Origin of the sequence: Corallococcus interemptor (assembly GCF_003668875.1) — a bacterium.
GTDB classification, from domain to species: Bacteria; Myxococcota; Myxococcia; order Myxococcales; family Myxococcaceae; genus Corallococcus; species Corallococcus interemptor.
In genome coordinates this window covers 57,672-115,342 of the sequence record NZ_RAWM01000010.1, presented here as the reverse complement: position 1 = coordinate 115,342, position 57,671 = coordinate 57,672, and the positions used below count along the sequence as shown (strand labels likewise).

Genomic DNA, 57,671 nt, shown 5'->3' with positions numbered 1-57,671 from the left:
ACATGCGTCCGTCGCGGGGGCGGGCGGACGTCTCCGCCGCGCGGGCCTGCCACCAGTCCTGCCACAGGCCCAGCGGATCCGCGTTCCAGTCCGTCAGCTGCGCGCCCGCGGGCTGGTACAGCTTCATCAGCGCCGTGCCGCCCAGCTCGTCCGGCGTCGCCTTCGCCAGCCACTGGCGCTGCGCGGGCGTGAGCAGCCGGTCTCTGTAGGGACGGTAGAACTCCACCGCCTGGTCCAGCGTGGAGGTGTCCACCACCGCCGGCTCCAGCAGGCCGGAGGCCTCCGACAGCACGCGCGTGGCCTCGTCCGCGGCCTTCTGCGCGGACGGCCAGTCGTTGGCGCCCACCAGCAGCACCAGCTGCCGGCCCGCGTCGTCCGCGAGCTTGCGCGTGGCGGCGTCCACCTCGGGCGCCTGCTCGTCCTCCGGCAGGAGCGCGAGCACGTCCGTGTCCAGGCTCGCCGAACGCCAGAATCGCACCTGGTGCACGCCCACCGCGAGCACCACCAGGGCCCAGAGGATGGCCAGCTTATTTGCCAAGGCGCTCTGCTTCCGTCGCGTCGGGGGGAGGCGTCTGGGCCAGCTGCTCGAAGGTGATGACGCTGCTGTCGCCGCGCGACTCGTCCAGCTGCACCTGGCGCACGTAGCCGTCGCCCTCCAGGTGGATGTGCTTGAAGACGCGCGCGAGCCCCGCGTCCGTGGGCGTCAGCTCCAGCTTCCAGCCCTTGTCGCCGACGAGCTCACCCTCCACCTTGAAGCGCTTCTGGAGCGCCGCGACGTCGCCGGACAGGAGCGCGAAGAGCAGCTCGTTCACCGCCGCCAGCGCGGGCTCCTTGGTGGAGTCCAGGTGGTAGGCCGCGCCGCCGGTGGCCTGCTGCGCGCTCAGCGACTTGCGCGTGAGTGTCAGCGTGGACGCGAACGGCGTGCGCGTGTTCCACAGCACGCCCTGGTCGCGGGCGAGGAGGAAGTCCCCCTTGGACACGAGCGGCTTCTTGAAGCCCGCCACGGACTTCTTCTGTTCGAACCGGCCGCGCACCAGCGGCGCGTCCACCAGCCGTGCGCGCACGTCCTTCACCAGGTCCGCGGCGTGGGCGCTCAGGGACACGAGCGCGAAGGTCAACACGAGGAAGGGCTTCATTCCGGCCTCACTCCCAGCTTCTGCCAGAGGACTTCCGGGCAGACGTATTCCATCTCACCCGTCTTCAACGACACGGCGACCTGGATGGTGTGGGCCTGGTTCACCTTGCGGCCGGTGTCCGCGTCGCGCAGCAGGTAGTCGAAGCGCAGCCGGTTCTCCCACTCGGTGATTTCGGCGCGCACGATGATGCGCTGCTTGTACCGGATGGGGGAGACGTACTTGAGCTTCATCTCCACCACGGGCCAGCCGTAGCCGGACTCGCGCATCTGCGGCCAGTCGTAGTCGTGCTTGCGCAGGATGACGGCGCGCGCCAGCTCCAGGTACTTCACGTAGTGGCCGTGCCAGACGATCTCCATCATGTCGAGATCGTGGAACGCCGGGTCAATCAGCAGCTCGCAGCTCAGGTCAGGCTTCATGAAGCCTCCACTCCTGGCGGCGGATGGCGGTGAGCAGGCCCTGCAGCTCGACGTCCAGCGCCCGGTCCTCCACCAGCAAGGGGATGCGCGCTTCCAGATCCGCCTGCATCGCGGCCAGCGCGGGGCCCGGCTTCGCGTCCGCGTCCAGCCGCTGGCGCAGGGTGACGCCCTGGCGCGCGGCGATGAGCATGGCCGCGGCCACCTGCTCCGTCAGCTCCAGCACGCGCAGGCAGTCGCGCGCGGCGATGGTGCCCATGCTCACCTTGTCCTGGTTGTGGCACTCGGTGGAGCGGGAGAAGACGGACGCGGGCATGGTCTGCTTCAGCGCTTCCGCGGTCCACGCGGAGACGCTGATCTGCGCTGCCTTGAGGCCGTGGTTGATGGCCGCGCGGGCGCCGGTGGACGCGGACAGGTTCGCGGGCAGCCCGTGGTTGAAGCGCGGGTCCACCAGCAGCGCCAGCTGCCGGTCCAGCAGGTCCGCCACGTTGGCCACCGCGGTCTTCAGCCCGTCCATGGCGAAGGCGATGTGGCCGCCGTAGAAGTGGCCGCCGTGCAGCACCCGCTCGCCATCCGGGTCGATGAGCGGGTTGTCATTGGCGCTGTTCAGCTCGTTCTCGATGAGCGTGCGGAAGTACGGCAGCGCGTCCTCCAGCACGCCGATGACGTGCGGCGCGCAGCGCAGCGAGTACCGGTCCTGGAGCCGCTGCTCGTTGCGCGGAGGCCGGTCCGTGACCAGGTCCGCGCGCAGCCGGGCCGCCACGCGCTGCTGGCCCGCGTGAGGCTTCGCCGCGAAGAGCGTCTCGTCGAAGTGGTGCGCGTTGCCGGCGCTCGCCAGCACGTTGAAGGCGGTCAGCCGCGTGGCGAGCCGCGACAGGTACTCCGCGCGCTCCCACGCCAGGCACGCCAGGGCCGTCATCACGGCGGTGCCGTTCATGATGGCCAGGCCCTCCTTCGGGCGCAGCTTGAGCGGCGCGATGCCCAGCGACTGGAGCACCTGCGCCGCGGGCCTGCGCTCGCCCCGGTACCAGACGTCGCGCTCGCCGCAGAGCACCGCCGCCACGTAGGAGAGCGGCGTCAGGTCTCCGGACGCGCCCACGGACCCTTCCGCGGGAATCAGGGGCAGCACGTCGTGCTTGAGCAGCAGCTCCAGCTGGGTGAGCAGCGGAATGCCCACGCCGGAGAAGCCCTGCGACAGGGACGCCAGCCGCGTGGCCAGCACCGCGCGCGTCTCCTCGGGCGTGAGGAACCGGCCCGCGCCGATGCCGTGGTACGTGTAGAGGTGGTGCGGCAGCTCCGCCACGAGCGCGGGCGGGATGGACACCGTCACGGAGTCACCGTAGCCGGTGGTGACGCCGTAGATGACGCCGTCCTCCGCCAAAAGGCGGTCCAGGAACGCGGCGCCCTTGGCGATGCGCTGGCGGAAGGCCGGGGCCGTGCCCAGCTCCGCGGGGCGCTCGCGCCGCGACAGGGCGGCCACGTCCTCGAGCGTCAGCCGGGTGCCGTCGAAGCGGACCGGAGTGTCAGAGAGTTGGGGGCTTCGCGGAGACATGCACCTGATCCCAGAAGGGAAAGAAGTTGAACCAGTCGTAGGGGGCGCGCTGCAGGAGCGCCGTCACCCGGCCCGCGTAGTGCCGGGCACAGTCGGTGAGCGCCTGCTCGCGCTTGCCCCGGGGCAGCACGACGCGCTCGAAGAGGCGCTCGAAGTGGATGGTGTAGCCGTCGCCTTCATGGATGCAGCCCAGCAGGTAGAGCGGGCACTTGAGCAGCGCCGCCAGCACGTAGGGGCCCACCGGAAATGGCGCCGGGTGCCCGAGGAAGTCGACGCGCACGGTCTGCGCGGAATTCACCGGGATGCGGTCGCCCGCGATGACCACGAACTCGCCGGCCTCCACGCGCTCGTTCAGCGCGACGGCGGTGGCCGGGCCCATGTCGGTGACTTCCATCAGCCGGAAGTCGTTCTCCGGGTTGAGCCGCTTGAGCAGGCGGTTGAACTGCTCCGCGTGCAGCGTGTGCACCAGGATGTTGAGCTTCACCTCGCCCCGGCGCTCCGCCATGGTGCGGCACAGCTCCAGGCAGCCCATGTGCGCGGTGACGATGACGCCGCCCCGGCCGGACGTGGCCACCTGGTAGAACTCCTCGCGGCCTTCTGTGCGGACGCGCTCGAAGCGGTAGCGCCCGCTCACCGCGAGCAGCTTGTCCAGCATGGTCTCCGCGAACATCAGCACGTGCCGCACGCTGTCGCGCCGGCGGGGCGCATGTCCCAGGGCCCCGGTGGCGGCCTGCACCCGCTCCAGGTACTGGCCGGACGCCTGACGCAGCGCGGGCCGCCTCAGCCAGTTCACCAGCACCACCGGGTAGAGGCAGAGGCGGAAGGGCCAGCGGCCCAGCAGACGGTGGATCCAGTAGAGGATCCAGATGCCCGCGACGAAGGTGGTCTCCCCCATCTCCGCCCAATGGCGGGACTTCATCTGGCCACCTTCCGCCAGAGGAGCACGGGCAGCCGGCCCAGCATCCCGAAGAAGAGCCGGGCGTGCATGCCGGAGATGCGCACGTTGTCCCAGAGCACGTCGAAGTGGGAGATGCCGTCGGTGGGGTAGCGCACCTGGGTGGGCTGGTTGAGGATGCGCATGCCGCGCCAGAACAGGCGCACCAGCACCTCCACGTCGAAGTCCATCCGCTTGCCAATCCTCACCGAGTCGATGAGCGCCACGGTGGGCTGCAGCGGATACACGCGGAAGCCGCACATGGAATCGCGGATGGCGAACGACAGCGTGTTGATCCACACCCAGATGTGCGTGGCATAGCGGCCGTACAGCCGGCCCTTGGGCACGGACTCGTCGTAGACGGGCGTGCCGCACACCAGCATGTCCGGCTGCGCCTTCGCCAGCGCGAGGAAGCGGGGGATGTCGCCCGCGTTGTGCTGGCCGTCCGCGTCGATTTGAAGCGCGTGGCTGTAGCCCCGGGAGAGGGCCGCGCGCAGGCCCGCCATCATCGCGCCGCCCTTGCCCTCGTTCTGGGGCAGGCGGACCACCTCCACGTGCTCGCTGTCCTCGCGCGCCAGGCCGTCCAGCACCGCCGCGCAGCCGGGCTCGCTGCCGTCATCCACCAGCACGCAGGGCAGCCCGTGGCCCCGGACGGCCTTCACCACCGCGCCCACGGCCTCGCCGTGGTTGTAGACCGGAATCACCGCGCAGACCTTCATCCTGCCCCTCCGCCCAACACGATGCGGCCGCTGGCGTGCGAGCCCGCGGCCGACGTCAACTTGAACCCCAGCCGCCCGGACTCCTTCGCCCAGGTGAGCTCCAGCGTCAGCTGCGCGCCGGGCGGGATGACCTGCTGGAACTTCAGCGTCTCGATACGCTGGAAGTCCGGCGGCAGCGCGAAGTGCTCGCGGCCCAGCATCAGCGCCCAGTCCAGCTGCACCACGCCGGGCAGGATGGGCGAGCCCGGGAAGTGCCCGTCGAAGTACGGCGAGTTGGCGGGGACGTCCACCGCCAGCAGCGCGCGTTCGCCGGAGCGCTCCAGCACGCGGAACGGGGGACGCTTCGGATCGAAGAGCGCGGCGAGCGCCGCCTCGGTGGATTTGCCCTGCGAGTTCACCGGCATGGCCTCCAGATACCGGAACCGGCGCGGCAAGGCACTGGACTCGAAATGCGGGGCCAGCTTCTCGCGCAGCGCCTGACCCAGGGACCGCCTGCCGCCCGACTCCTGGAGCTGCCAGCCGTCCGCGGAGGGCACCCCCACCACCGCCAGGATCACGCGGTGCCCTTCGGTGAGGGGCAGCACCCGGGCTTCACGCAGGAGGCCACTGGCCACGAGCGCGCGCTCCATGGCGGAGAGCGACACGCGCTTCTCCTCCAGCTTGAGCAGCCGGTCGCGGCGCCCCAGCAACTCGAAGCCGCCGGGCACGGGCCGCGCGCGGTCCTCCGTGGTGAACCACTCGCCCGGGGGCAGCGCCAGGTGGGGCGAGCGGACCCAGAGCGCGTCCTCCTCCGCGCGCACCTCCACGCCCGGCATCGTGCGCCAGGAGGCGCCGTCGTCCGTGTCGCGCCGGCGCCACGCGACGCCGCCCGTCTCCGAGCTGCCGTACACCTCCACCGGCGCCCGGCCCAGCAGGTCCCGGCAGGCCTGGAGCGCTTCGGGGGTGAGCGGCCCGCCGGAGGAGAACAGCCCGCGCAGGTTCCCGCGCGCGGCCGCCCAGTCCAGCGTCGAGGGCAGGCGCTTCAGGTGCGCGGGGCTCGCCACCAGCAGGCCGGGGCCCGTCTGGAGCGAGGCCAGGATGTCCTCCGGATAGGGCAGGACGTGCGTGTCGAAGGGGCGGCCCGACGTCAGCGGCCAGAGCACCCGGAACAGCAGGCCGTAGATGTGCTGGTGCGACACGGTGGCCAGCACCGGCACGTCGCCCACGTCCGCGTCGAACAGGCGGCCCAGCGTGGCCACCTCGCTGGACAGCTGCGACAGGCGCTTGGGGATGGCGGTGGGCTCGCCGCTGGAGCCGGACGTGTAGACGACCAGCGCGGCGAGGTCCGGTGAGAGCGCCTGGAGCGCGGCGGGGGCGACGTCCTCGTTCCCCGCGGGCGCGAGCGGCGTCTGGCCTTGCGGGGCCCGGCCCGCGAAGCCGTCGACATGGGCCTTCAGCGCGTCCAGCGTGGCGGGGCGCGCGTCCGCGGGCAGGTAGACGCACGCGCCCGCGTGCCAGGCGCCGAAGAGCGCGGTGGCGAAGTCGAAGGTGTCCTCGGTGAAGAGGGCGAAGCGCTGGCCTCCGTGCGCGGTGAAGGCCGCGCGCCAGCGGGCGACCCGGGCGCGGAACGCACCGGCGTCCCGCACGCCGTCCTCGCCTCGGGCCACGGGGTGCCCGGCGGGACGGCCGTGGACGAGGAGGGTTTCGAGCGCGAGCGGCTCAGCCATGGGCGTGCCGTGCGCGCACCCGCTGCCGCACCACCCATTCGCCGGCGAAGAGCAGGCCCATGAGGCCGTAGGCAATGAGGCCATTGTAGAGCGCCCAGGCCGCGTCGCTCGCGAAGAGCGCCGTGGTGAGCGCGAGCGCGCCGTTGAGGACGAAGAAACCGCACCACACCTGCGTCACCTTGCGCGTGTAGGCCACGCCCGACGGCGGCAGGTCCTTCTCCCGAAGCCGCGCCAGCCGCTCAATCACGCTGGGCGGATAGGCCAGGCTGGTGGCGAAGACAGCGAGGAGCACTCCGTTCACCAGCACCGGATAGAGCTTCAGGGGCAGGGCGTTGTTGCCCAGCATGCTGGAGCCCGCGAGCACCAGCGCGCCCACCGCGGCCGCGAGCCACATCTTCTCCCGCGTGGCCACCGCGCGCACCACCGCCATGGCCGCCAGGGGCAACGCCATCCAGCGGGGCTCGAAGTGGCCCAGCCCCAGATAGACGAGCGGCGGGTAGGCGAGGCTCAAGAGCCCCAACAGCACCGGACGCAGACGCTTCACGCCGCGGCGGAGTCGCTGCCGAGCAGGCCGTACAGCGCGTCCACCACGTCCTGCAGCGTGCGCACGGAGCGGAACACTTCCGGCGGAACGCGCTGGCCGGCGATGGGCTTCAAGCGCACCAGCAGGTCGATGGCGTCAATGCTGTCGATGTCGAGGTCGTCGTGCAGCCGCGCCTCCGGGATGATGCGGGAGGGCTCGATGTCGAAGGTTTCCTGGAGGATGGCGCTCAGGCGCTCGAACAGCTCGTGCTTGGTCATGGGGTTTCCTCGCTTTGTTTTTTGGACGGCGCTGTCAGGACTTGGTGCGGTGGCTGCTGACGAAATCCGCGAGCGCCCGAACGCTGGCGAAGTGGCGGCGGTTCTCCTTGGAGTCGCTCGCCAGCACGACGCCATAGGACTTCTGCAGCGCGAGGCCGAGCTCCAGGGCGTCGATGGAGTCCAGCCCCAACCCCTCGACGAACAGCGGCGCGGCCGGATCGATGTCGTCCGGCTTCACGTCCTCGAGGTTCAGCGTCTCGATGACCAGACGCTTTATCTCCTGCTCAAGCTCCAACATGTTCCTGGCTCCCCCTTAGAAAATGGTCGTGCAAACGGGTGGTGAGCTGGCGCGCGGCCTTCGCGGCCTCGCCGGCTTCCGCGTCCTGGGCCGACACGTGGATGTCGTCCTCCACGCGAATGACGTAGTGCATGGGCCGCTCCGGCACCTTCCACCAGGGCATGCCCTTGGTGAGGCCTCGCGGCTCGCAGCGGATGATGACGGGCGTGATGTCACACGGCCCGCGCACCGCGATGTTGGCGGCGCCGCGCTGCAGCTGCATGTTCCCGTCCAGCGGCGTGCGCGAGCCCTCCGGGAAGATGATGAGGTTGTTGCCGGCCTTCACGGACGCGATGCAGTCCTGGATGAGGCCCGGACCGGAGTCGTTGCACAGGTAGCGCGTCGCCCGGATGGGGCCGCGCGTGAAGGGGTTGTTCGCCAGGCTCGCCTTGACGACGCAGTCCGCGTTGGGCACCAGCGAGATGAGGAACACGACGTCGATGAGCGACGGGTGGTTGGCCAGGATGAGCAGCCCGGAGCGCGCCAGCTTCTCCACGCCCTGCAATTCGTAGCGGAGCACGCCCAGCGCGCGCATGTAGCCGATGAAGAAGCGGAACGTGTGGTGCACCGCCAGGCGCGCCAGCCGCTGCTGCCGCTTCGGATCGCGCACGAAGAGCGTGAGCAGCGGGAAGAAGAGGAGGCGCAGCGCCAGGCCCCCCAGCCCGAAGGTGGCGAAGGACAACCCGGTGGCGAAGATGCGCCACGGCCGGTCGAGCTTCTCAAGCATTGCGTGCCCACCGCCAGCGCCGGCCGCCCGTCGCGTGCTCCCACCGCGAGGCACCGGAGACGAGGAAGCGCAGGGCGCGCAGGTCCGCCGGGAGGTCCGCTGCTTCCGGCGATGTGGCAGGCGCATCCGCGCAGTCCAGGTGGATGGCATCCGCGCCCGTGCTGGCTGAAAGGAGGCAAGCCCATGCATGAGGAAACGCCACATCCCGGGAGAAGTGTTCCCACGGCGCGGGCACGGGCTCGTCGTAGACGACGACCATCACCCGGGGGACACCGTCCGACAGCAGGCCACACGCCTCCGTGAAGGCGGCCTCCACCGTCTCTTCCCCCGCGGCGATGGCGCCGTACGCGGACGTGTCTCCGCGCGCGATGGAGTAGAGCGCGCCAATGGCGTTGTGCACCGACAGGCTGAACGACGTGGGCGACAGCGGCTCCGGGCGCGCCAGCTGCGTGAGCAGCTCCACCGAACGGCCCAGGTCGCCGTAACGCGACGCGAAGATGACGGGCGCGTCCGGCGCGTCCACGTGCGCGTCGTACGCCGCCTGCAGCGCGATGCGGCCCAGCCGGTCCACGCGGCGGCGCATCATCGCGGGCATCGCCGCGAGCGCGGGCGTACCTTCGGCGGGGAGCGGATGCGGTGTCGCGAGCCACGTTTCCCAGGAGGCAGGATTGACGAGCCCGGGGGCCCAGGCGGCCCAACGCTGTACGGAGAATCCCATCATCGTGACGGAGAGGCCCCAATCGCCCCCAAAGACAACCTTTACCAAACCATTCACAGGGTGACAATTGGACGCCCCGGCCAAGCGGGCCGGGTGCCGGAAGCCTGCTCCTCCGCCTGCCCGGTGTCGCTTGCAACCCTCTGTTGTTGCTGAGGGAAGACGCACGGGGGGCTCGGCCTTCATGTTCTTCCGGGTTTGTCCAGGGAGATGACGCGCGCGGGCGTCACGCGGAGCGTGAAAAGCCTCGTGAGTCATTCGAAGCGGGCAGTGGAAACGGGTTGTGAGCGCGGCCTGCGTGACGTGTCGGCGGACACACGTATTCACGTGGAGCGCGAACTTCCTTGGGTGTTTCAGGGTTCGGCGGGGAAGAGCGCGCGCAGCTCCCGCAGCGTGCGGGGGCTGGCGCCGCGCGGGCCGGTGACCCAGATGCGCTCGGGCTCCAGCGCGAGCTCGCGCCAGGACACGGCGCCGCCGTCCGGCAGCAGCACCTCGCCGTCCAGGCGCACCACCGAGTGGCGCCGGGACACCGCCTCCAGGCCGAAGAGCAGCCGCTCCACGTCCGACCAGCGCGCCGGGGCGAACAGCAGGTCCACGTCCGACAGCGGCCGCACGTAGGGCGCGCCCGAGCGGTGCTGCCAGGCCAGCGAACCGAAGACGCCCACCGTCAAATCCAACGCGCTGCCCAGGGCGATGACGTCATCCAGGGCGGGCCCCCAGGCGGCGGGGGCGGAGGCGCGCACCTCCTGCACCGTGGGCGGCGGCAGGTGGCGCTCCACGGCGGACAGGGCCACGTGCAGGGACAGGTGGCGGCGGCCGGGCAGGGTGAGCCCCAGCCGCAGCGTGTCGTCCGCGTCCTCTGGCTCCTGGCGGGCGACGGCGAAGGGCCGGCCCTGCTCGCGCCAGGCCGTCACCTGCGTCACCACGTCCGGGCCCGGCGGGGAGCGCACCTGGTCCGCCCAGCCGGCGCCCAGGTACACCCAGTCGTGCCGCACCGGACGCGCTCCGTCCATCAGCGGGCCTCTCCTCGGGCGTCTCCTCGGGACGGAGTCATCCCGGGGCTCGCGGTGGCGCAAAGGGGAACGGAGGACCTCACCCGTTGATTCATTACCCGGATTCGCGCGTCCGGTGGGGGCGAACCTTCAGGATGCGCCGCGGGAGCCCGGCGCCCAACGCTTCTTTCCGGAAAACCGGGTGGGAGCCGAGCGCACGCATCAGGGATTCCCCAGTCTTCCGGGACACTAGCGGGGCTTCTGGAGGATGGGGCTTACGGCGCTCACGTGCTGGCGGCGCATGTCGATGAGGATGTCGTAGTTGCGCGGCTCCGGGGCCACGGGGCCGGCGGCGAAGCGGTAGAGGCCGCTCACGTCGCGCTCGCGGGGGAAGCGCTCCTTCACCAGGGCCTTGAGCATCTCCTTGGCCACCCACTCCGCGTCCACGGAGACGGAGCCGAACTCGTCCAGGTAGTGGAACGGCGCGGTGGAGTCCGACTGCTTCGCGGTGAGCACGAAGACGCGGGGCTTGCGGTCCGGGACGACGAGGTTCGCGCCCTCTTCCATCACCGCCAGCTCCCGGCCCTGGGGCAGGGCGAACAGCTCCAGGGACTGCTCGTGCGCGAGGAGCGCGCTGAAGGCCACGAACACGCTGAGCAGGCCCATGGCCATGCGCGGACCATGCCTGGGCCAGATGGTGCCCAGGTTCACCAGCGACGCGGCGAAGAACACGGCCCAAACGCCGGTGAGCGCGTTGAGCGTGCGGTAGGTGGGCCACCGCTCCCCGGCGAGGAAGCTCACCGAGTACGCCGCGCCCGACAGCGTCACCAGCGCCAGCAGCCAGCGCCCCACGCCCACCAGCCCCGAGCGGCGCCCCTCCACCGCGACGCCCACGCCCAGCAGCGTCAGCGTCAGCACCACCATGGCCCGGTAGCCGTCCATGTCGCCCACCGGCGCCTCGTTGAGCGCGGACAGCGCGAGCGCGTTGGGGAACACGTGCGTGAGCGCCCAGACGGTCTTGTCCACCCAGTGCTTCTCGAAGCTCAGGCGGGGCGAGGGCGGGAAGATGCCCGCCTTGAACAGCACCTGGGTGACGGCGTACGCGAGCGCCAGGCCCGCGCCCATCACCAGCAGGTGCTTGAGCATCCAGCGCGCGGTGTCCTTCAGCGACACGTCGCGGTGCACCACCAGCGACGCCGCCAGCAGCACCGCGGAGAACAGCCCGCTCACCTGATAGATGAGCGTCGCGGTGGCCATGCTCCCCACCGCGGCCAGCGCGTACGGCCACCGGACGGGTGCGTCCGTCCCCGGCGGGCCCATGGCGCGGCGGGCGAAGGCGAACGCGCCCAGGCCCAGCATCAGCGCCACCGCCTGCGGCCAGCAGATGCCCCAGTTGGCGATGACCTGCGCGGACGGCGTCACCGTGAGGAAGGCCGCGAGCAGCGCGGCGGAGCCCGGCCTCCAGCCCTCCTTGCGCAACAGCAGGAACACCGCCGCCGCGAGCACGCCCAGCCCCGCGACGCCCATCAGCCGCAGCCCCATCAGCCCGTCGATGCCGCCCGCCGCCTTCGCGGACGCCTCCAGCATCCAGCCGTAGAGCGGGCGGCCCTGCGACGCGCAGACGCGCAGAATCTTGCCCGGCTCCTCGCGCGCCTCGCGCAGGATGGCGTAGTCGTCCCGCAGGCCGTAGCGGTGGATGATCGCGCTCCAGTAGATGAGCCAGGGGAGCAGGAGCAGCAGGGCCACGGTGCCGGGGACCGCCAGCGCGCGCGGCGTGGGACGCTTCATCAACGAGAAGGCCATCGAAGTTGACGCAACGTAGCAGAAGCCTCCCCACGACTCCCGGAGGAACCGGGACACGGCAGCGTTCCAGTCACGGTGAGATGGGCGGGGCTCCAACCACCTGCGGCTCCTGCTCCTCACCGAACTCCGGGCCCCGGGGCGCTCTGACGACATTGAGCACGGGGCGTGCGTCCGCCAGGGACGGGGTGAAGAGGGAGGGCTGGTCGGGGTCCGCGAACACCGTGGCGAAGTCCTCCGGGGCCAGGCCTCGCGCGAGCCGGGCCGCGAACGAGTCCTTGAGCAGCCGCACGTAGTACTCGACGTCGTAGTCGCGCGCGTCGTCGTCCGGGCTGGGGCGCGCGGCGGGCTCGCCGTCGTCGGCGTCCGCTTCCGGGAGCAGGCCCGCCCGGCCGCCGGTGGCTCGGTAGATGCGGATGCGCTCGCCCAGGGACCAGTGCTCGCGGCCGTTCGTGAGCAGCGCTTCGTACGGCAGCTCCCTGCGCTGCTTGCGCGTGGCCAGGTACTGCGACGGGGACTTGGTCAGCCGCACCTGCGCGGAGACCTCGAAGGTGGGCACCTGGCGGCGCCTCAGCGCCATCACCGCGTCCACGTAGGTGTCGCGCACGGCGCGCACGTCTCCGGCCAGCAGGTGCTGGAGGGCGCGGCGCAGGAAGCCCTCTCCGTAAGGCTCCGCGCGGCTGGAGCGGAAGGCCACGCCGCGCAGCAGGAGGGGGCCGTCGTAGGGCTTCAGCGCGTAGTTCTTGGGTTCGTGCGACAGCATGGCGGCGTAGCGCCCCTCGAACTCCAGCTTCACGCGCGGGGGCAGGAGGCTCGCGACCTCCGACACCACGCGGCGCTCGTCCACCTCCGTCCAGGACTCCGGCACCGCGAAGTAGACGCCATCCGTGTCCGCCTCCAGCAGCGTCACGCCCCGGTCCGCCAGCTCGCGGCACATCAGGCCCAGCAGCTCGCGCCCCCGCCGCGTCACCTCGTTGGCGGCGTGCACGTCCGAGAAGCGGGTGAGCCCCACCGCGCCCAGGTAGCCGTAGGCGGAGTTGATCAGCAGCTTCATCGCCGCGGAGATCGCCTCTTGCGTGTGGCGCTCCGCTGAGCCGGGCGGGGCCTTCTTCGCCTTCGCCTTCGCGTCCAGGCGCTGATCCACCAGCCGGTCCACCAGCGCGAGCAGCGCGTTCAGCCGGTCTCGCCTGGGCCCGATGCGGTAGTGGCGCATCAGCGACGGGTAGAGGCTGGCCACGTCCGCCTTCACGATGTGGCGCGCGACGCCGGTGGCGAACAGGTGCAGCGCCGCGCCGCTGTGGGACGTGCCGTCGCCGGTCTCGTGCCCGGGCAGCGCCGCTCCGGAGCGCACGTAGGCGCGCACCAATAGCGGATCCAACACGCCCGTCGCCGGGCCCGCGTCCGCCAGCCGCTCGTAGCGCCGGGGGGCCATGCGCGCGAGCGCGAACGGCGCGCCGCCCAGTAGGTGCGCCAGCCCCGCGGCTTCCGTGACGTCCTCGCGGGCGTAGCGGCGCACGCGCTCCGGGTCCTTCAGGAAGACGTCATGGATGCGCGCGCCGGGGATGAGCTCGCGCTCGGGCCCGGACAGGCCCAGGTGCTTCGCCACCGCCTTGAGGCCGTGGCCGGGCAGGTCGCGCGCGGAGAAGTCGTAGCGGCGCACGGCGTCCAGCGTGTCGATGAACTCGCGGCCGGGCACGGTGTAGCGCGCGCGGCGCATGGGGTCCGCGTCCCGGCCTCCGGGCCCCCGGTTCAGCGCGGCGCCCCGGGCGGAGGGCCGGTGGCGCAGGCCCGGCAGCCCCGCGCGGCCCAGGGCCAGCGGCACGTTGAGCCGCTTCGCGCGCTGGTCCAGGAAGGGCAGGTCGAAGCCGTGCAGGTTGTGGTTCTCCACCACGTCGGGGTCGGCTTCCCGGATGCGCGCGACCAGCCGGCGCAGGAGGTCCGCCTCGCCCGCGTCGCCGTCCGCCGTCACCTCCAGCGTCTCCGCGCGGCCCTCCGGGTCCCTCAGCGCCACCAGGAAGATGCGGTCCCGGGAAGGGTCCAGGCCGGTGGTCTCCAGGTCGAACTGGAGCCTGCGCAGGTCGTCGAAGACGAGGTCGCGGAAGTACGTGCGGCCGGTGGCCACCAGGTACTGCTCCTCGGGAGGCAGCACCAGCGCCGTGGCCGGGCCCAGGTCGCGCAGGTGGCCCACGCGCTGATCCAACCGCTTCGATGCGCCCTTGAGCACCGCGGACGCCAGCGCGCGCCCGTCGTCCGCGCTGACGAGGAAGCGCAGCGCGCCGGGGCCCTCCAATTCCCGGTACGTCACCGCGCCTGGCGTGGGGGCCGGGCCTTCGGGCCGCAGCACGTCCCCCAGGTGCTCCAGGTCCTGGAGCGATGAGAGCAGCACCCAGGGCCGGTACCGGGCGTCCTCGCGCTGCCTCACGTGCGTGCCGGGCTGCCGCTTCCAGACGAAGGCGCGCCCGTCCGGCTCCGCCCACACGGACACGATGCCCGGCGTGGGGTCCCATCCCCACAACCACTCGTCCTCCAGCGGATGGGGCGGCGGGACCATGGGCGGGGACTCGGGGGACGGAGGGCGCTTCGCGAGGGCGCTGCTCCGGGTGCTCATAGGCGCGCGGGGGCCGGCTTCGCAAGGGTGGGCGGACAGGAGCAACGTGGCGCTGTCGGAAGGGCTTCGCATCGCGGGGGCCTTTCGCCCCAGCTTGAGGCCCCTGACTGACAGCGGTATGTCAGGATTCATCGTCATGCAGCGCACCGAGCGACTCTTTGCCCTCGCGGAGTACCTGAGAGGCCGCCGCACCGGCGTCACCGCGGAGGTGCTGGCGGAGCGCTTCAGCGTGACGGTGCGGACCATCTACCGGGACCTGGACGCATTGCGCGCCGCGGCGCTGCCGGTGGGCGCGGAGCGGGGGCGGGGAGGCGGCTACGCGCTGGACCGGGGCTACAGCCTGCCGCCGGTGAACTTCACCGCTCGCGAGGCGGCGCTGGTGGTGGCGCTGGGCCGCTTCGCCATCGACATGCGGCTGTTGCCCTTCACGGGGACGCTGGAGTCGGCGCTGGACAAGGTGCGCTCCGCGCTGTCCACGTCCGCGCAGCGCGAATTGCTGGCGCGGCTGCGCGAGCTGACGTTCCTGGGCGTGCCGTCGCTGCCCACGCGCAAGCCCGTGCGTGAAGCGTTGGAGCGCGCGTGGTTCGAGCGCCAGCCGCTGCGCATCACCTACGTGGACAGCAACTTCCTGGAGACGGTGCGCGAGGTGCGCATCGAGTCCGTGGTGATGGACCGGCACGAGACGCGGCTGGACGCGGTGGACCTCGCGTCCGGGGAGCGGCGCCACTTCCGGTTGGACCGCATCACCCGCGCGGAGGTGGTGGGCGCCTGACCCGCGTGCGCCTGCCTCCCCAGGAGGTGTCCCCGGTGTCGTCCCATCCTCAGCAACACGTCCGCGTCGCCATCGTGGGCGCGGGCTTCGCCGGCCTGGGCATGGCCATCCGGTTGAAGCAGGAAGGCCTCGGCGGCTTCGTCGTCCTGGAGCGCGCGAAGGACGTGGGGGGCGTCTGGCGGGACAACGTCTATCCCGGCTGCGCGTGTGACGTGCAGTCGCTGCTGTATTCGTTCTCCTTCGTGCCGAACCCCGGCTGGTCGCGCGCCTACTCCCCGGGCTGGGAGATCCAGGAGTACCTGCGCGACTGCGTGCGGCGCTTCCAGCTCGAGCCCTTCCTGCGCCTGGGGCACTCGGTCCTCCGCGCGGCGTGGGACGTGACGGCGCGGCGCTGGGTGCTGGAGACCTCCCACGGCACCCTCACCGCGGACGTGCTCGTGTCGGCGGTGGGCACGTTGAGCGAGCCCGTGATTCCACCCCTGCCCGGGCTGGAGCGCTTCCGGGGCAAGGTGATGCACTCGGCGCGGTGGGATACGGGCTACCCGGTGGCCGGGCGCCGGGTCGGGGTGGTGGGCACGGGCGCATCCGCGGTGCAGATCGTCCCGGCCATCCAGCCGGAGGTGGGCCGGCTCGTCCTCTTCCAGCGCACGCCCGCGTGGGTCCTGCCCCGGTGGGACAAGCCCAACAGCGCCCTGCGAAAGGCCCTGTACCGGCGGGTGCCGGGCGTGCGGTGGCTGCTTCGTGGGGCGCTCCGCATCCTGCGCGACAGCCTGGCCCTGGGCTTCCAGCACCCGTGGATCTTCCGGCTCGCGCAGCGATGGGTGCTCCGGCACATGCTGAAGACGGTGGAGGACCCTGCGCTCCGCGACCGGCTCACGCCCCGGTACACGATGGGGTGCAAGCGCATCGTCGTCTCCGACGACTATCTGCCGGCCCTCACGCGCCCGAACGTGGAGGTCGTCACCGCGCCCATCCGCGAGGTGCTTGAGGACGCGGTCGTCACCGGCGACGGCGCCGTCCACCCGGTGGACACGCTCGTCTTCGGCACCGGGTTCCAGGCGACGGACATGCCCCTGGCGCACCACCTCCAGGGCCGGGACGGACGGACGCTCGCGCAGGTATGGGCGGGCAGTCCCCGGGCCTTCCTGGGCACCACCGTGAGCGGCTTCCCCAACCTCTTCCTGCTTCAGGGGCCCCACACCACCCTGGGCCACACCTCCGTGCTGTTGATGATGGAGGCGCAGGTGGAGCACGTTCTGGGGGCGCTGCGCTACCTGGAGGCCCGGGGCGCCGCCGCCGTGGAGCCGGCTCCAGGCGCACAGGACGCCTTCGTGCGTGAGCTGGATGCACGGCTGTCCCGCACGGTGTGGAACCAGGGGGGATGCCGGAGCTGGTACATGGATGCCACGGGGCGCAACTCCGCGCTGTGGCCCGGCTCCTCCACGGCCTTCCGCCACCGGGTGGAGCACTTCGAGCCGTCGGACTACGTCACGCTGCCCCGGGTGGCTGCCCCTCGCGCGCTCCGGCCATGAGGCGATGAGGGGGGTTCAGGAGCGCTTCGCGCGCTCCTGCGCCGCGTGGTAGCGCTCCAGGAGCTTCGTTCCCTTGGCGGCGAGCCGCTTCGCGCCCGCGTTGTCCTTGGGCACCGGCTCGCCCCAGGCGCGGGCGGAGAGCGCGAGGCGCGTGGGCTCTCCCTTGTCATCCACCATGGGGCCGCCCTTCGGATCCTTCAGGCGCCGCGTGCGCGTGACGCTCCTGCGGGTGGGGGAACGGGTCGGCATCGGGCGTGCTCCTCTGGAACGGCGTATGGACTCCCGAGAGGAGAGGTAGGACTTCCCGGACGGAATGGCACGCGGTGGAAGGCCGCCTGCTTCCTACGGCCTGGGGGGCACCAGTGAGTCCGCCAACGCACGCAGGGCCTGCGCGTGCGAGTGCCACAGGTCCTCGCTCTTGAAGATCTCCAGGGGACGCTGGGGCGGCAGGCCCCGGGCCTCGTGGTCCTGGCCCCGCGCGTCGGCGTAGTGCTCGTTGGACAGGTGCACCGTCCACCCGTTGGGCAGCGGCTTCATGAGCATGTCGGAGAACGCGCCCCGCGTGGCCGTGCCCACGTGGGTCACGTTCGGGAGTGCCCGCAGGGCGAGCGTGAGGACCTCTCCCGCGCTCACCGTGACGTCGCTCGTCACCACGTACACCGGCCCGTGGAAGGCCGGACGCGGCGAGGGCTGGAGGGTGAACTCCTGCGGCGGGACGTCCTTCGCGCCCGTGGCCCACTTGGAATACGCGCGCCGGGGTCGGGCCGTGAAGCGCTCCGCGACGGCGCGGGCCACGGCGTCATGGCCGCCCCGGTTGTTGCTCACGTCCAGGATGACCGCGTCCGCGCCCGCGAAGGCGGTCAGCGCTTCGTCCAGCACCGGCTCCAGCGCGGCCAGCTCCTGGGCCAGCGTGGGCGTCTGGCCTTCCTCACCGGCGACGAAGCCGCCCATCGTCAGCAGGTTGAGGTAGCCGACGCGCGGCGCCGCGAAGCCCCAGAGGACGCGCTGGTTTCCAACGTGGTGTCCCTCTCCGCGCAGCACCGTCTGGAGGATGCCGTCGCGGTACGCGCGCATCCATTCCCGCTGCACGTCCCGCACGGGGCGCTGCATGGCCCGCGATGCCTGCTCCAGCAGCTCGAACGTCCCCGTGGGGCGGGGCTCGTACGTCAGCGTGTCCGCCATCAGCCCCACGTGCGCGTCGTTCAGCGAACGCAGCGCGTCCGCGAAGAGGGTGAACAGCGCGCGGCCGTCCATGTCCGGCGTCACCCGCGAGCGCTGCGCATCCAGCCGGGCCAGCCAGTCCGGAGCCCGCTGGGGGAAGGCGGCGTAGTGCTCCGCGAAGGTTGCCCGGAACACATCGAACAGCTCCAGCGCGTTCCACGTGCGCGGCGTGTCGCAGCCGGCGGGCAGGGCTGACAAGCGGTCGAAGCGGTAGCGCGTCTCTCCCGGCGCTCCGAAGAAGTCCCGCACGTCCGCCGACGGCCCCGGCTCCTGGAGCCCGAACATCTCCTTCAGCTCCGCCGTGGAGGACGGATCCGCATAGCACCCCGCCGCCGTCTCCTGGTGCAGCCGCATCCCCTCCGGCGTCACGGACAGCAGCCAGCCGTAGCCTCGCGAGCGCCACACCCCATCCTCGTCCCGGGTGCTCGCCTTCGAAGTGCCGTGCGGCGTGGCGCACGCGGTGAGCAGGCCCGCGAGGACGAGGAGAACGCCCTTGCGCCAACTTCCTCCACCACTCGACACGACATCATGAGTGGGGCGGGGCGCCGCGAGCGGTGGGCTATAAACCTCGCGCGCGGTGGGGAGGGCCTGCCCGCTGATGGGAGACATCATGGGTGGAGTCGCTCGGAAGTTGGGGTGGGTGGCCCTGGCGCTGGCCGGTGCCTTCTGCCTGGGCGTGGTGGCACTGCACCGTGGGGAGTCCATCAGCGCCATCTGGCTGGTGATCGCCTCGGTTTCGGTGTTCATGCTGGGATATCGTTTCTACGGCCGTTTCATTGCCGAAAAAGCGCTCCAGGTGGACCCTTCGCGCGCGACCCCCGCCGAGCGCCGCAACGACGGCCTGGATTACGTGCCCACGGACCGCTGGGTCGTCTTCGGCCACCACTTCGCGGCCATCGCGGGGGCGGGGCCGCTGGTGGGCCCGGTGCTGGCGGCGCAGATGGGCTACCTGCCCGGCACGCTCTGGATTCTGGCGGGCGTGGTGGTGGCCGGCGCGGTGCAGGACTTCGTGACGCTGTTCCTGTCCGTGCGCCGCGACGGCAAGTCGCTGGGCGACATGGTGCGCATGGAATTGGGGCCCGCGGCCGGCGTGACGGCCATGGTGGGCGTGCTGATGATCATGATGATCATCCTCGCGGTGCTGGCCCTGGTGGTGGTGAAGGCGCTGACGCACAGCCCCTGGGGCACCTTCACCGTGGCGATGACCATCCCCATCGCCGTGGCCATGGGCCTGTACCTGCGCTACGTGCGGCCCGGCAAGGTGCTGGAGGTGTCCATCGTCGGCTTCGTGCTGCTGATGCTCAGCATCTGGCTGGGCGGCCAGGTCTCCGAGTCCGCCACCTGGGGCCCCTGGTTCACCTTCGACAGCCGCACGCTGGCGTGGCTGCTCATCGGCTACGGGTTCTGCGCGGCGGTGCTGCCGGTGTGGCTGCTGCTCGCGCCGCGCGACTACCTGTCCACCTTCCTCAAGATTGGCACCGTGCTGCTCCTGGCGGTGGGCATCGTGCTGGCGGCGCCGCACATGAAGATGCCGGCGGTGACGCGGTTCGTGGACGGCTCCGGGCCGGTGTTCTCCGGCAGCCTCTTCCCGTTCCTCTTCATCACCATCGCGTGCGGCGCGGTGTCCGGGTGGCACTCGCTCATCGCGTCCGGCACCACGCCGAAGATGCTGGCGACGGAAGGGGACGCGAAGCTCGTGGGCTACGGCGCCATGCTGATGGAGGCCTTCGTGGCCATCATGGCGCTCATCGCCGCGTCCGTGCTGGAGCCGGGCGTGTACTTCGCCATGAACTCGCCCGCGGCGCTCATCGGCACCAGCGCGACGCAGGCGGCGGCGACGCTCAGCCAGTGGGGCTTCGTCATCACCCCGGAGGTGCTGGAGCAGACGGCGCGCGATATCGGTGAGACGACCATCCTGTCCCGCGCGGGTGGCGCGCCCACGCTGGCGGTGGGCATGGCGCAGATCCTCCATGGGCTCGTGTCCGGGCAGGGGATGATGGCCTTCTGGTACCACTACGCCATCCTCTTCGAGGCGCTCTTCATCCTCACCACCGTGGACGCCGGCACGCGCGTGGGGCGCTTCATGATTCAAGAGCTGGCGGGCCTGGTGTACGCGCCGCTCAAGCGCACGGAGTCCTGGGGCGCCAATCTCTTGGCCACCGCGCTGTGCGTGGCCGCCTGGGGCTACTTCCTCTACCAGGGCGTGGTGGATCCGCTGGGCGGCATCAACACGCTGTGGCCGCTGTTCGGCATCGCCAACCAGATGCTCGCCGCGGTGGCGCTCACGCTGGGCTGCGTGGCCCTGGTGAAGATGAAGCGCGAGCGCTACGTCTGGGTGCCCGGCATCCCCGCCGCGTGGCTGGTGCTGTGCACCGTCACCGCCGGCTTCCAGAAGGTCTTCGGCGGCGACGTGCGCGTGAGCTTCGTGGCCCACGCACGGGCCTTCTCGCAGGCGGTGACGGAAGGGCGCCTCATCGCCCCCGCGAAGTCCGTGGAGGAGATGGAGGCCATCATCCGCAATGACTATCTGGATGCGGGCCTCACCGTGTTCTTCATGATCGTCGTGGTGGCCACGGTGCTCTTCGGCGTGCGCGCCGCGCTCCAGGCCCGGAAGTCACCGGTGCCCACCTCGCACGAGACGCCCTACGTGGCCGCCGCCCTCCCGGTGAAGCCGTGAGGCGCGCGTTCATCGAGGCGCTGCGGCATGGCTGGCGCCAGGCCGTGCGCACGGCCCGGTCGATGATTGGCGTGCCGGACTACGACACCTACGTGGCCCACATGCGCCGTCACCATCCGGACCGGGCGGTGATGACCTACGCGGAGTTTTTCAACGACCGCCTCCAGGCCCGCTATCGCGGCGGTGGCGGCCGGTGTTGTTGAGTCTTTCGGATAAAACTGCTTAGTGGGTTTTACGGGTCAAGCCCGTACAACCCCTTCGCAGGAGTCCGCCGTGTCTCGTACCTCGACGCCGTTCCGCACGTGGGCGCTGGGCGCCGTGTTTCTCGCATCGTTGGGTGGCTGCTCGGGCCCGGAGGAAGCGCCCGACTCCGTCGAGCCCCTGGGGCAGGTGAAGGCGGCCGTGCTGTCCACGCGCGTGGTGGGCTACCTGCCGACGTGGGCGGGGGACGTGAACACGCTGCAGTACTCGAAGCTGTCCCACATCAACTACGCGTTCGCGCTGCCTACCGCGTCCGGTGGGCTCACGGGGGTGAGCAGCTCTGACGCGCGGCTGCGCTCGCTGGTGACGCAGGCGCATGCGCAGGGCGTGAAGGTGCTCATTGCCGTAGGCGGCTGGAACGACGGCAATGACAGTGGCTTCGAGCAGATGGCGGCCAACGCCACCTCGCGCACGGCGTTCGTGAACAACGTGGTGAACTTCGTCAACGCGGCCGGGCTGGACGGCGTGGACATCGACTGGGAGTACCCGGACCCCGGCGCGTCGGGGAACAACTACGCGCTCCTGATGAACCAGCTGGGCACCGCGATGCACAGCCGGGGCAAGCTGCTCACGGCGGCGGTGGTGGCCAATGGCTACACGGGCGGCGGCGTGCCGGCGTCGGTGTTCAACGACGTCGATTTCCTCAACATCATGGCCTACGACGGCGGGCAGCCGCATTCGACGTATGACCTGGCGGTCCAGTCGCTCAACTACTGGAAGGGGCGCGGGCTGCCGGCGTCCAAGGCGGTGCTGGGCGTGCCGTTCTACGGGCGCTCGCCGTCGAGCTACGTGGGGTACTCGGAGCTGGTCGCGCGCGATTCGCAGGCGCCCTACAAGGACAACGTGGGGGACGTCTATTACAACGGCATCGCGACCATCCAGGCGAAGACGCAGCTGGGCAGGCAGAACGGCGGCGTGATGATCTGGGAGCTGTCCCAGGACACGTCGGGGAGCACGTCGCTGCTCAACGCCATCTACTCCGTGGCGCAGGGCACGGGCGGCGGCACGGGCGCGTACCGGCTGGTGAACAAGGCCTCCGGCCGCTGCGTGGACATCAACGGCCCCAGCACGGCGGACGGCGCCAGCATCCACCAGTGGGCCTGCCACACGGGCACGAGCCAGCAGTGGTCCATGGAGGCGACGGACAGCGGCTACTACCGCTTCGTGTCGCGCTACAGCGGCAAGGCGCTGGACGTGCGCGACGTGAGCACGGCGGACGGCGCGAAGCTCCAGCAGTGGAGCTACAGCAGCGGGAGCAACCAGCAGTTCAAGCCGGTGGACCTGGGCAACGGCTACTTCCGCCTGGAGGCCCGGCACAGCGGCAAGGTGCTGGACGTGACGGGCTGCCTCCAGGGCAGCGGTGACGGCACGCTCCTCCAGCAGTGGACCTGGTCCAACAACGACTGCCAGCAGTTCCGGCTGGAAGCGCTGTAGTCCGCACGGCGGCGGGCGCGGGGTGGATGGTATATGGGCGCCGCGATGGCTGACTCCTCCTCCCCGCGCTCGCGCCTGCTCCGCCGTCCCATCGACCTGGGATGGGCGCGGCTGCGTGCTCCCTATGCGACGGCGCTGGGGCTGTGCTTCGCGGTGCTGGCGCTGCGGTCGCACGCCCGGCTTGCCCAGGCGCACCTGTGGGCGGAGGACGGGACGGTGTTCCTGGCGGACGCGCTCGCGCATGGCTTTGGCGCCACGTTCCTGCCCTACGCGGGCTACCTGCACGTCGTTCCCCGGCTGATGGCCTGGGGGCTGTCGCTGCTGCCCATCGAAGCGTTCGCGCTGGGGCTGGCGTTGCTCACCCTGGCCGTGGACGCGGCGGTGTTCGCGCTCATCGCGCGGGCCGGCTACCGCTGGCTGGTGTCCCATGACGGGGTCCGCGTCCTCGCCGCCGTGGCGCTGTGTTTCCTGCCGGGCACGTGGGAGGTGATGGGCAACCTGGCCAACCTCCACTCCGTCCTCTTCTATGGGGTCATGCTGGTGGCGCTCCAGGACCTGGAGCGCCCGCTGGGGCTCGCCGACGCCGGGGTGCTGCTCGCGGCGGCGTCGAGCTCCGGCGAAGCGGTGCTGCTGGCGCCGGTCTTCCTGCTGCGCGGGGCGATGCGGTGGCGCGATGGCCGGCCCCGGCGCGAGGTCGTCATGGAGGCGCTGGCGGCGGTGGCGCTGACCGTGCCCGCGGGGGTGAACATGGTGCTCTTCCGTCAGTCGGGCATGCCCGCTTCGGACTTCGCCACCTGGCCGCTGTCCCGCATGGCCGAGCACCTCTGGAACACGTTCAACGTCCGCTATGTGCTGTATCCCGTGCTGGGGGATGGCGGGACGTTGTCGTACTTCCGCAGGCCGCTCGCGGTGCGGATTCTGGTGGCGTGCGGGTTCGTCGCGGTGCTCGTGCTGGGCCTTCGCCGGGTGCCCGCGCGTCCGCGCGCGCTGCTGCTGGCCTCCTGTGCATGCGTCTTCCTGTTGATTCCGCTCACCTGGTACGTGCGCGCCGGCTCCGCCGAGTACCCCACGTTCGGCGCTTTCCGTGACCCGGGTGTCGTGGAGGATCGCTACATGCTGTTCGCGCTGCCGGCGGGGCTCCTCCTCTGGGTGGCGGCGCTCGCGCGGTTGCGGCTCTCCCTGGCCGCGGGCCTGTGCGTCTGCGTGTGGGTGCTGGCCTTCCCCCGGTGGAGCTTCGAGCCGTGGGGGCCCGAGAGCGACTGGGCCCGGACCGCCCACCTCATCCGCGTGACGCGCGAGACGTCAGGCGCGGAGGCGGGCGTACCCATCAACCCCACCGGGTGGTGGATCCGGGTGCGTGCTGCGCCTTCGCGATAGCGTCACCCAGCTTCGCGGCCAGCACCTGGAGGTGCGGGGGCTTGAGGAAGGAGTAGTGGTCCCCGGGCACGGTGTGCGCGTCCAGCCCGCCGGGCGCGTAGGCGGCCCAGCCGTGGTCCCAGCGTGAGCCCTCCGCTTCGAAGACGGTGAAGGGCCCGCTGGCCGGTGGCGGTTGGTAGACCCAGCCTGCGTTCAGGTGGACCTCGAACGCGTGGCGGAGCTGGTGCAGTGACTGCTCCGCGACGAACAGCGGCCGGCTCGCTTCCTCCAGCACCTCCTTCCACCGGGTGGGGGAGAGCCCTTCGTTCGGTGGCAGCGGTTGACCCGAGGCGCGCAGCAGATCCTCCAGGAAGTTCGCGCTCAGCCGCGCCTTCGCGTTCACGTCGTCCGGGTTGCCGAAGTGCAGGCTCGCGGACGAGTCGAGCAGCGCGACCAGTGCCACCGTCTCACCCTCGCGCCGCAGCTGGTGGGCCATCTCCCACGCGACGGCGCCGCCCAACGACCAGCCGCCCAGCAGGTAGGGGCCGTGCGGTTGGACCTCGCGCACCGCGCGCACGTACAAGGCCGCCATCTCCGGGATGGAGTCGCAAGGCGGCTGCTCGCCGTCGAGGCCCCGGGCCTGGAGTCCGTAGAACGGCTGCGCCGGGCCCAGCGCCCGGGCCAGCTCCGCGTAGGGCACGACGCTGCCACCCACCGCGTGGACGCAGAAGAAGGGCCGCACGCCCTCTTGTCCCTGCTGGAGCGCGACCAACGGTGTCCAGGGCGCGGCGTCCCGGAGCAGGCCCGCCAGGTGCTCCACGGTGGGGTTCTGGAAGAGCGCCGCCACCGGCAGGGACCGGCCCAGCCGCGCGTGGATGGCCGACTGCAGGCGCAACGTCAGCAGCGAGTGCCCACCCAGCTCGAAGAAGTTGTCGCGCACGCCAATGGGATGCACGCCCAGCACCTCCTCCCAGATGCGCACGAGCTGAAGCTCCAGCGGCGTGCGCGGCCCGAGCAGGGCGCCTGACGGTTCGCGGCCCCCTTCCGGCGCGGGCAGGGCCTTGCGGTTCACCTTGCCCGAGGGCGTCAGCGGGAACCTCTCCACCGCCACCCAGCGCGCGGGCACCATGTAGTCCGGCAGCCGTTCCTTGAGGAAGCCGCGCAGCGCCGTGACGTCCAGCGCCTGCCCGGCCGCGTTCACCACCCAGGCCACCAGCTGCTTCTGGCCGCCTCCGTCGTCGCGAGCGTCGACGACGCAGTCACGCACCGAGGGGTGCTGCGCGAGCGCGGCTTCAATCTCTCCCAGCTCGATGCGGAAGCCGCGCACCTTGAGCTGCGCGTCCCGCCGGCCCAGGTACTCCAGCGTGCCGTCCGGCAGGTGCCGCGCCCAGTCGCCCGTGCGGTACAGCCGGCCTCCCGGCGTGGCGCCGAGCGGATCCGGGATGAAGCGGTCGGCGGTGAGGCCGGGCTGGTTCAGGTAGCCACGGCCGACCTGCACGCCTCCCACGTACAGCTCGCCCGTGACGCCCCGGGGCACGGGCTGGAGGTTCGCGTCCAGCACGTACACGGGCACGTTGCCCAAGGGCCGGCCGATGGAGGGCAGCGCCGGCCACGTGTCTGGATCTCCCTTCAGCGACAGCGACGTCACCGCGTGGGCTTCGGATGGGCCGTAGTGGTTGTGCAGCACCGCGCCCATGCGCTTCATGAAGCGGCGGATGGCGGGCGTCATGCGCAGCTGCTCGCCCGCGACCATCACCTCCCGCACACGGCGGGGATGGCGGCCTTCGCGCTCGGCGGCTTCCGCCAGGTTCTGGAGCGCGACGAAGGGCATGAAGAACCGTTCGATGCCCGCGTCCTCCAGCAGGGTCAGCAGCTGGCTGGGGTCGCGGCGAAGCTCCTCGGTGAGGAGCACCAGCTCACCGCCCGCGGCCCAGGTCGCGAAGAGCTCCTGGAACGACACGTCGAAGCTCAGCGCGGAGAACTGGAGCGTGCGCGCCCCGGGCGCCACCGAGTCCCCCAGCTGCCAGTGCAGCAGGTTCACCAGGGCCTCGCGGTGCATCGCGATGCCCTTGGGCGTCCCCGTGGAGCCGGAGGTGAAGATGACGTAGGTGAGCGCCTGGGCGTTGCCCTGGAGTTCGGGCCGCGCGCCGGACTCGCGGGCCAGTGCGTCCGCCCGCGCATCCAGCTCCAGCACCTGCGTCGCGCCCGTCTCCAGGACGCCGCGCAGCTCGCGCGTGGTGAGCAGCACCGTCGCGCCGGAGGCCTGGAGCATCGCGGCCAGCCGCTCCGGCGGATAGGCCGGGTCGAGCGGCACGTACGCGCCTCCCGCCTTGAGCGTCCCCAGCACCGCCACGGGCAGCTCCAGCGAGCGCCGCAGGTGGATGCCCACGCGGACGTCGGGGCCCACGCCCAGCTTGCGCAGGTGGTGCGCGAGCTGGTTCGCGCGGCGCTCCAGTTCTCCATACGTGAGCGTCGCGTCTCCGAAGCGCACCGCGATGGCGTCGGGCGTGCGCGTGGCGGTGGCCTCGAAGAACGCGTGGACGCTCGGCACGGCGGGGAAGGACACCGGCTGGTGTGCCCAGGCCGCCAGCTGCCGCCGCTCTGCGTCCGCGAGCAGGGGCAGGGTGCCCAGGGCCGCGTCCGGCGCCGCGAGCGCGCCTTCGAGCAGGCGCGTGTAGTGGTCCGCGAAGCGCGCCACCGTGGCCTCGTCGAAGAGGGCGGTGTTGTACTCCCAGATCGCTCCCCAGCCCTCTGGCGTCTCGCGCACGAAGAGGGTGAGGTCGAACTTCGCCATGCCCGGATCGAAGTCCAGGGCGCGGATGTGGAGGCCGGGCAGCTCCCAGGTCGCGCCTCCGCTCTGGAAGACGAACATGACCTGGAACAGCGGGGAACGGCTCAGGTCCCGCGTGGGGACCAGCGCGTCCACGAGCTGTTCGAACGGCATGTCCTGGTGGGCATAGGCGCCCAGGCAGGCGTCCCGCACGCGGCCCAGGAGCGCGCGGAAGCTCTCCGCTCCCGAGGCCTTCACGCGCAGGGCCAGCGTGTTGGTGAAGAAGCCGATGAGGTCCTCCACCTCGCGCCGGCCGCGCCCCGCGATGGGGGTACCGATGACGACGTCATCCTGACCGCTGTGACGCGAGAGCAGCGCGTGGAAGCCCGCGAGCAGCAGCATGAACGGCGTGACGCCCGCGTCGCGCGCCAGGGCCTGCACGGCGCCGGGGAACGACGCGGGCAGGGGACGCGGAAGCTGGAGACCCTGGTAGGTCTGCACGGGCGGCCGGGGCCGATCCGTGGGCAGCTCCAGCGTCGGCGGCGCGCCCTCCAGGTGCTGCTTCCACCACGTGCGCTGGAGTTCCAGCGGCTCTCCGGCCAACACCTGGCGCTGCCACCCGGCGAAGTCCGGGTACTGGATGGGCAGGGGCGGCAGCTCCAGCGCTTCGCCCTGCTGATGTGCCGTGTAGAGCGCCTTCAGCTCGCGCACCAGGATGTTGATGGACCCGAAGTCACACACGATGTGGTGCATGACGAGCAGCAGCGTGTGCCGCTCCGGGGCCGTGCGGATCAGCGTGCCGCGCACCAGCGGGCCGTGCTCCAGGTCGAAGGGCTTCTTCACCTCCGCTTCCGCGCGCGCACGCAGCAGCGCGTCCCCGTCCAGGGACTCCAGCGCGAGCGTGAACGGCCGGTGCTCCACGACGTGCTGCACCGGCTGGCCGCCGTCATCGCTGAATGTGGTCCTCAGGGCGTCATGCCGGTGGATGAGCCCATCCAGCGCGCCCTCCAGCGCCGGGACGTCCAGCGGACCGTCGAGGTGGAAGAAGAAGGGGACGTTGTACGCGCTCCCCTGCGGGTCCAGCCGCGCGAGGAACCACAGGCGCTGCTGCGCGAAGGACAGGGGCCTCGGCTTGTCCCGCGATGCCGCGACGATGGGCGCCACCGGCGCGCCATGGCCTCCCTTGTGGAGGGCCTCCAGCCGCTGCGCGAACCCGGCCACCGTCGGGGCCTCCAGCAGCAGACGAAGCGGCACGTCGCGCTGGAGCATGTCCCGCAGCCGCGACACCACCCGCGTGGCGAGGAGCGAGTGTCCGCCCAGCTCGAAGAAGTGGTCGCGCGCTCCCACGCGGGGCACGCCCAGCAGCGGTGCCCACACCTCCGCCACCAGGGTCTCCCAGCCCTCACGCGGCGCCACGTAGGAGCCCGGGCCCGTCTGCGTGTCCGGCGCGGGCAGGGCCTTGCGGTCCACCTTCCCCGACGGAGACAGCGGCATCCGCTCCAGCTTCACGAACGCGGAGGGCACCATGTGCGCCGGCAGCCGCGCGGTGAGCCACGCACGCAGTCCCCCCACGTCCAGGCGCGCGCCGACGACGTAGGCCACCAGCCGCTTGTCGCCGGGAGTGTCCTCGCGCACGACGACGCCCGCGTCCTCCACGCCAGGGGATGCCTTGAGCGTGGCCTCGATTTCGCCGGGCTCGATGCGGAAGCCGCGCACCTTCACCTGCGCGTCGGTCCGGCCCAGGAAGTCGAGCACGCCGTCCGCCCGCCACCGCACCTTGTCTCCCGTGCGGTACAGCCGCGCGCCGGGCGTCGTGCTGAACGGATTCGGCACGAAGCGCTCCGCGGTCTGCGCGGGCTGGTGCAGGTAGCCCCACGCGAGCCCGTCACCGCCCAGGTACAGCTCGCCCGCGACGCCCACCGGCACCGGGGCGCCCAGCGCGTCCAGCACGTAGGCCTGCGTATTCGTGATGGGCCGGCCGATGGGCACGGGGCGGCCGTCGTCCACCGTGCCCTCCAGCGGATGGGCGGTGGAGTAGGTGGTGTTCTCCGTGGGGCCGTAGACGTTGATGACGTCCCGGCCCGCCTCGCGCACCTGCCGGGCGGCCAGCGGCGACATCGCCTCGCCGCCTGACATCACCTGCCGCATGCGTGCGAGCGCACGGGGCTGGAACATCGCCATCTGGTTGAAGAGGGCCGTGGTGATGAACAGCGTGGTGATGCCCTGGTGCTCCAGCACCCGGGCCAGCTCCTCCAGCGAGGGCGGCTGCGGCGGCATGACCACGAGCTTCGAGCCATGCAGCAGCGCGCCCCACAGCTCCAGCGTCGACGCGTCGAAGGAGATGGGCGCCAGCTGGAGCAGGACCTCCTCCGGGCCGAAGCGCGCGTACGTCGCTCCCTTCACCAGCCGCACCACGCCCCGGTGCGGGATGCACACGCCCTTGGGCCGGCCGGTGCTGCCGGACGTGTACATGACGTAGGCCAGTGCGTCCGCGGGCACGGTGACGCGCGGCGCCTGCGTGGGCTCGCTCGCGAAGGCGTCCCATGACGGCTCCAGCGGCACCACGCGCGTCTCCAGCGCCGCGAGCTTCGCCTCCTGTCCGGGCTGGGCCAGCAGCACCGGCAGGCGCGTGTCGCGGGCCATGAAGAGCAGGCGCCCGGTGGGGTAGGCCGGATCCAACGGGACGTAGGCCCCGCCCGCCTTGAGGATGGCCAGCGTGGCCACGACCATCTCCAGCGAGCGGCCCGTGCACAGGCCCACCGGCGTGCCCACGTCCACGCCCAGCGCGCGCAGGTGGTGCGCGAGCTGGTTCGCGCGTGCGTCCAGCGCCGAGTACGTCAGCTGGCGGCCTTCGAACTCCAGCGCGATGGCCTGGGGCGTTCGTGCGGCCTGCTCCTCGAAGAGCGCGGTCAGCGACGCCTCGCGCGGGTAGTCCGCGTGCGTGTCGTTCCAGGTGTACAGCAGCCGCTGGCGCTCCTCGTCGGCGAGCAGCGGGAGCCGGGCCACGGGTTGATCCACTTGAGCGACGGCGGCCGCGAGCAGGCGCGTGTAGTGCTCGGCCATGCGCGCGACGGTCGCTTCGTCGAAGAGGGCGGTGTTGTACTCCCAGACGAAGTCCAGGCCCTCTGCGGACGGCTGGGCGAAGAGGGTGAGGTCGAACTTCGCCATCCCTGTCTCGACGTCCAGCGGCGCCACGGACAGGTCCGGCAGGGGGCTCGCCGCGGCGCCTCCGGCGTTCTGGAGCACGAACATCACCTGGAACAGCGGCGCGCGGCTGGGGTCGCGTTCGGTCTGGAGCTCGCGAACCAGCTGCTCGAAGGGCATGTCCTGGTGCGCGAAGGCCTCCAGCGTGAGGTCGCGCACGCGGCCCACCAGGTCGCGGAAGCTCGCGTCCCTGGGCGCGGCGATGCGCAGGGGGACGGTGTTGATGAAGAAGCCGACCAGTCCCTCCAGCTCCTGGCGCTCACGGCCCGCGAGCGGCGCGCCGATGACGAGGTCGTCCTGCCCGCTGTAGCGCGCGAGCAGCGCGTGGAAGCCCGCGAGCAGCAGCATGAAGGGGGTGGCGCCTTCTTGCTGGGCCAGCGCCTCCAGGGCCCGTGACAGCGCGGGCGAGGCCTTCCGGGACAGGTGCGCACCCTCGAAGGTCTGCACCGCTGGACGCGGCCGGTCCGTGGGCAGGTCGAGGAACGCCGGTGCGTCCTGGAGCCGGGCCTTCCACCACCCGAGCCGTTCCTCCAGCGCGGCGCCCACCCAGGTCTGCCGCTGCCAGCGCGCGAAGTCCGCGGGCTGGAGGGACAGGGGCATCCGTGCGGCCGGACCGCCTCCCGTCGCCTCGCGGTAGAGCGCCGTCAGCTCACGCTCCACCACGCCCAGCGACCAGCCGTCGCAGATGATGTGGTGGAAGGTGACGAGCAGGGCGTGCTCCCCATCCCGCACGTGCACCAGCGTCGCGCGCACGAGCGGCCCCCGGGCCAGGTCGAACGGCGTGCGCACCTCCGCCTCCGCGCGCCGCACCAGCTCTGCCTCCGAGGACACGCGCTCGCGCCGCAGCGGCACCTCCAGCTCCGGGGCGATGCGCTGCACCGGCTGCCCGTGGTGCTCCTCGAAGGTGGTGCGCAGCGCTTCATGGCGCCGCACGAGCGCCTGGAGGCTCCGCTCCAACGCGCCGTCATCCAGCGGCCCGCTCCAGCGCGTGAACCAGGGCAGGTTGTACGAGAAGCCGTCCGGATCCATCCGGGTGAGGAACCACAGGCGCGCCTGGGCCGACGACAGCGGGGGAACCTCATCGCGCGGGCGGGGCACGAGCGGCAGTTCTTCCGCGCCCGCCTTCGTCCGCAGCGAAGCCACGTGCGCGGCCAGCTCCTCCACGGTGGGGAACTCGAACAGGGCGCGCACGGGCAGCTCCACCTGGAGCCGGTCGCGCAGCCGCGCCGTCACCTGGGTCGCCAGCAGCGAGTGGCCGCCCCGTTCGAAGAAGTGATCATGCGCGCCCACGCGCGGCAGGCGCAGGAGCGCGGCGAAGACCCCCGCCACCTCCGTCTCCAGGGGCGTGCGCGGGGCCACGAAGTCCGGGCCCGAGCCCGCGTCGTCGTCCGGAGCGGGCAGGGCCCGCCGGTCCAGCTTGCCGCTGGGGGTGAGGGGGAACGCGTCCAGCAGCAGGAAGGCGGCGGGCACCATGTACTCCGGCAGCCGGTCGCGGAGCGCCGCCTTGAGCTCGCCCGCGTCCACGTCCGCGCCGGGCTGCGTCACCACGTACGCCACCAGGTGCTTGCCCCGCGCCGCGTCCTCCCGCGCGATGACCGCGACGTCCTTCACGCCCGGCAGCTTCGCCACCGCCGCCTCCACCTCCGGCAGCTCGATGCGATAGCCGCGGATCTTCACCTGGGCGTCGCGCCGTCCCAGGAACTCCATCGTGCCGTCCGGCAGGTACCGCGCGAAGTCACCGGTGCGGTACATCCGCGCGCCCGGATGCGGGCTCAGCGGATCCGGCATGAAGCGCTCCGCCGTGAGGTCCGGCCGGTGCAGGTAGCCGCGCGCCAGCCCCGCGCCGCCGATGTACAGCTCGCCCGCGACGCCCACGGGCACCGGCTCCCACCGGGCATCCAGCAGGTACGTGCGCGCGTTGGTGATGGTGCGGCCAATGGGCGGCAGGTCCGGCCACGCGTCCGGGTTGCCCTTCAGCACGTGGGCCGTGGCCGCGTGCGTCTCCGTGGGGCCGTAGTGGTTGTCCAGCACGCACCCGTCCAGCGCGTGGAGCAGCCGCCGCAGCGCGGGCGTCATGCGAAGCTGCTCGCCCGCGGTGTTGATCTCCTTGAGCGACGTGGGCAGCAGCCCGTCCGAGTCCGCCACCTCCGCCAGGTGCTGCAAGGCGACGAACGGAAGGAAGATGCGCTCCACGCCCTGGTCGCGCATCAACGTGAGCAGGGCCCGGCCGTCGCGCCGCGTGTCCTCGGACAGGAGCACCAGCTCACCGCCCGCCGCGAACGTGGGCAGCATCTCCTGGAAGCACACGTCGAAGCTCAGCGCGGAGAACTGGAGCGTGCGCCCCCGGGGCGCGGTGGAGCGGCGCACCTGCCACTGGATGAGGTTGAAGAGCGGGCGGTGCGGCATCGCCACGCCCTTGGGCACGCCCGTGGAGCCCGACGTGAAGATGACGTAGGCCAGCGTGTCCGGGCCGCCCACGGGCGCGGGCTGCGTGTCCGGCGTGGAGAGGTCATCCTCCAGGAACAGCCGCTCCGCGCCGCCCTCCGGCAGCCCCGACGCCAGCGAGCGCCGCGTGACGAGCACCTTCGCGCGCGACGTCTCCAGCATCAGCGCCAGCCGCTCCGGCGGGTAGGCCGGATCCAACGGGCAGTAGGCCGCGCCCGACTTGAGGATGCCCAGCACGCCCACCGCCAGCTCCAGCGAGCGGTCCACGCACAGCCCCACCGCCGTGTCCGGCGTCACGCCGCGCTGGCGCAGCGCATGGGCCACGCGGTTGGCCCGCCGGTCCAGCTCCGCGTACGTGAGGCTCTCCCCTCCGAAGCGCACCGCGATGGCGTCCGGGCTCCGGCGCACGCTGGCCTCGAAGAGGGCGTGCACGCCGGGGTGCACCGGCACGTCCGCGCCGGTGTCGTTCCAGTCCGTCACCGCGCGTTCCCGCTCGCGCGCGGTCAAGAGCGGCAGCGTGGACACCCGAGCCTCGGGCTTCGCGACGGCGCCCTCCAGCAGGCGCGCGTAGTGCGCGGCCATGCGCGCGATGGTCGCCTCGTCGAAGAGGTCGGCGTTGTACTCCCAGCGCGCCTCCAGGCCGCTGGGGTCGTCGTAGAGGAAGAGGGTGATGTCGAAGCGCGCGACGCCGGGCTCGAAGTCCAGCTCCGTCACGGTGAGGCCCGGCCACTTCAGCGCGGCCCACGGCGAGTTCACGTGCACGAACATCGCCTGGAACAGCGGCGAGCGGCTGGGGTCGCGCTGCGGCACGAGCAGGTCCACCAGCTGCTCGAAGGGCATGTCCGGGTGCGCGTACGCGCCCAGGCACACCTCGCGCACGCGGCCGAGCAGCGCCTGGAACGTCGGGTCACCGGACGTGTCCAGCCTCAGCGCCAGCGTGTTGGCGAAGAAGCCGATGAGCCGCTCCACCTCCCGCCGTCCACGCCCCGCCACGGGCGTGCCCACCACCAGGTCCTCCTGCCCGCTGTAGCGCGACAGCAGCACCTGGAACGCCGCCAGCAGCGCCATGTACGGCGTGACGGCCGCCTTGCGGCTCAGCTCGCGGATGCCGGTGGCCAGGGCCTGCGGCATGGGCAGGCGGTACACCGCGCCTCGGGACGTCTGACGCGGCGGACGCGGCCGGTCCGTGGGCAGCTCCAGCGCGGGCGGTGCTCCGGAGAGCCGCTCCTTCCACCACGCGCGCTCGGCCTCCAGGAAGTCACCGGTGAGCGTCTGGCGCTGCCAGTGCGCGAAGTCCGCGTACTGCGCGGGCAGCTCCGGCAGCCTGGGCGGTTCGTCGCGCGTGGTGGCGGTGTAGAGCGCGCTCAGCTCGTTCGCCATCCACCCCAGCGACACCGCGTCGCAGACGATGTGGTGCGTGACGAAGAGCAGGGCGTGCGCGTCGGGCGACAGCCGCACCAGCGTGGCCCGCACCAGCGGCCCGCGCGCCAGGTCGAAGGGCGTGCGCGCCTCCGCTTCCGCGTGCTCGCGCAAGGCCTGCTCCCGGTCGGCCGCGCCCGACAGGTCCTCCCTGCGCAGCGTCAGCGTCAGCGTGGGGGCGATGCGCTGCACCGCCTGGCCGTCCACGGCGGCGAACGTGGTGCGCAGCGCTTCGTGCCGGTCCACGACTCCCTGGAGGGCCCGCTCCAGCGCGCCCGCGTCCAGCGCGCCCGTGAGCCGCACGAAGAAGTAGACGTTGTACGTGGCGCTCGTGCCCTCCATCTGCGCCAGGAACCACAGGCGCTGCTGCATGAAGGACAGCGGCAGCGCCTGCGTCCTGGGGACGAGGGGCAGCGGGATGCGCTTCTTGCCCGGAGCAACCGGCGAGGAGGTCGTCATCGTTGTGGGTCCGTCAGGTTTCGTAGGCAGCGAAGCCGCGCGAGCGCAGCGTGCGCAGCAGGACGGTGAAGAGGAGGAATCCGAACGCCGCGCCCCCCATGACGGCCCGGACGCCCAGCCGGTCCGCGAGCGCGCCCTGCGACCACACGCCCACGGTGAAGCCGACGAAGAGCAGCATGGAGTTGAGGCTGGCGATGCGCGCCTGGAGTTCCCCGGACACCCGCGTCTGGCACACCGTGGCCAGCCCCGTGAGCGTCAGCATGTAGAGCGACCCCAGCAGCAGCACCGCCACCGTCGCGAACCCCAGCGACGGGGCCAGCCAGTACGCCGCCGCCACCGGGCCGATGAGCAGCAGGCTCACCTCCAACAGCCGCGCCCGTCCCAGCCGGTCCGCCAGGGTGCCCGCGCTCAGCGCCGCCAGGAACGCGCCCGCGCCCTGCGCCGTCACCAGCATGGACGTGGCGCCCGCGTCCTGGCCGAACACCCGGATGGCCATCACCGGCGCCAGCGCCGTGAACGGGGCGATGCACAGCGCGATGGCCAGCGTGCCACCCATGGCCATCATCAGCGCCTCGTCCGCCCGCGCCACCTGGAAGCCTCGCGCGATGCCCGCCCACAGCCCCTCCGGCGACGCGGGCTTCGCGGCGGCCGGAGCCCCGCGCACGCCCAACAGCGACAGCATCACCGCGCAGAACGACAGCGTGTTGAGCAGCAACACATAGCCGATGTCCGCGTGCGCGATGAGCAGCGCCGCCAGCGCGGGGCCGCAGATGCGCCCCAGGTTGGCCTGGGCCGAGTTGAGGCTGAGCGCGCTGTGCAGGTCCTCCTTCGGCACCGATACGGCGATGAGCGCGGAGAACGCGGGCATGAACAGCGTCACCGCGCAGCCGTTGAGAAAGGAGATGACCGCCACCCACCGCACCGTCAGCCCGCCGGTGAAGGCCAGCGCCGCCAGCGTCCCCGCCAGCAGCATCTGCACCAGCGCCCCCAGCCCCACCGCGCGCCGCCGGTCGAACCGGTCCCCCAGCGCGCCCCCCAGCGGCGACAACAGGATGGACGGCAGCCACGTCAGCGCCGCCACGCCGCCCGTCCACTCCGCCCGGCCCGTGACCTTCGTCACGTACACGCCCAGCGCCAGCACCTCCATCCACGTGCCGATGTTGGACAGCGCCGCGCCCCCCCACAGGAAGGCGAAGTCGCGGTGCTTCAACGCGCGCAGCGAGGACAGGCGGGACGAAGAAGGCGTGGACACACTCGCTTTCTAATTCACCGAGAGCGCCGGGTGTTCACGGACTTCGAATCTGTTGGGTTTCGCTGGCGTTCCGGTGGAAACGTGCAGTCCTGCTTCAGTTCCTCCGGGGCAGGCGCAAGGTGAAGGTGGAGCCCTCACCCAGGGTGGAGCGCGCGGAGAGCGAGCCGCCGTGCAGCTTCGCGAGCGCGGCGGCGATGAAGAGGCCCAGGCCGTGGCCGCGTCCTTTGTCCTCGTCCGCGCGCTGGAAGCGGTCGAAGACGTGGGGCAGGGCGCTGGCGGGGATGCCCACGCCCCAGTCGCGCACGTGGATGAGGACGAGGCCCGGGTTGAGCGCCACGCCCACCTCCACGTGCTTCGAGGTGCCGCTGTACTTCACCGCGTTGGACACCAGGTTGTTGAGCACCTGGCGCAGCCGCTCCGTGTCCAGCATCAGCGGCTCCACCCGCTCCACGGCGTGGAGGGAGAAGTCCATGTCGGGTTGCAGCTCGCGCCACTCCTGGATGAACTCCTGGAGGAAGGGCGTCAGCTCCGTGGGCTGCAGCTTCAGCTCCAGCTTCCCGTCCGCCAGCCGCGAGGCGTCCAGGATGGACGTCACCAGCCCGTTCATCCTGTCCAGCTGGCGCAGCACGGCCTCCGCGGAGCGGCGCTCGTCGTCGATGCCGCGCTTCTGCACCTTGCGCAAGAGCAGCTGGGTGTTGAGCCGCGCGGAGGAGAGCGGCGTCTTCAGCTCGTGCGCCACCCAGTTGAGCATCTCCTCGCGGGCCAGGCTCAAGGCGTTGGGGGCCTCACGCGCGGCGGGGGCCGGTTCCTGGCGGGCCGCCGCCGCGCGGTACTGGAGCGCCTGGCTCACGGCCTGCTCGAAGGTGGACAGGTCCACCGGCTTCGCGAGGAAGGTCTGGGCGGCTTCACGCCCCTGCGGACGCGCCGCGCTCAGGAGCAGGAAGGGCACGTCCGACAGGGTGGGCTCCGCGCGCATGGCGTGCAGGAGCTGCATGCCCGTCCTGCGCGGCATCATGTGGTCGCTGACCACCAGGTCCGGCGTCTCCGTGCGCGCCAGCAGCAGCGCCTCCTCGCCGTTGTGCGCGCGAATCACCCGGTGGCCCAGGTCCTCCACCACCTCGGAGAAGACCTCCAGCAGTGCCTCTTCATCCTCCGCGATGAGGACCAGGCTCATTCACCCACTCCTCCGACGCTGGCCCCCAACGGCCGGGCCTGCCCGGTGAGCAGGCCCACCGCGGAGCGCATCGGGGCGAGCACCTTCACGCCCGTGTCCTGGATCTGGAACTCGCGCATGTCCGCGGAGTATTCGCTGTCACGCATCTTGAGCACGGACAGCAGGCGGTGCATCTGGCCGTGCAGCTCCACGTAGCGCAGCAGCAGCAGGTTCTCTCCCAGGCTGGCGACGGGCGCGTCGTTGAAGTCCAGCTCCGTGCCCACGATCTTCGACACCTCGCGGGTGAACACGGTGGTGACCCCCCGCATGCGCAGCCGCATCGCCAGCGACGACAGGAAGGTGCGCCGCCGCACGGGGTCCAGGATGGACAGCTCCAGCTCCGTGAGCCCGTCCAGCACCAGCCGCTTGACGCCGAGCGCGTCCACCTGGTCCAGCAGGTCCCGGATGAGCTCGTCCGCCTCCACCTCCGTGGGCGGCAGGTAGCGCAGCGTCAGCCGTCCGTCGTTGAGCAGCGGGGTCACGTCCAGCCCCACGCGCTGGGCGCGGGCCTGGAGCATGGCCGGCGCATCGAAGTAGGAGACGAAGAGCGACTTCTGCCCCTGGCGCGCCCCGTCCGCGGCGAAGTGCAGCGCCACCAGCGTCTTGCCAATGCCCATGCTCCCCGCGAGCATCGTGGTGCTGAGCTCCGGAAGCCCTCCGTGCATCAGCGCGTCCAGCTCCGGAAGCCCGAACGCCATGCGCTTGAGCGTGGGCGGCTCGTCCCGCAGGTGCAGGGGAACGGCCTCCAGGCGCGGGATGAACTCCACGCCGCTCTCGCTCATGAGCATGGTGTGCTCACCGGTGAGGTGGGGCCGGCCGCGCAGCTTGACCACCTCCACCCGGCGCACCCGGCGCGAGCCTTGGGGCTGGATGGACAGCGCCACGATGCCGTCCACCGTGGTGGCCTCCGGCAGCTCCATCAGCCGGCCCAGCGGGTACTCCGTGGTGAACAGGCCGATGCAGTTGGAGGCCGCCAGGCCGATGCCCAGCTCGTAGAGGAACTCGCGCAGCCGCGCCTCGTCCTGCCAGAGGTCCCGGATGGAGCGCAGCCCGTCGATGAAGAGCATGGCCGCGCCGCGCTCGCGCACCGTCTGGAGGATCAGCTCCCGGGCCTCCTTGGGGCCCCGCTTGAGCGCGGAATAGGCGCTGATGAGGAAGAGCTTCTCGCCCAGCAGGTCCGGCTGGAAGAAGGAGAAGGAGGACAGCGACTCCATCAGCTTGTCGTGGGGCTCCGAGGTGACGGTGACCACCACCACGGGGACGCCGCGCGCCGCGGCCGAGAAGGCCACCTGGCTGCACAGCACCGTCTTCCCCGACCCCGGCGTGCCGGTGACGATGAAGGACTGGCGCGGAGGGATGCCTCCGCCCAGGAGGACGTCGAAGCTGGGGATGCCGCTCTGGAAGAGGGGAGTGTTTCGGCGGGTCATACCGGGATCCGTCGGAATGCGAGGGCCAGATGCGCGTGCCTTGTTCGCGAAGCACGCGTCAGGACAAGGGGCTCACGGGGAAGAACAGGGCATGTCCAATGCGCCCTCCGCTTTGCTGCTGGCATAGCCGACCGCCCCGGGGCCGGCCAGCGCCATGACGCCGCTCCCCGCGTGCGCCGCCGACAGGTCAACACCGCCGGCCGCCTGGCGGGCGGCCCACCGGGCGTCAGCGCGACGGGGTTGGATGTTCGTCCAGGGAGCGGGCGCTGAAGCCCCGGAAGAGCAGCAACGACACCCCGAGCCCGACCGCGCAGACGGCGGAGACGTAGTGCGCGGGCGCCAGCGGGCTCTCCTTGAGGGCAAGCGTGACGGCGAGCGGCGTGAGGCCGCCAAACAGCGCGTACGCCACGTTGTAGGAGAACGACAGGCCGGAGAAGCGCACCGCGGGGGGGAAGGCCTGCACCATCACCGCGGGCACCACGCCGGCCACGCCCACGCAGAACCCCACGCCCGCGTAGAGCGGCACCAGGTGCTCCGGCGCGGCCGCCACACCCCGGTAGAACAGCTGCGCGGCGACGAGCAGCATCCCAGAGCCCACGGCCATGGCCCGCGTGGGCCCCAGCCGGTCCGCCAGCAACCCGAAGCAGATGCAGCCCACGGTGAGCGTGAGCGTGGCCACGCTGTTGGCCGCCAGCGCCTTCGCGGGCGGGATGGCGTGCAGTTGTTGCATCAGCGTGGGCGTCATCAGGATGACCACCACGATGCCCGCGGTGAGCACCCAGGTGAACAACATGGACACGATGACGGCGGGCGCATGGCCCTTCAGCGCGGCCTTGAGCGGCAATTCGCGAACCAGCGCCTTTCGCTGGCGCATCTCCTCGAAGACGGGCGTCTCCTCCAGCCAGCGGCGCAGGAACACGGCGAGGAAGCCGAACACGCCGCCCACCACGAAGGGCGCGCGCCAGCCGTACGCCAGCACCTGCTCCGGCGTGAAGGCGGTGTTGACCGCGGTGGCGACGAGCGAACCCAGGAGGATGCCCAGCGTGAGCCCGGAGGTGAGCGTCCCGCACGCCAGCCCCACGCGGCGCTCCGGCACGTGCTCGGAGACGAACACCCACGCGCCCGGTACCTCGCCGCCCACCGCCGCGCCCTGCAAGAGCCGCAGCGTGAGCAAGAGGAGCGGCGCCGCGTATCCGGCCGTGGCGAACGTGGGCAAGAGGCCCATGCACAGCGTGGGCACGGACATCAGGAAGACGCTCAACGTGAACATCCGCTTGCGCCCGGTCCGGTCCCCGAAGTGCGCCATCACGATGCCGCCCAAAGGCCGCGCCAGGTAGCCCGCCGCGAACAGGCCGAACGTCTGCAGCTGCCGCAGCCAGTCCGCCGTCTCCGGAGGGAAGAACAGCTTCCCCATCACCGACGTGAAGAACACGAAGATGATGAAGTCATAGAACTCCAGCGCGCCTCCCAGCGCCGCCAGCCCGAGGGTGCGGATGTCCCGGGCGGACAGCGGACGGGGAGCGGCCAGCGGGGACGGGGCGTCGGAGGGAAGGGTCGCCATGCGCGGAGGACCCGGAGGATATGCCGGACGCCCCGTGTGTCAGCGATCCATCACGTTGTTAAAGTGTATTCCCCGTAAAACAAGTTGACACGTTGTGCGAAACTTGTGGGGAGGTCTCGGCATCGGTATCTTCCGGGAATTGCGAGTTCCGTCCTGGGAGTACAATTTGGACAGGGTTGATACCGTGACACCTCCACCGGCCGCACCCGGAGTGGACATCCTGTTCGGGAAGTACCGCATGGTGCAGCGGCTGGCCACGGGCGGCATGGCGCACCTGTTCCTGGCGACCATCGACGGGCCGGACGGCTTCTCCAAGGCGTGCGTCATCAAGCGCATCCTGCCGGAGTACGCGAACCTGGAGCCCTTCGCGCGGATGTTCGCGGACGAGGCGAAGGTGGCGGCGCTCTTGACGCACCCGAACATCGTGCAGGTCTTCGACTTCGGGAAGATCGACGGCCAGTACTACCTGGCGATGGAGTGGATCCAGGGCCAGTCGTTGGATCGCATCATGCGGCACGCGGCGGCGGCGAACATCCCGCTGGGGCCCCGGGTGACGGTGGACGTGGGCCTGGCCATGTCGGACGCGCTCACGTACGCGCACGCGAAGACGCTGTCGGACGGGACGCCGCTGAAGCTGGTGCACCGGGACATCACGCCGGGCAACGTGCTGGTGTCCCGCGACGGCATCGTGAAGCTGGCGGACTTCGGCATCGTGAAGAGCTCCGTGAACCTGGAGCGCACGGTGGCCGGGGTGGTGAAGGGCAAGTACGCGTACATGTCCCCGGAGCAGATCACCAACCGGGAGCTGGATCACCGCTCGGACCTGTATTCGCTGGGCATCGTGCTCTACGAAGCCTCCACGGGGCGCCGGCTGTTCAAGCGCGATTCGATGGAGGCCACCATCATGGCCGCGTCGGCGGGGGACGTGCCGCCGCCGTCGCACGTGGCGCCGGGCTTCCCGCCGGAGCTGGAGCGCATCCTGCTCAGGTGCCTGGCCAAGGACCCCGCGCAGCGCTACCAGACCGCGCGCGAGCTGCACGACGACCTGGAGCGCTACCGCACGGCGCAGCACTGGACGTCCGGCGGCCGCGAGCTGGCGTCGCTGATGGCCACGCTGTTTCCTCCGGACTCCACCGGCCGCGTGTCCACGGCGCTGTCGGTGCCGGGGTCCATGCCGGGCTCGTCGCCGGGGGCGTCGGTGGAGGCTTCCGGGATGGGCTCCACGCGCACGCCCACTGGCGTCTCCAGCGCGTCAGCGTTCGTGTTGCCGGAGCACGCGGTGGAGCTCCGCGAGCCCAGCGCGCTGGTGCCCACCGGCCTGCTGCCCCGGAGCACCGGGACCGGCTCCACCACGGGCGTCATTCCTCCGCCGGAGCCGGTGGCCCAGGCGTTCCCCTGGGCGCTGGCGGCCGCGGCGGGCGTCGCGCTGGTGGGCAGCGCGGTGTTCTGGCTGTTCATCGCGTGAAGGGCGGGCGCACCGTGTCGTCGTGGGAAGTGGGAATCCGAACGTGAAGAATCAGAAGACCTGGGTCGCCGTCATCCTGCTGGGCACCGTGGCCGTGAACGCCGGGGCGTACCTCCTGGTCCGCTCGCGCAGGGCCGCGCAGCCCGAGCCCGCCCCCGTCGCCACGCGGCCGGCCGCGCCCACCCCTTCTGTCGCTCCGCCTCCGGCCGCGCCCCCTGCGTCGGAGGACGCGAACGCGGGGCTCGCGCGGGCGCTGCGCGCGTCGGGCCTGGCCGCGCTGGAGGACCGCGACTACTCGCGCGCGGTCGAGCAGTTCACCGAAGCGCTCAAGCTGCGTCCGGACGACAAGGACAGCGACCTGACGCGGCTGTTGGGCATCGCCATGGACCTGCGCTCGCGCGACCAGGGCCGCGGCCCGCAGACCGCTCCGGCGCGTGAGCCTGTGCCCTCCCGCACGCCGCCCCGCACGCGCGCCGCGAAGCTCGCCGCCGCGCGGGCCGCCCGCGAGCAGCAGGCCGCGCAGGCCGCTCCGCAGGAGGAGGCGAGGGGCGGCCTGTTGCTGGTGACGTCCACGCCGCCGGGCCTGGTGGTGATGGTGGATGGCAAGGCCCTGGACCTGACGCCGGCGCGGCTGCCGGTGTCCGCGGGCACGCACCGCGTGGTGCTCGCGCAGGGTGAGCGCCGGCTGTACGAGGAGACGGTGGACGTGGACGCGGACGCCGTGCGCTCGCTCAACCGCGACCTCAGCGCGGAGCTGACGCCGGCCGCGCAGAAGCCGGCCGTGGTGGCCGCCGTCCCAGCCTCGCCCCCGGCGACCAGCGTGGTGCCCGCCGCGGCTCCGCGAACCGAGGAGCCCACGACCCCGCCGGAGCCCTCCGTGGCGAAGGCCGCCGTGGCGCAGCGGGGCGACCTGGAGGTGACGTCGCCAGGGCTCTACGGCGAGGTGTGGATCAACGGCCGGCCGTATGGCTTCCCGCCCATCTCCGCGCAGGCCCTGCCCTCCGGGCCCGCGCGCGTGGAGGTCCGCGTCAACGGCGAGGTGAAGCGCCGGATGACGGTGGAGGTGGAGCCGGGCCGCAGCAAGAGCGTGCGCGTGAAGTGAGACAAGGCTGACGCCCGCATTCGACGCAGTGCGCGCAATCCCAGAACTTTCGGACCGCGCTGAACCCAGTACAGTGTTTTTCACGCGGAGGCTGTCTCCCCCCGGGACGGCGCTCCCGCGTTTCCATCTTCGAGAAGGTTGTTGCGTATGGGCTTCACCAGGCACGGGCGTCGTGTGTGTGTATGGCTTGCGCTGATGGGCGCGGGCACTGGCTTCGCGCAGACGGCGCAGGAGCCCACGCTGGACCCCGGACCGCCGGAGACGCCCTCCGCCCAGGAGCAGCGCGAGGCCCAGCTGGAGGACGAGCCGGAGGTGCACAGCCAGGTGGCGTCGTTCGCCATCACCAGGCTGCACGACTCTCCGGCGGTGGTGACGGCCATCACCGCGGATGAAATCAAGGCCTCCGGTGCGCGCGACCTGATGGACGTACTGCTGAACGTGCCCGGCTTCTTCTTCGGCGTGGACGTGCAGGGCACGGTGGGGCCGGGCTTCCGGGGCCTGTGGGGCCAGGAAGGCAAGGTGCTGCTCATCATCGACGGCAAGGAGATCAACGAACAGCTCTACTCCACGATGCAGCTGGGGCACGAGTTCCCGGTGGAGCTGATTGAGCGCATCGAGGTGGTGCGCGGCCCCGGCTCCGTCATCTACGGCGGCAACGCGGAGCTGGCCGTCATCAACGTCATCACGCGGGGCATCCAGGGCAGCACGGACGCGCTGGTGGTAGGCACCTACGGGCAGCTGACGGACGGCCTGGGCCGCCGCAGCCTCACGCTGTCGGGCCGCAAGGTCTTTGAAAGCGTGCCGGGCCTGAGCGCGTTCGCGTCCGCGTCGCTGGGACAGGGGCAGCGCAGCGACGCCGTGTTCGACGACTTCTACGGCGACTCCGCGAGCATGAACGGCGCGTCGGCGATGGACCCCACGGTGGTGCAGGCCGGCGTGGGCTACCGCGACCTCCAGCTCTCCATCCTGTACCAGCGCCAGGACACCACGTCGGTGGTCTCCGTGGACGAGGTGCTGCCCGCGCCCGCGAGCACCGACTTCGAGTCGTTCCATGCCGAGCTCAGCGACCGCTTCCGGCCCACGGACCGGATTGAGATCATCCCCCGGCTGAACCTCACGCTGGGCGAGTCGTACCGGGACTCGGACGAGGACTCGGAGTTCTTCTACGACAAGCGCTACCGGCGCATCCGGGGCCGGGCCCTGGCGCGCTGGGCGGCGTTCGACTTCCTCCAGCTCACGGGCGGCGTGGACCTGGCGTTCGACCAGGGCCAGCTGCGGGGGCCCGCGGGCATCGGTCTGCAGGAGCCCTTCAACGGGGACGAGGACGTCGTCTCCTACCGCAACGTCGCGGCCTTCATGGAGGTGTACTCGGACAACCCCATCGCCACGGTGGTGGCGGGCGCGCGCTTCGAGGACCACAGCGCCTTTGGCAGCTCGTTCGTGCCGCGCCTGGTGTTGCTCAAGTCCTTCGGGCCGGTGAGCGGCAAGGCCCTCTACAGCCGCGCCTTCCGCGCGCCGGGCATCGAGAACATCTCCCTGGGAGACGACGTCCGGCCGGAGCGCACCACGGTGTACGAGCTGGAGGCCAGCCTGCGCCTGGGCGAGGGCCAGACGTTGAGCGCCAACGCGTTCGACGTGGGCGTGACGGACCCCATCATCTATTCGTACGACCCGGTGACGGCGTCGGAGGCGTACCGCAACCTGGGCCGCCTGGGCAGCCGGGGCATCGAGCTGGACTACCGCGTGCGCGGGACGTGGGGCCGCGCGCAGGCGGGCTATTCGTTCTACCGGCCGGGCGGCCGCAACGACGTGGAGGACTACCTGGTGCCCGGGCAGCCCCAGGCCTTCACCGGCCTGCCCACGCACAAGGTCACGCTGACGGGCACGGCGAAGGTGCTGCCGTGGCTGTCCGTCAGCCCCACCGCCGTGCTGGTGGGCCAGCGCTTCGCCGTGGGGGCACCGGACGAGGAGGGTGTGTCGGAGGTCCAGACGCTTCAGCCCCGGCTCCTGCTCAACCTCTTCGTACGCGCGGAGAACGTGGGGACGAAGGGCCTGGAGATTGGCGCGGGCGTCTACAACATCCTGGGCAGCGACTTCCGGGTGGCCCAGCCCTACAACGGCGGCCACGCGCCCCTGCCCGTGTTCAGCCGGGAGTTCCTGGTGAAGCTCACCTACCTCTTCGAGCCGTCGTACGATGACGAGTAGCGCCGACGAGTAGCCTGGCCATCAGCCGGGACGCATCCGACGTTGCGCAAGGGCGTGGCGGGGCGTAGGGAAGCCGCCTGCCATGTCCGAGAACACCCAGCTCCTCGAAGCCGTCCGGAAAGAAGCCAAGCCGGGCCTCTGGTCCAAGGGCGTCAGCCTCGCGCGTGACGGGGCGGTGGCGCTCCAGTCGCGCTCGGCCTCCGAGGTCGAGCTGCGCGTGAAGGTGGCGGGCCGGGCCGTGGCCTTCACCGTCGTCCTCTATCCGGGCGACGAGGCGTGGGAGTGTGACTGCCCCAGCCCGGTGGACCCGTGCGAGCACGTCGTCGCGGCGGCCATCTCCCTGGACAAGGCGGAGAAGCAGGACGCGCCGCTGGAGGCGGTGTCGGAGCGCTGGTCGCGCGTGGTGTACCGCTTCACGCGCGTGGAGGGCGGGCTGCAGTTGCACCGCGTCCTCGCGCACGCGGACGGCACGGAGGAGCCGCTGGAGGACCTCACCGGGCGCCTGGCGAAGCCGCAGGCCGGCGTCACGCTGCAGGTGGAGCAGGTGGACCTGGTGATGGAGCGCCTGCTGGAGCGGCGCACCCGGGGGCCGCTCCTGGCGGAGAAGCTGGACGCGCTGCTGCGCGCCCTGGAGCCCGCGCGCAACGTGCTGCTGGACGGACGCCCGGTGGCGGTGTCCGGCGAGGTGCTGCCCCCGCGCGCGAGGGTGGAGGACAAGGGCCAGCAGTGGGTCATCACGATTACCCGCGACCCGCGCATCACGGAGGTGGTGAGCCCCGGCGTCGCGCTGACGGCGGAGTCCCTGGTGCGCCTGGGCGAGACGGCGATGACGGGCGCGTGGCTCCAGCACCTGCCGCTGGTGCGCACGTATTCGCCGGAGCAGCTGGGCGAGCTGTCCGCGAAGATATTGCCGGAGCTGGCGCGGCGCATGCCGGTGGACATGAAGAGCCGCCGCCTGCCGCCGCTGGACCGCGACCTGAAGCCGCGCATCCTGCTGGAGCTGAACCAGCTCACCCAGGGCCTGTCGGTGCTGCCCACGCTGGTGTACGGCGCGCCGCCGGCGGTGCGCATCGACAACGGGCGCATGGTGTACCTGCGCGGCGCGGTGCCGCTGCGCGACGAGGCCGCGGAGCAGAAGCTGCTGCACCAGCTGCGTGACGAGCTGAACCTGGTGCCCGGCCGCCGGCTCACGGTGCAGGGCCCGGAGATGATGCGCTTCGCGGACAAGCTGCGGAAGTTCCGGGGCGACCTGGGCGGCGACGCGGCGGGCATCGTCAGCCCGGACATGCGGCTCAAGCCGTCCCTGCGCGTGGAGGGCGGCGCGTCCGGCGCGGGCGTGCCGGAGGTGCGCTTCACGCTGGAGTTCGAGGTGGAGGGCGGCAAGGGCGGCGCGCGCACGGTGGACGCGGCCGCGGTGGTGCGGGCGTGGACGGAGGGGCTGGGGCTGGTGCCGCTGGAGGGCGGTGGCTGGGCGCCGCTGCCGCGCGCGTGGCTGGACAAGAACGGGCAGCGCGTCGCGGACCTGCTGGCCGCGCGCCAGGCGGACGGACGCGTGGCGAACCACGCGCTGCCGGAGCTGACCCAGCTGTGCGAGTCGTTGGATCAGCCGCCGCCTCCGGGGTTGGACAGGCTGGCCCCGCTGGTGGAGGGCTTCGAGAAGCTGCCGCCGCCGGTGCTGCCCGCGGAGCTCAACGCCACGCTGCGCGCGTATCAGCAGCAGGGCGTGAGCTGGCTGTCGTTCCTCAAGGGCGCGGGGCTGGGCGGCATCCTCGCGGACGACATGGGTCTGGGAAAGACGCTCCAGACCATCTGCATCCTGGGGCCGAAGTCGCTGGTGGTGTGCCCCACGAGCGTGCTGCCCAACTGGGTGGCGGAGCTGCAGCGCTTCCGGCCGTCGTTGAAGGTCTGCGTGTACCACGGCCCCGGCCGCAAGCTGGACCCCTCGGCGGACATCACGCTGACCACGTATGCGCTGCTGCGCCTGGACGCGGCGGTGCTGGGCGCGCCCACGTGGGAGGCGGTGGTGCTGGACGAGGCGCAGGCCATCAAGAACCCGGAGAGCCAGGTGTCGCGCGCGGCCTTCGGGCTCAAGGCGAACCTGCGGCTCGCGCTCAGCGGCACGCCGCTGGAGAACCGCCTGGACGAGCTCTGGAGCCTGATGCACTTCACCAACCCGGGCCTGCTGGGAGGCCGCCGTCAGTTCGAGGAGAAGACGGCGCAGCCCATCGCGGACGGCAAGCCGGGAGCGGCGGAGGGGCTGCGCCGCCGCATCCGCCCGTTCATCCTGCGGCGCCTCAAGCGGGACGTGGCGCCGGAGCTGCCGCCGCGCACGGACTCCGTGATGCACGTGCAGCTGGATGAGCGCGAGCGCTCCGTCTACGACGCGGTGATGGCCGCGACGCGCGCGGAGGTGGTGGCGCTGCTCAACGAGGGCGGCAGCGTGCTGAAGGCGCTGGAGGCATTGCTCCGGCTGCGGCAGGCGGCGTGTCATTCCGCGCTGGTGCCGGGGCAGGTGGCGAAGACGTCCTCCAAGGTGCAGACGCTGGTGGACGCGCTGGAGACGGCGGTGTCGGAGGGCCACAAGGCGCTGGTCTTCTCGCAGTGGACGTCGCTGTTGGACCTCATCGAGCCGGGGCTCAAGGGAGCGGGCATCGGCTTCGAGCGGCTGGACGGAGCGACGGCGAACCGGGGCGAGGTGACGTCGCGTTTCCAGGGCCAGGACGGCGCGCCGGTGTTGCTGATGTCGCTGAAGGCCGGAGGCACGGGCCTGAACCTGACGGCGGCGGACCACGTGTTCCTGATGGACCCGTGGTGGAACCCGGCGGTGGAAGCGCAGGCCGCGGACCGCGCGCACCGCATCGGACAGGAGCGGCCGGTGATGGTCTACCGGCTGGTGTCCCAGGGCACGGTGGAGGAGAAGATTTTGGGCCTCCAGGAGAAGAAGCGGGCCCTGTTCGAAGCCGCGCTCAGCGAAGCCGGAGGCGCTGCCGCCATCACCCGCGAGGACCTGCTTCAGCTCTTCGCATGAGCCCTGCCTGGGCCAGTAGTTCGCGCACCCGCCGCGCCAGCGCGATGTGCTCGGGGTTCGCCACGGTGAAACGCTCGGGGGTGAGGATGATCAGCGTGCCCCTGTCCTCCACCGGCTCGATGCGCACGGGAGAGGGCAGTGGCGGCACCGTGCCCCGGTGACTGGGAAGGTATGTCACCCAGCCGAGCCACGGATCGTCCTTGCCTTGCCTGCCGTCCAGCTCCCGATACGTTTCGGACATGGCCACCGCCCAGTCGGGTTCCCAGGCCAGCGCCATGCTGCGCGTCACGCCTGTCAGCATGGAGGCCGTGAGCATTCGCTCCGCGCTCTCCCCTTTCGATGGGATTGATAGGACGCACACGTTCGCGGAGCTGTTCTGCGTGTAGCTCCCGCAAGTCATGTTCACGAACACCCTCTCATTGGGAGGACCGTCGTTGTATGCGCTGACCGTCAGCCCCAATTGCTCGAAGGCAGGTCCGCCGGGCTCGCGGTTGACGCCACGCCGGAACGCTTCCGTCAGGGTGGGCAGGTCGGGAGGCATGAGAGGCGTCTTGCGTCCCTTCCCGCGCGGCTTGGGGATCTTGTTCCAGTTCGCCAGCAGGGGATCGCCTGCGGCCAGCAGGTTGAAAAAGGCCGCCGCACGCTGGGCACACGCCTCGGGCGACTCGCGTCGCGGACCCCAGTAGGCACCTGCGTAGTAGGTCTCTGGAGCGGTCCTGGAATCAGCGAGGGTCGTCATGAGGTGTATCTCTCAAGGGTGCACCGGAGTAGGGATGACGATGATCTCCGTAACGTTGTTGCCCTCCAGCAACTTCCGGATGGAGTCTGCCGCATGCTTCTCGGCGACATGCCATTCAATTCGCATCCCCATCCCACGGACCGCTTCGACCTGCCGAACCCCTTGGCTCGCGAGTTCCTCGGCCTTGCCCGAAAGCCTGAACCAGTCCTTGGGTGAGAGGTCGTCATTGAAGAACGCCGCGTAGCCGGGGCCCTTGGCGTCCAGGAGCACGTCATCCCTGAGCCCATCGAACTTGACGCCTCCGGCCTTCGTACTCGTGCCGCCGACCCAATACGCCTCATCCGCCGTGTGTCCGGTGATCTGCTCCTGGTAGGCTCGGGCACGCTGAGACATCGCCTCCTTGGTGGGTGCCCACTGCCCGGGCCCCTTGGACGGAGCCGCGCCACCGCCAGCCGCGTTTGCTCGCTGGAGGACGATGGCCGCCCCGGGGCCGGCTCCCAGTGCCGCCGCCGCGCGTCCTACTGGCATCGAGACGCGCTCCAACGCCAGCGCGCCCTCCGCCGATAGCGAGAGCACCGGCACCGAGGCTTCCGCGCCTACCGCCATTCCCTTCAGCGTCCGCGCCGTGGCCGAGGCCGCTCCCCCGGTGATGAGCAGGCCCGTCGTCAGCCGGGACACTTCGCGGATCTGCTCGCCACGGGTCATGGACTGGAAGCGCTCCCAGTACGCGGGCGATGAAGCGATGAGCGCCGCCACTCCCGCTGGCAGGTTGCTCAGGCTTGCGATGCTGTCCACGGGACGCGAGAGCAACTGTCCCAGCGCGTGGTACAGCTCCACGAAGGCGTCCTCGGCTCCGTCCAGGGTGCGACTGATGACGTCCGCGTCGTCGTACACCTCGGCCAGCGGCCGCCAATCCGAGGCACCGAGCTGCGAGTCCACGGCCCGGAAGACGCCGCCCTTGCCGCTATAGAAGCGGCCCAGTTCGAAGCCATTCGCGCGGAAGGCGCCGTCCTTCCACTCGATGGGGGCCACCTTCTGCTGGGTACGCCCGGTGAGTGCCCACGCCAGATAGCCGTCGGGTCGCAGTACCGCGATCTGCTCCTGGAAGAAGCGCTCCACCCGCCGCAACAGCTCCTTCCGCGTGACTTCGCCTCCCTCCATCACCTCGCGCAGCATGAATCCCGCGGCCATGCGAGGTGGGAGCGTGCTCAAGGTGACGGGCTTGCCCAGAAGCACTCCCATCAGTCGCGCTGCTTGCGTGGGCGTCAGCGCGCCCCCCAGGGTGCGTTCGTCTCTCGCTTCCAGCCCCGCGTTCGTCAGTAACTGCTCCCAGGCATCCGGTTGCACGCCGTTGGAGTGGGTGGCGTTCGCCATGGCCACTGCACGAACGGGACTCGCCCCCGTCACCGCTTCGCGGACGACCTTGCGGCGGTACAGCGGTGGCGCTTCCTTTCGGGACGTGTAGCTCAGCGTCCTTCCAGGACCGGGATTCAACGAGACGCAGCCGGTGAAGAGGAGGGCCACACACCCCAGCAGGACGTCAGCGCGCATTGTCCACCCCCAGGCCCACTGATGCGAAAGCGCCCGGGCTCAGCGTCCCGTCCTCTTCCGGGAACAGCAGCGTGCCGCCCGTGACCACCGCGTAGAGCTTCCCTGCGGCGATTCGCCAGCGCGCATCCACCGCGCCCAGGTAGCGCGCATCGGGTTGGCCCAGGCCCACGCACAGGCCCTTCACCGCCAGCTCCAGGCTGCGTTCCAGGAACTGCACCGCCACACGCCCGTCAGCATCCAGGCGTCCCCAGGAGAAGGCCTCCACGCTCAGCGACGCCGTCAGGTGCCGTTGCAGCCCGCGATAGCCCACGGCATCCCAGCCCACCCGCGCCTCCGCCTGGAGCGAGTACCCGTCTGGGAAGCGAGAGGAAGCCAGTGGCACACCGTCTGAGCCCACTGCCTGGAATCGCGCCAACTCGTAATCCGGGCCGAAGAAGCCTTGCCGGAATCCACCATGCTGCCTGCGCGCTTCGAGGCGCACCGACAGATCCCACGCCGGTGCCACCGCATCCGCCCCCACGCCCAACACCGCGCCCCAGGCACCTCCGACATGCGGCCGGCCTCCCCAGCCCGCCAGCAGGTGCGCTTCCAGGCCCGGCTGTCTGAACACCACCGCGGTCCCGTCCAGGTGCGCCAGCGTCACGGACGGCGCATGCCCTCCGGCACGTCCCCAGTCATGCACTGCGGAGACAGCTATCGTGTAGCGCCCCGGCGGGCCGATGCCCCCGAAGAGAACGCGCCCCACGTCCAGCGCGACTTCCGCCCCCATCAACCGAGCGCCCAGCACATCCGAGGCGAAGGCTTCCGTGTAGAGCGGCCCCACGGTGCCCGTGAGAAATCCGCCCGCCGGGTGGTAGTCCGGATTCGTCCGGTTGGAGTAGCGGCGCACCAGATGCGCCGACAGCAGGCTGTAGTCCTCCAGGGCGCCGAACCACACGCCCACGGGAGTTTCATCCGAGCCCAGCTTGAAGCCGCGCACGAGCTGGCCCCAGTCCGAGAGGCTGTCCCAGTCCTCACGTCGCACGCGGCCCGCCCCGTCCGCGCCGCCCCGTCCACGCAGTCGGACAGGCGCACCCAGATTGAGCCCGAGCTCCGGTCCGCCATCCAGGATGAGTGTGGGCTCCAACTGGACGAAGCCCTCGGCCTCATCGCTGTTCAAGCGCGGGAGGAGCGCGAGCGTCGCCGCCTCCAGCCGTACCAGGGAAGACCACGAGCGCGTTGGCTGTGCGGGCTCGGAGTCGGACGACGCATTGGCCCTCCCTTGCACGGGCAGGAGCCATAGCCACAGCACCGACCACCAGCGGTTACCCATTCCTCACGCCTCCTGGCGGCACTCCGGTCTGGCGTGCGGAGCCCGGTCATAACCTCCAGGTCCGACAACTCGGCCAGGCCGACGGGGCCATGTCAGGAGTCGAGGTGTTCCTCGGCGCAATTAAGTCGCGAACGTCACCGCCACCTTCGCGGCGTCCGGGTCGCTGAAGCGCAGCAGTTCCTCTCCCTCCTGCACCAGCGCATCCTTGTCCGCCTTCTTCACCGGCTCGAAGGGCTTGCACGTCATCGTCACGGCGCCCTTCTTGCGCTCCGCGCTCCATGAACCCGCGACGTGCCCGTCCACCAGGAACACGTTGAGCACGCGCAGGTTCTTCGTGGACAGCTTCTCGCGGTGCTCCTCCGGCACGACGCGGGTGCGGTCCGCGTGGGAGAGGATGAGGTTGTCGAAGTCCGGCAGGAAGCGCACCGGCGCGGGCGTGTCCTCGGCCGGGCGCGGGGCCTTGGGCAAATCGAAGAGGACGCGCTTCTTCTCGTCCCGGAACTCCACCAGCTTGCCTCGCACCTTCTCGAAGGCATCCTTCAGCGGCTTGATGCCGGACCAGGACTGCATGTCCGCCACCGTGGCGGGACCGAAGGCGGCCAGGTAGCGCAGCACCAGCGGTGACGCGTCGTCGTCCGTGGACAGCTTCTCTCCCAACCACGACTCCGCCAGCGTGAAGCCGGCGTTGCCCGGCCAGCCCCACTCCAGCCCCTCCTCGGGGACCTGGACGAGCGGCAGCATCATCCGCGCGGCGAAGCCCATGGCCCGCTCGTCGCCGCCCACGTGGTGCTTCAGCAGGTGCTCACGCACCTCCTCGAAGGTTCGGGGCTTCTCCTGGAGGAAGGGCCTCGCGGTGGCCAGCAGCGCGGGCAAGTCCAACGCCGTGGCGCGCTCCTTCAGCACGGAGCGCATGGCCGCGTCGAGCAGCGGCTGGAAGAGGCCACGGAAGCGCAGGTAGTCCTTCGTGGTCATCAGGTGCAGCGTGCCGCGCATCATCGTGCCGCGCGCCAGCTCGCGCTTGAGCGCAAGCTTCGTCAGCGCGTCGCGCTGGAAGCCCTGGAGTCGCGACCACAGGGCCAGGTACGGCGGGCGCGCGAGCTGGGCCTGGAGCCCCACCAGGTGCTCGATGGCTTTCGGCACCGTCATCTTCTCGCGCGTGAGCAGCAGCTGGCGCGCGAGCGTGGCGCGGTTGAGGGCCTGACGGGACAGGACGTCGCTGGGCATGCGCCCGAGCATACCCAGCCGTCCTCAGCGCGCGAGCGCGGGAAGCACCTTCGCGCCAAACGCTTCGATGAACCCGTCCTGGTCGCGGTTGACGTTGTGCAGGTACAGCCGGTCGAAGCCCAGGCGCAGGTCCTCTCCCAGCCAGTCCACGTGCTGCTGGAGGCTGCTGGAGACGCGCAGCGGGCCGTCCAGGTCGTGCGGCTGCACCACGCTCGCGGCCTCCTGGAACTGCGCGGGCGCGCGCAGGTCGGTGAGGACGCTGTTGGCGAAGATGTTGGACGCCCACTGGTTGTACGCGCCCTCGCGCGCCAGTTCGTCGTCGGACGCGTAGGACAGCTGCACCTTGAGGAACATGGGCTTGCCTTCGCCGCCGCCCTTCCGGAAGGACTCCACCACCGGACGCAGCTCCTCCGGGGGCCTCGCGGTGGTGATGAGCCCGTCCGCCCAGCTCCCCACCCACTCCGCCGTCTTCGGCGAGACGGCGGCGCCGATGAGCAGCGGCATGTCCTTGGGGCGCGTGTAGAGCTTCGCCTCCTCCACGGTGACGAGCCCCCGGTGCGTCACCGTCTCGCCCCGGAAGAGGGCGCGCAGGATGTCCACGCACTCCTTCAGGCGCGCGTTGCGCAGGTCCTTGGCGGGCCAGCCCGTACCGGTGATGGCCTCATTGAGGTACTGGCCGCTGCCGAGCGCCATCCACGCCCGGCCGGGATACATCTCGTTCAGGGTGGCCAGCGCCTGCGCGACGATGGCCGGGTGGTAGCGCTGGCCCGGCGCGGTGACCGAGCCGAAGGACAGCCCGGTGCTCGCGAGCGCCGCGCCCATGAACGCCCAGGCGAAGCCGCTCTGTCCCTGCGCCTCCGTCCACGGGTGGAAGTGATCCGAGTTGAGCGCGGCCTGGAAGCCCGCGCGCTCCGCCTTCTGACAGAGGCGCAGGAGCTCGCTGGGGGGAAACTGTTCGTGCGACGCGTGGAATCCGATGAGGGGCATGCGGGCGCCACCCTGGAGCGGCAGCGCTCCCACGGCGAGGCCCGTCTTCACGCGAGTGTTGGCTGAACGAAGTCCGCCGGCCCCCAGGTGTGGGGTTCCGCACGACGGTCCCATCCGGACGGCCACTGCCGCGAGGGGAGGGCTAAACGGAAGGGATGATCGAGGACCTCTGGTACAAGAACGCGGTCGTCTACTGTCTCGACGTCGAGACGTTCATGGACGGCAACGGCGACGGCGTGGGGGACTTCAAGGGCCTCAAGCGCAAGCTGGACTACCTGGCGGGCCTGGGCATCACCTGCCTGTGGCTCTTGCCCTTCCAGCCCACGCCCAACCGCGACAACGGCTACGACATCAGCGACTACTACGGCGTGGATCCACGGCTGGGGGACCTGGGCGACTTCGTGGCCTTCACCCACGAGGCGAAGCTGCACGGCATCCGCGTCATCATCGACCTGGTGGTGAACCACACGTCGGATCAGCACCCGTGGTTCCAGGCGGCGCGCAAGGACCCGGACAGCCCCTACCGCGACTACTACGTGTGGGCGAAGAAGAAGCCCAAGGACGCCAACAAGGGCATGGTCTTCCCGGGCGTGCAGCCCTCCACGTGGACGTACGACAAGGAGGCGCGCCTCTGGTACTTCCACCGCTTCTTCCACTACCAGCCCGACCTCAACGTCGCGAACCCGGAGGTGCGCGAGCAGATCCTCAAGGTCATGGGGTTCTGGCTGGAGCTGGGCGTGTCCGGCTTCCGCGTGGACGCGGTGCCCTTCCTCGTTGAACTGAAGGGCTTGAAGAACCCGGACGTGAAGAACCCCTACAAGCTCCTGGAGGAGATGCGCGAGTTCCTGTCGTGGCGCAAGGGTGACGCCATCCTGCTCGCCGAAGCGAACGTCACCATGGACGAGGTGATGGAGTTCTTCGGCGACAACGACCGCATGCAGCTGGTCTTCAACTTCCTGGCGAACCAGAACTTCTACCTGGCGCTCACGCGTGGGGACGTGACGCCGCTGGTGCAGGCGCTGAAGTCAGCACCCAAGCTGCCGCACACGGCGCAGTGGGCGAACTTCCTGCGCAACCACGACGAGCTGGACCTGGGGCGCCTGTCGGACAAGGACCGGCTGGAGGTGTTCCAGGCGCTGGGGCCGGACAAGGGCATGCAGCTGTATGACCGGGGCTTGCGCCGCCGGCTCGCGTCCATGCTGGACGGGGACCGCCGCCGCATCGAGCTGGCGTACAGCCTGATGTTCTCCCTGCCGGGGACGCCGGTGCTCTGGTACGGCGACGAGCTGGGCATGGGAGAGAACCTGGCGCTGGTGGAGCGGCAGGCCGTGCGCACGCCCATGCAGTGGAGCCCGGAGCCGCACGGCGGCTTCACGCTGGCGGAAACCCCCGTGAAGCCCCTGGTGGCGGAGGGGCCGTTCGGCTTCCGGCAGGTGAACGTGGCGCAGCAGCGCCGCGACCCGGGCTCGCAGCTCAACTGGACGGAGCGCATCATCCGCGCGCGCAAGGAGTGCCCGGAGCTGGGCTGGGGCGCGTGGAAGGTGCTGCGCACGGGCAACAAGGGCGTGCTGGCCATCCGGTACGAATGGAAGGGCAACGCCATGGTGGTGCTGCACAACCTGTCGTCACGGCCCTGCACGGTGAAGCTGGACGTCGGCGGCGAGGAGCCGTGCACGCTCTTCAACGTGCTCAGCGAGGACCACTCCAAGCCCGCGGACGGCGGGCGCCACGTGCTCACGCTGGAGGGCTACGGCTACCGCTGGTACCGCGTGGGCCTTGAGAACCCCGCGCGCAAGCACCGCACGGAGCCGCTGCCCTGAGGTCCAGGAAAGAGGCTCCGCCGGTGTCACCGCGTCAGCGGCTTCAGTTCAGCTCCACCTTCTGGAAGAGCCGCTCCGGCGGGGCGACGCCGTCGGAGAAGTCCAGGATGGTGGTGTAGTAGGTGGGGTCGCCCCAGGAGCCGTAGAGCACCTGGTCGTGGCCCAGGCCGCGGAAGTCACCCACGAGCATCCGGTTGGCCAGCAGTGTGGGGTAGTAGCTCACGCCCTGCGCTTCGCTGTAGCGGACCTCGGCGGGCGCGACGCCGTCGAAGAAGTCCGCGATGAGCATGGCCGTGCCGGTGGTGCCGTTGTTCACCAGCAGGAGTTGGTCGTAGCCCAGGCCGCGGAAGTCTCCCGCCACCTGGTTGTCGTCCGCGTCCATCAGCCCGTCCAGCACCGTGAAGGCGCCAGAGGCCTCCACGTAGCGTACCTGGGCGGGGCCCACGCCCGCGCTGAAGTCGAGGATCTTCACCCGCGCGCCCGTGCCGGAGCGGTTGAGGCAGAGCACCTGGTCGTAGCCCCGGTTCTGGAAGTCGCCCACGTAGAACCGGTCGTCCGGCTCGGAGCAGTCCTCGAAGGAGTTCGGCGCGCCCCAGGCCTCGTGGTAGCCGGCCTCCGAGGGGGCGGCGCCGTCGCTGAAGTCGGTGATCATCACGCGGCCGCCCGTGCCGGAGCGGTTGAAGAACAGCACCTGATCATGCCCCCGGTTGAGGAAGTCACCCGCGAGCTGCAGGTCCTCCGGGTCGTGCCAGCCGTCGAGCAGCGGGCTCTGCCCCCAGGACTCCAGGTAGCGCACCTCCGCGGGGACGGCGCCGTCGCGGTAGTCGGTGATCATCACCCGGCCGGCGTAGCCGTCGGTGTTGATGAAGAGCATCTGGTCGTAGCCCAGGCCTCGGAAGTCACCCGTCAGCTTGATGTCGCTGGGGTTGTGCCAGCTGTTGAGCAGGGGGGAGGCGGTCCAGGACTCCTGGTAGTGGAAGTGGGGGAAGGCATTGGCGTTGACGTAGCCGGAGACCAGCACGCGCGGGCCATAGCCCGACCCGTCGATGGCGATGAGCTGATCCGCGCTGCCCGGGCCCGCGAAGACGCCCGCCTTGTAGACGGAGGGCATGGTCAGCCGGAACGTCTTGGGGGCGTTGACGAGCAGCGGGCTGTGACGGCCTTGCAGATCCAACGCGAAGACGCGCAGCGTGTGCTCCTGGCCGTCCACGTAGAGGTCCGGGATGCGGAAGGAGAAGCCGACCTTGCCGGTCGTCATGGGATAGGTGTACCTCACGTCGGCGCGGTTGAGGTTCGCCACCACGGTCGTCACGGACGCCGGGTTGCCGTCGATGGAGTAGGAGACCGTGATGGAGGTCGTCGGCGAGTCCAGGTCCAGCGCCCAGCCCGTCACCGTGCCGTCATAGGAGATGTTCTCCAGCGTGCCGAAGGCGCCCGGCAGGTTGAACGTGCGCGGCGAGCCCGCGAGCAGCGGGTTGTGGATGCCCTGCACGTCGATGCCGTAGACGTGCATCGTGTGGTTCTGGCCGTCGCGGAAGTACGCGGGCACGGGGAAGTAGAACCCGTGGTCGCCCGCGATGCCGTCATGCGCGGTGTTGACGTCCGGGCGCGCGACGTTCGCGAGCGCGGAGCCGCCGTACGCGCCGGAGCCCGAGGGCCCGTCGATGTAGTAGTGCACGTCCGTGGAGACCTCCGGCGACGCGGTGTCGAAGGTCCAGCCCTTCACGTAGCCGGTGGAGGTGATCTCCTCGAAGTTGCCCTTCGTCTCGCCCGGGTACATGGACGCGGCGGAGGCGACGTCGCCCGCGCTCAGCTCATAGCCGGCGAGGGTCTCGCCGCCCAGGGAGCGGATGGTCTCCATGGGGTCACCGGTCACGGGGTCGGGCTTGCCGAACGCCGTGCTGTGGTAGTGCATGACGGACGCGAAGTCATACGGCCCGAAGTCGTCGCTGTCGCTGATGTGCTGCTCGAAGTTGTGCTCTTTGCCGTCCTCGATGTTGTCCCAGAGGATTTCCACGTAGGTGTCGCGGTCCTCGCGGCTCTGCTCGTGCCAGAAGCCGATGGCGTGACCCAGTTCGTGGATGACGCCCGACAGCCCGCATGCGCCCTCCAGCGTGATGAACTGCCGGCCGCCCTTGCGCCCCACGTGCGAATAGCAACCCTGTCCCTTCACGAAGTAGACGTGGTCCACGGAGGTGGGCGTGGAGGCGGAGAGGGGCACGAAGCGAAGGCCCGTCTTGCGCTGCCAGTGCCGGATGGCGTCGTTGATGACGTAGTTGTCATCCAGCGACCCGTAGACGTGGACGTACGGGACGACGCCGTTGGGCCAGCGCTTGCTACTGCCGGAGATCTGGATGCTCTCCGCGGAGACGTGGTTGGCGGCCTGGGCCTTGACCTTGGGGGACTCGCGCTCCACGTCCTCCACGGTGCCCAGGATGATGTCGCCCTCGAAGAGGGCCAGGCCGTTGACGGCCTGGTACTTCACTTCACGGGGCTCGGCCTTGGGGCCAATGCGGACCCACGCGGAGCGGACTCCGGAGAAGGCGGGTGATTGTGGCGCGGGCGGGGTGGTGGGTTCAGCGGCGTCTTCCGGACGGCAGGCGGGGCCAAGGCAGGCCACGGCCGTGAGCGCCCGGAAGAGCCGGGCGTGATGGGTGATGCGCATGGGTGATTCCCCCTCGTGGGAGTCGCAATGACTCGCGGTGCATTACGGAGGGACTCGCGGAGGTTGGCTGTGCGGTCGTGACGTTTCCCGCGCTAAGACGGAATTCCGTCATGAGCCCCGCGCCTTCAGA

40 protein-coding genes (2 of these 40 cut by a window edge) are annotated in these 57,671 nt (G+C 71.0%); 12 read left to right on the top strand and 28 right to left on the bottom strand.

All coding sequences use genetic code 11. The features are described 5' to 3' along the window. The 15 genes from D7X96_RS06150 to D7X96_RS06080 form a co-directional block, all read right to left on the bottom strand. Nucleotides 1-538, bottom strand: the 5' end (the start) of a protein-coding gene (locus tag D7X96_RS06150) for an MMPL family transporter (RefSeq protein WP_120549233.1). The gene continues 1,760 nt to the left of window position 1, outside the view; the window shows 538 of its 2,298 coding nt (coding positions 1-538); it begins with the start codon at nt 536-538; its stop codon lies off the left edge, out of view. Then, nucleotides 528-1,136 (bottom strand): LolA family protein, encoded by a 609-nt coding sequence (locus D7X96_RS06145; RefSeq protein ID WP_120549232.1) that lies wholly within the window; start codon nt 1,134-1,136, stop codon nt 528-530. The genes D7X96_RS06150 and D7X96_RS06145 overlap by 11 nt, the downstream gene beginning before the upstream one ends. Beyond that, a complete protein-coding gene (locus D7X96_RS06140) occupies nt 1,133-1,552 on the bottom strand; it encodes an acyl-CoA thioesterase (RefSeq protein ID WP_120549231.1) in 420 nt (139 codons plus the stop codon). The genes D7X96_RS06145 and D7X96_RS06140 overlap by 4 nt, the downstream gene beginning before the upstream one ends. Then, nucleotides 1,542-3,101: an HAL/PAL/TAL family ammonia-lyase gene (locus D7X96_RS06135; RefSeq protein WP_121724202.1), complete on the bottom strand. Its 1,560-nt coding sequence runs from the start codon at nt 3,099-3,101 to the stop codon at nt 1,542-1,544. The genes D7X96_RS06140 and D7X96_RS06135 overlap by 11 nt, the downstream gene beginning before the upstream one ends. After that, nucleotides 3,073-4,020, bottom strand: coding sequence for a lysophospholipid acyltransferase family protein (locus D7X96_RS06130; protein ID WP_121769229.1), 948 nt, complete (start codon nt 4,018-4,020; stop codon nt 3,073-3,075). Before D7X96_RS06130 ends, D7X96_RS06135 begins: the two co-directional genes overlap by 29 nt. Continuing rightward, nucleotides 4,017-4,754: a glycosyltransferase family 2 protein gene (locus D7X96_RS06125; RefSeq protein WP_120549228.1), complete on the bottom strand. Its 738-nt coding sequence runs from the start codon at nt 4,752-4,754 to the stop codon at nt 4,017-4,019. The genes D7X96_RS06130 and D7X96_RS06125 overlap by 4 nt, the downstream gene beginning before the upstream one ends. Beyond that, a complete protein-coding gene (locus tag D7X96_RS06120) occupies nt 4,751-6,460 on the bottom strand; it encodes an ApeI family dehydratase (RefSeq protein ID WP_121769228.1) in 1,710 nt (569 codons plus the stop codon). The genes D7X96_RS06125 and D7X96_RS06120 overlap by 4 nt, the downstream gene beginning before the upstream one ends. Next, nucleotides 6,453-7,004: a COG4648 family protein gene (locus tag D7X96_RS06115; RefSeq protein ID WP_120549226.1), complete on the bottom strand. Its 552-nt coding sequence runs from the start codon at nt 7,002-7,004 to the stop codon at nt 6,453-6,455. Before D7X96_RS06115 ends, D7X96_RS06120 begins: the two co-directional genes overlap by 8 nt. Next, a complete protein-coding gene (locus D7X96_RS06110; protein WP_120549225.1) occupies nt 7,001-7,261 on the bottom strand; it encodes an acyl carrier protein in 261 nt (86 codons plus the stop codon). Before D7X96_RS06110 ends, D7X96_RS06115 begins: the two co-directional genes overlap by 4 nt. A gap of 34 nt (nt 7,262-7,295) precedes the next feature. Continuing rightward, complete coding sequence (locus D7X96_RS06105; RefSeq protein ID WP_121769227.1) at nt 7,296-7,559, bottom strand: phosphopantetheine-binding protein; 264 nt, start codon at nt 7,557-7,559, stop codon at nt 7,296-7,298. Further along, the gene (locus D7X96_RS06100) at nt 7,546-8,325 is read right to left on the bottom strand and encodes a lysophospholipid acyltransferase family protein (protein WP_120549223.1); all 780 of its coding nucleotides are present in this window, start codon (nt 8,323-8,325) and stop codon (nt 7,546-7,548) included. The genes D7X96_RS06105 and D7X96_RS06100 overlap by 14 nt, the downstream gene beginning before the upstream one ends. Beyond that, complete coding sequence (locus D7X96_RS06095) at nt 8,318-9,046, bottom strand: beta-ketoacyl synthase chain length factor (protein ID WP_167510803.1); 729 nt, start codon at nt 9,044-9,046, stop codon at nt 8,318-8,320. Before D7X96_RS06095 ends, D7X96_RS06100 begins: the two co-directional genes overlap by 8 nt. A gap of 347 nt (nt 9,047-9,393) precedes the next feature. After that, nucleotides 9,394-10,053: a malonate decarboxylase holo-[acyl-carrier-protein] synthase gene (gene mdcG / locus D7X96_RS06090; RefSeq protein WP_120549222.1), complete on the bottom strand. Its 660-nt coding sequence runs from the start codon at nt 10,051-10,053 to the stop codon at nt 9,394-9,396. A gap of 228 nt (nt 10,054-10,281) precedes the next feature. Then, nucleotides 10,282-11,820, bottom strand: a complete 1,539-nt coding sequence (locus D7X96_RS06085; protein WP_167510802.1) for a hypothetical protein — start codon at nt 11,818-11,820, stop codon at nt 10,282-10,284. 85 nt (nt 11,821-11,905) lie between these two features. Beyond that, on the bottom strand, nt 11,906-14,383 hold the full coding sequence (locus D7X96_RS06080; RefSeq protein ID WP_121769235.1) for a DNA polymerase domain-containing protein: 2,478 nt from the start codon (nt 14,381-14,383) through the stop codon (nt 11,906-11,908). Between the two features lie 193 nt (nt 14,384-14,576). On the opposite strand from D7X96_RS06080, the gene D7X96_RS06075 reads away from it, so the two are divergent. After that, nucleotides 14,577-15,212 (top strand): helix-turn-helix transcriptional regulator, encoded by a 636-nt coding sequence (locus tag D7X96_RS06075; protein ID WP_120549247.1) that lies wholly within the window; start codon nt 14,577-14,579, stop codon nt 15,210-15,212. A 35-nt stretch (nt 15,213-15,247) separates the two neighbouring features. Next, the gene (locus tag D7X96_RS06070; protein WP_244219464.1) at nt 15,248-16,744 is read left to right on the top strand and encodes a flavin-containing monooxygenase; all 1,497 of its coding nucleotides are present in this window, start codon (nt 15,248-15,250) and stop codon (nt 16,742-16,744) included. A 15-nt stretch (nt 16,745-16,759) separates the two neighbouring features. Here D7X96_RS06070 and D7X96_RS06065 read toward each other — a convergent pair whose 3' ends face one another. Both D7X96_RS06065 and D7X96_RS06060 read right to left on the bottom strand, forming a co-directional pair. Then, nucleotides 16,760-16,993 (bottom strand): hypothetical protein, encoded by a 234-nt coding sequence (locus tag D7X96_RS06065; RefSeq protein ID WP_120549219.1) that lies wholly within the window; start codon nt 16,991-16,993, stop codon nt 16,760-16,762. A 93-nt stretch (nt 16,994-17,086) separates the two neighbouring features. Then, a complete protein-coding gene (locus D7X96_RS06060) occupies nt 17,087-18,577 on the bottom strand; it encodes a S41 family peptidase (RefSeq protein ID WP_158616233.1) in 1,491 nt (496 codons plus the stop codon). On the opposite strand from D7X96_RS06060, the gene D7X96_RS06055 reads away from it, so the two are divergent. From D7X96_RS06055 to D7X96_RS06040, 4 genes are all read left to right on the top strand, one after another. Continuing rightward, a complete protein-coding gene (locus D7X96_RS06055; protein ID WP_121769233.1) occupies nt 18,576-20,642 on the top strand; it encodes a carbon starvation CstA family protein in 2,067 nt (688 codons plus the stop codon). The genes D7X96_RS06060 and D7X96_RS06055 overlap by 2 nt on opposite strands. Then, a complete protein-coding gene (locus tag D7X96_RS06050; protein ID WP_121723525.1) occupies nt 20,639-20,845 on the top strand; it encodes a YbdD/YjiX family protein in 207 nt (68 codons plus the stop codon). The genes D7X96_RS06055 and D7X96_RS06050 overlap by 4 nt, the downstream gene beginning before the upstream one ends. A gap of 70 nt (nt 20,846-20,915) precedes the next feature. Beyond that, nucleotides 20,916-22,337, top strand: coding sequence for an RICIN domain-containing protein (locus tag D7X96_RS06045; RefSeq protein ID WP_120549217.1), 1,422 nt, complete (start codon nt 20,916-20,918; stop codon nt 22,335-22,337). Between the two features lie 45 nt (nt 22,338-22,382). Continuing rightward, nucleotides 22,383-23,714, top strand: a complete 1,332-nt coding sequence (locus D7X96_RS06040; protein ID WP_147468249.1) for a hypothetical protein — start codon at nt 22,383-22,385, stop codon at nt 23,712-23,714. On the opposite strand, the gene D7X96_RS06035 is transcribed toward D7X96_RS06040, so the two are convergent. The 5 genes from D7X96_RS06035 to D7X96_RS06015 all read right to left on the bottom strand — a co-directional run bounded on the left by D7X96_RS06035 (nt 23,665) and on the right by D7X96_RS06015 (nt 39,443). Then, entirely contained in the window at nt 23,665-33,990 is a 10,326-nt protein-coding gene (locus tag D7X96_RS06035; protein ID WP_121769225.1) for a non-ribosomal peptide synthetase, read from the bottom strand. The genes D7X96_RS06040 and D7X96_RS06035 overlap by 50 nt on opposite strands. 13 nt (nt 33,991-34,003) lie before the next feature. Next, a complete protein-coding gene (locus tag D7X96_RS06030; protein ID WP_121769224.1) occupies nt 34,004-35,242 on the bottom strand; it encodes an MFS transporter in 1,239 nt (412 codons plus the stop codon). Nucleotides 35,243-35,336: 94 nt separating this feature from the next. Then, nucleotides 35,337-36,416, bottom strand: a complete 1,080-nt coding sequence (locus tag D7X96_RS06025; RefSeq protein ID WP_120551190.1) for an ATP-binding response regulator — start codon at nt 36,414-36,416, stop codon at nt 35,337-35,339. Next, nucleotides 36,413-37,882 carry an ATPase domain-containing protein gene (locus D7X96_RS06020; RefSeq protein WP_121769223.1) on the bottom strand — a complete coding sequence of 490 codons (1,470 nt, stop codon included), beginning with the start codon at nt 37,880-37,882 and terminating at the stop codon, nt 36,413-36,415. Before D7X96_RS06020 ends, D7X96_RS06025 begins: the two co-directional genes overlap by 4 nt. 226 nt (nt 37,883-38,108) lie before the next feature. Further along, on the bottom strand, nt 38,109-39,443 hold the full coding sequence (locus tag D7X96_RS06015; RefSeq protein WP_121769222.1) for an MFS transporter: 1,335 nt from the start codon (nt 39,441-39,443) through the stop codon (nt 38,109-38,111). 184 nt (nt 39,444-39,627) lie between these two features. Here D7X96_RS06015 and D7X96_RS06010 point away from each other — a divergent pair, with 184 nt between their 5' ends. The 4 genes from D7X96_RS06010 to D7X96_RS05995 all read left to right on the top strand — a co-directional run bounded on the left by D7X96_RS06010 (nt 39,628) and on the right by D7X96_RS05995 (nt 47,243). Beyond that, entirely contained in the window at nt 39,628-40,908 is a 1,281-nt protein-coding gene (locus tag D7X96_RS06010) for a serine/threonine protein kinase (protein ID WP_233610236.1), read from the top strand. 43 nt (nt 40,909-40,951) lie between these two features. After that, nucleotides 40,952-42,010, top strand: a complete 1,059-nt coding sequence (locus tag D7X96_RS06005) for a PEGA domain-containing protein (RefSeq protein ID WP_121769221.1) — start codon at nt 40,952-40,954, stop codon at nt 42,008-42,010. Nucleotides 42,011-42,205: 195 nt separating this feature from the next. Then, complete coding sequence (locus D7X96_RS06000) at nt 42,206-44,215, top strand: TonB-dependent receptor plug domain-containing protein (protein WP_244219463.1); 2,010 nt, start codon at nt 42,206-42,208, stop codon at nt 44,213-44,215. Nucleotides 44,216-44,297: 82 nt separating this feature from the next. Beyond that, nucleotides 44,298-47,243 carry a DEAD/DEAH box helicase gene (locus D7X96_RS05995; protein ID WP_121769219.1) on the top strand — a complete coding sequence of 982 codons (2,946 nt, stop codon included), beginning with the start codon at nt 44,298-44,300 and terminating at the stop codon, nt 47,241-47,243. On the opposite strand, the gene D7X96_RS40785 is transcribed toward D7X96_RS05995, so the two are convergent. The 5 genes from D7X96_RS40785 to D7X96_RS05970 all read right to left on the bottom strand — a co-directional run bounded on the left by D7X96_RS40785 (nt 47,209) and on the right by D7X96_RS05970 (nt 53,056). Further along, complete coding sequence (locus D7X96_RS40785) at nt 47,209-47,982, bottom strand: immunity 52 family protein (protein ID WP_244219462.1); 774 nt, start codon at nt 47,980-47,982, stop codon at nt 47,209-47,211. The genes D7X96_RS05995 and D7X96_RS40785 overlap by 35 nt on opposite strands. 12 nt (nt 47,983-47,994) lie before the next feature. After that, the gene (locus tag D7X96_RS41400) at nt 47,995-49,533 is read right to left on the bottom strand and encodes a Tox-REase-5 domain-containing protein (RefSeq protein ID WP_120551184.1); all 1,539 of its coding nucleotides are present in this window, start codon (nt 49,531-49,533) and stop codon (nt 47,995-47,997) included. Further along, complete coding sequence (locus tag D7X96_RS05980) at nt 49,523-50,845, bottom strand: hypothetical protein (protein WP_121769218.1); 1,323 nt, start codon at nt 50,843-50,845, stop codon at nt 49,523-49,525. Before D7X96_RS05980 ends, D7X96_RS41400 begins: the two co-directional genes overlap by 11 nt. Nucleotides 50,846-50,965: 120 nt before the next feature. Next, complete coding sequence (locus D7X96_RS05975) at nt 50,966-52,069, bottom strand: winged helix DNA-binding domain-containing protein (RefSeq protein WP_120551192.1); 1,104 nt, start codon at nt 52,067-52,069, stop codon at nt 50,966-50,968. A 24-nt stretch (nt 52,070-52,093) separates the two neighbouring features. Further along, on the bottom strand, nt 52,094-53,056 hold the full coding sequence (locus tag D7X96_RS05970) for a TIGR03885 family FMN-dependent LLM class oxidoreductase (RefSeq protein WP_120551191.1): 963 nt from the start codon (nt 53,054-53,056) through the stop codon (nt 52,094-52,096). A 155-nt stretch (nt 53,057-53,211) separates the two neighbouring features. On the opposite strand from D7X96_RS05970, the gene D7X96_RS05965 reads away from it, so the two are divergent. Then, complete coding sequence (locus D7X96_RS05965) at nt 53,212-54,876, top strand: alpha-amylase family protein (RefSeq protein ID WP_121769217.1); 1,665 nt, start codon at nt 53,212-53,214, stop codon at nt 54,874-54,876. Between the two features lie 43 nt (nt 54,877-54,919). On the opposite strand, the gene D7X96_RS05960 is transcribed toward D7X96_RS05965, so the two are convergent. Further along, the gene (locus D7X96_RS05960) at nt 54,920-57,541 is read right to left on the bottom strand and encodes a M12 family metallopeptidase (protein ID WP_121769216.1); all 2,622 of its coding nucleotides are present in this window, start codon (nt 57,539-57,541) and stop codon (nt 54,920-54,922) included. Between the two features lie 110 nt (nt 57,542-57,651). Between D7X96_RS05960 and D7X96_RS05955 the strand changes: the two genes are divergently transcribed. Next, nucleotides 57,652-57,671, top strand: the 5' end (the start) of a protein-coding gene (locus tag D7X96_RS05955; RefSeq protein ID WP_121769215.1) for a CPBP family intramembrane glutamic endopeptidase. 754 nt of this gene lie beyond the right edge of the window; only the first 20 of its 774 coding nucleotides appear in the window; the start codon lies at nt 57,652-57,654; its stop codon lies off the right edge, out of view.

Coding starts and splice junctions, on each gene's coding strand:
- D7X96_RS06000 (WP_244219463.1), top strand. CDS start 42,206: ATGGGCGCGGGCACTGGCTTCGCGCAGACGGCGCAGGAGCCCACGCTG.
- D7X96_RS06020 (WP_121769223.1), bottom strand. CDS start 37,882: ATGACCCGCCGAAACACTCCCCTCTTCCAGAGCGGCATCCCCAGCTTC.
- D7X96_RS06085 (WP_167510802.1), bottom strand. CDS start 11,820: ATGAAGCGTCCCACGCCGCGCGCGCTGGCGGTCCCCGGCACCGTGGCC.
- D7X96_RS06025 (WP_120551190.1), bottom strand. CDS start 36,416: ATGAGCCTGGTCCTCATCGCGGAGGATGAAGAGGCACTGCTGGAGGTC.
- D7X96_RS05975 (WP_120551192.1), bottom strand. CDS start 52,069: ATGCCCAGCGACGTCCTGTCCCGTCAGGCCCTCAACCGCGCCACGCTC.
- D7X96_RS40785 (WP_244219462.1), bottom strand. CDS start 47,982: ATGACGACCCTCGCTGATTCCAGGACCGCTCCAGAGACCTACTACGCA.
- D7X96_RS06015 (WP_121769222.1), bottom strand. CDS start 39,443: ATGGCGACCCTTCCCTCCGACGCCCCGTCCCCGCTGGCCGCTCCCCGT.
- D7X96_RS06065 (WP_120549219.1), bottom strand. CDS start 16,993: ATGCCGACCCGTTCCCCCACCCGCAGGAGCGTCACGCGCACGCGGCGC.
- D7X96_RS05995 (WP_121769219.1), top strand. CDS start 44,298: ATGTCCGAGAACACCCAGCTCCTCGAAGCCGTCCGGAAAGAAGCCAAG.
- D7X96_RS41400 (WP_120551184.1), bottom strand. CDS start 49,533: ATGCGCGCTGACGTCCTGCTGGGGTGTGTGGCCCTCCTCTTCACCGGC.
- D7X96_RS06125 (WP_120549228.1), bottom strand. CDS start 4,754: ATGAAGGTCTGCGCGGTGATTCCGGTCTACAACCACGGCGAGGCCGTG.
- D7X96_RS06075 (WP_120549247.1), top strand. CDS start 14,577: ATGCAGCGCACCGAGCGACTCTTTGCCCTCGCGGAGTACCTGAGAGGC.
- D7X96_RS06035 (WP_121769225.1), bottom strand. CDS start 33,990: ATGACGACCTCCTCGCCGGTTGCTCCGGGCAAGAAGCGCATCCCGCTG.
- D7X96_RS05960 (WP_121769216.1), bottom strand. CDS start 57,541: ATGCGCATCACCCATCACGCCCGGCTCTTCCGGGCGCTCACGGCCGTG.
- D7X96_RS06135 (WP_121724202.1), bottom strand. CDS start 3,101: ATGTCTCCGCGAAGCCCCCAACTCTCTGACACTCCGGTCCGCTTCGAC.
- D7X96_RS06140 (WP_120549231.1), bottom strand. CDS start 1,552: ATGAAGCCTGACCTGAGCTGCGAGCTGCTGATTGACCCGGCGTTCCAC.
- D7X96_RS06110 (WP_120549225.1), bottom strand. CDS start 7,261: ATGACCAAGCACGAGCTGTTCGAGCGCCTGAGCGCCATCCTCCAGGAA.
- D7X96_RS06105 (WP_121769227.1), bottom strand. CDS start 7,559: ATGTTGGAGCTTGAGCAGGAGATAAAGCGTCTGGTCATCGAGACGCTG.
- D7X96_RS05970 (WP_120551191.1), bottom strand. CDS start 53,056: ATGCCCCTCATCGGATTCCACGCGTCGCACGAACAGTTTCCCCCCAGC.
- D7X96_RS06055 (WP_121769233.1), top strand. CDS start 18,576: ATGGGTGGAGTCGCTCGGAAGTTGGGGTGGGTGGCCCTGGCGCTGGCC.
- D7X96_RS06120 (WP_121769228.1), bottom strand. CDS start 6,460: ATGGCTGAGCCGCTCGCGCTCGAAACCCTCCTCGTCCACGGCCGTCCC.
- D7X96_RS05980 (WP_121769218.1), bottom strand. CDS start 50,845: ATGGGTAACCGCTGGTGGTCGGTGCTGTGGCTATGGCTCCTGCCCGTG.
- D7X96_RS06095 (WP_167510803.1), bottom strand. CDS start 9,046: ATGATGGGATTCTCCGTACAGCGTTGGGCCGCCTGGGCCCCCGGGCTC.
- mdcG (WP_120549222.1), bottom strand. CDS start 10,053: ATGGACGGAGCGCGTCCGGTGCGGCACGACTGGGTGTACCTGGGCGCC.
- D7X96_RS06145 (WP_120549232.1), bottom strand. CDS start 1,136: ATGAAGCCCTTCCTCGTGTTGACCTTCGCGCTCGTGTCCCTGAGCGCC.
- D7X96_RS05965 (WP_121769217.1), top strand. CDS start 53,212: ATGATCGAGGACCTCTGGTACAAGAACGCGGTCGTCTACTGTCTCGAC.
- D7X96_RS06100 (WP_120549223.1), bottom strand. CDS start 8,325: ATGCTTGAGAAGCTCGACCGGCCGTGGCGCATCTTCGCCACCGGGTTG.
- D7X96_RS06080 (WP_121769235.1), bottom strand. CDS start 14,383: ATGGTCCCGCCGCCCCATCCGCTGGAGGACGAGTGGTTGTGGGGATGG.
- D7X96_RS06060 (WP_158616233.1), bottom strand. CDS start 18,577: ATGATGTCTCCCATCAGCGGGCAGGCCCTCCCCACCGCGCGCGAGGTT.
- D7X96_RS06130 (WP_121769229.1), bottom strand. CDS start 4,020: ATGAAGTCCCGCCATTGGGCGGAGATGGGGGAGACCACCTTCGTCGCG.
- D7X96_RS06040 (WP_147468249.1), top strand. CDS start 22,383: ATGGCTGACTCCTCCTCCCCGCGCTCGCGCCTGCTCCGCCGTCCCATC.